This window comes from Salipiger mangrovisoli, assembly GCF_015223355.1.
Classification (GTDB): domain Bacteria; phylum Pseudomonadota; class Alphaproteobacteria; order Rhodobacterales; family Rhodobacteraceae; genus Salipiger; species Salipiger mangrovisoli.
The window spans coordinates 113732-169081 of the sequence record NZ_JADFFK010000006.1 but is presented as its reverse complement, the minus strand read 5'-3'; the positions used below and the strand labels follow the sequence as shown (position 1 = coordinate 169081).

Here is a 55350-nt window from a genome sequence, read left to right as displayed (position 1 = left end):
GCCCGCTCGTCGAGAGCCTGCCCGACGGGCTCGACACGGTGGTCGGCGAGCGCGGCGTGATGCTCTCCGGCGGACAGCGGCAGCGCGTGGCGATCGCCCGCGTCTTCCTCAAGAACCCGCCGATCCTCTTGCTTGACGAGGCAACATCAGCGCTCGACCGAACCACCGAGCGCGAGGTGCAGGCGGCGCTGTCGCGGCTGGCGGTCGGGCGCACGACGCTGGTCATTGCGCACCGGCTCAACACCGTGCGCGATGCGGATCATATCGTGGTTCTGGAGCAGGGACGCGTCATCGAACGCGGAAGCCATGACACGCTGATCGAGGCGAAGGCGGCCTATTACGAGCTGGCCAGCTGATCGCGGGCAGAAACGTGCACTCGTCGGAGACGGAAAAGCGCCGGCCCGCAAACACGGGCCGGCGCCTTCACGAGGAAACGGACCTTACAGGCGGATGTCGTCGAGCCGCTGGTCGCCCGGCAGCTTCGAGCGCTCGAGGATGATCTGCGAAATCGCCCGCGCCCGCACCGGGTTCAGCGCCGCCATGATCGGCGCGGCGTCGCGCTCGCTCATCGTGCCCAGCACCATGACCGACACCTCGATGTCGAGATCGTCCATGATGGTCGCGGCATCCTTGGGCTTCATGTTGCGGTAGAGCGCAACCAGACGGTCGACGTCTGAGGTATGCGCCGCCTTGACCTTCTCGAGCAGGCCTTCCAGCTCGACCTTCAGATCAGCGAGGCGCTGCTGCTCGACCTCGAGCGTCTCGCGCGCAAGGTCGAGTTCCGCCTCGCGCTGCGCATAGCGATCCTTCTGCGCGACCAGCAGTTCGCGCTCGGCCCTGATCGAGGCCAACAGCTCTTCGGGCCCACCCTCGCAGAGCATCGCCGGATCGGCCGCGGCAGCCGTCGCCGCGGCGGGCACCGGATCGGGCTCGCTGCTGGCGGCGGCCGAGGCCGCGCCGACGAACATCGTCTGCTCGGCCTTGGCCGGCTTGGACACCGACGCCAGGGTCGGCTCGTTCGCCAGGGTCACCCCGATCTTGCCGATCACCGCGACGGCAAGGCCGATGAGAAGGAATGTGATGGGACGCATCTGGCTCAGGCCTCGCGGTTGCGCACGGTTTCAAAGAAGCCGCGCACCAGTTCCGACTTGCCAGAAACAGAGGCCGTGCCGACCGGGCGGCTCGGGCGCTCGCGGGTGGTCCGGAACGAGGCTGACTCGCCCCGCGCTGCATCGCCGCGGCTGAGTTCAGGTTCGCGATGGCGGCGGCTGCGAGCGTCGGCGGCCTGTTCGCCGGCGACGCGCAACGCCGAGACCGCGGTTTCCGACTTGTCGACCGCCGCCGAGAAGCTGCCGATCATCGGCTCCAGCTCCCGCAGCGCGGCCATCAGCACGCGCACACGGCGATCCACCACCCAGGCGTAGGTCAGCGTTCCGACGAGAAGCACCAGAATGGCAATGTCAATCAAGAAGGACATTTGGCAAATCCTCTTCTTCGTACAATTTTTCAGAAACTTTCAGGGCGATCTTGCCGTTCTTGCGGCGCCCCACTTCGGCGCGGGCGATCTGCTTGCCGGTGACGCAGAGGGTCACCGGATCATCGACCTGCATCCCCAGGTCCAGCACCTGGCCGGGCATCCACGACAGCACGTCCCGCAGGGTGAGCGTCGCCTCTCCCAGCACGGCGGCAAGCGGGATGCTGGTGGTGCCGAGCTTGTCCGTCAACTTCATGCGCCAGCCGGAGTCGCCGCCCAGCTGGCCGCCGGTAAAGTTCTGCGACAGCACATCGCTGACCGCATCGAGGGCTGTGGTCGGCAGCAGGAAGACCATCTCGCCGATCCGGTCCTCGATATTGATCTTCAGCACCGCACGGGCGCAGGAGCTGGTCGGCGGCGCCAGCAGCAGCGCCTTCGGGTTGGTTTCGAGATGGCTGATCTCGAAACTGACCGGCGTGACCTTCTCGAAGGCGGCGGACAATTCCTTCAGCGTCTCTTCGCAAAACGCCTTGCCGATGCGCTTCTCGATGCCGGTGAACGAACGCGGGCTGCGCGGACTTTCCGGAACGGTGCGGCCGCCGAAGGTGATCTCGAGGATCGCGTAGAGAAGCTCGGGCCGCAGCGCCGCAGCGATGGTCCCGCTCCACTCGGCGGCCTCGGTCACGCCGATCAGCGCGGGTTCGGGCAGCGAGTCGATGGCATCCTGGCAGGTCAGATAGTCGACCTTGTCGAGGCTCACGTCGACCATCGCGCCGAGATAGGCCTTCAGCACCTGCGCCAATGACAGCGCAAAGCGGTCGAACACCACCTCGAGCATCGGCAGGCGCGCGTAGGACCGCTTGGCGCGCTCGACGATCAGTTCCTCGACGGCGCGGGTGTCGATCGTGATGCTGCTCTGCTCGGTCATTGGATGATCAGGTCCGCGATGAGAAACTCCAGCGGCGCATCGCTGTCGGTGATCGCGCGGGCGCGGCGCAGCAGCTCCGCCTTCAGCCGGGCCAGGCCGATCGAGCCCTGCAGATCGCTCTCGTTGAGCTGCCGCAGGTAGTCCTGGAAGCTGTCGCGCAGGAACAGCTGGCGGCTCTCGATGGCTTCGGCGCCGGGCAGCGACTTGTCGTAGATGAGCGCGAGGTTCAGCTTGAGAAAGCGCGAGGTCTGGCGGCCGGTGGCGGTCGTCGCCGTGATGTTCACGATGATTTCCTGGAACGGCAGCGAGATGATGTTCTTGGGCAAGGGGCTGTGCGCCCCACCCGCCCCGAGCGCCGCAGGCGACAAGGATTCCGACGCCGCCGGCTGATGCCCGGCCGGGTCACTCGCCCCGGCGTCTTCACCGGAGATCAACGCGCTCAACCGGGCCGGACCCGCCGCTGCGACCAACCCCGCCAGAAGCGCCGCGACACAGGCCAGGGCAATCGCAAGCGCGATCACCAGCTTCCCTCTTTTAGAGGGTCCGTCGGAACTGTTCTCGGTCAGTGTCGCGTCAGCCATGGACCGTCTTTGATAGCGGTGGTTAATCTTGTCCAACTATGCGGCGAAACCTACGGGTAAGCAAGCAGAACTTCCCGTATAGTTCTTGATGAGCAAGAACAGTTGTGTTTATTCTTGCGACGGGCGACATGACAGGGCGCAGAACACGTGCAGGCGATACTGGAAAATCTCAAATCGCTGGGCTGGCGACGGCTCTCGGTGCTTGGAGGAACGGGTCTTGCCCTTGTTCTTGCGGTCTTTTTCGGCCTCTCCGTTGTCACGACTCCTGACTATATCTCGCTGTATCGCGACCTGAATCCCGCCGATGCCGCCCGCATTGTCGACTCGCTTGAAGCCGCGGGCATCCGCAGCCGCACCGATACCGCCGGCACCGCGGTCAGCGTTCCCGCCGAAGATATGGCGCGGGCGCGCATGGAGTTGGCCTCGCTTGGCCTGCCCAGCGAAGGCACGCCGGGCTGGGAGCTGTTCGACGAGCAAAGCGGGCTGGGCATGAACAGCTTCATGCAGCGGGTGAACCGGATGCGCGCCATGGAGGGCGAGCTTGCGCGCTCGATCCAGACCATCGATGGCGTCGAGGCGGCGCGGGTCCACCTGGTGCTGCCCGAGCGCGAGCCCTTCTCCCGCGAGAGACCCAAACCCTCGGCCTCGGTCATCGTCCGCGGTTCGCGGCAGATCGGGATGAAACAGGCCCATGCGATTCGCTCTCTGGTTGCATCCGCGGTACCCGATCTTGCTCCGGCGCAGGTGACCGTGCTGTCGGCTTCCGGCGAGACAATCCTTGCCGATGACGGCGAGGCGGGCAGCGAGGCGTCGCTGCAATCGGCGCGCGCGCAGATCGAGGACCGGCTGAGCCAGCGCATCACCCAGATCCTCTCGGCCCGCGTCGGCGCGGGCAATGCCCGCGTGACCGTCAGCGTCGATTTGTCGAGCGAACGGCAGGTGGTGCGCGAGCAGACCTACGATCCCGAGCAGCGGGTCGTTCGCTCGACCGAGACCCGCGAAGAGGTCACCCAGGACCAGCGCGCCGCCAGCGGCGAAGTCGGCGTTGCCGACGATGTCCCCGCCGCGCTGGCCGATGCCGTGCCGGGCATGAATTCCAACAGCTCGAACAGCAACAACGAGATCGTCAACTACGAGATCGGCGGCAAGCAGGTCGAGACAGTGCGCGAGCCGGGCGACGTGCAGCGCATGTCGGTGGCGGTGCTGATCAACGGCATCTACAACGTGCAGCCGGACGGCTCGGTCCAATACGAGGAGCGCACCGCCGAGGAACTCGAGCGGCTTCAGGCACTGGTGCAGAGCGCGATGGGCTTCGACGAGACCCGCGGCGACTCGGTCGAGGTGGTGAGCCTGCGCTTCATGGACTACTCGATGGACGTGGGCGAGCCGGCGTCGCGCAGCCTTACCCAGATTCTCTCAGAGAACATGGGGACGATCCTGCGCGGGCTGTTCTCGCTGGGGCTGGTTGCCGCGGTGCTCGCCTTCGGCGTCCGCCCCGCGATTGCCCGGCTGATGGCGGCAAATGGCGCGGCGGCAGGTGCCGGCGACGCGGCGGGCGGCCTGCCGGCCCCCGGAGCCGCTCCGGCACTGCCCGGCGCCAAGGCGCCTCCCGGCCTGCCCGGTCAATCCAACGTGACCCAGCTGCACGCGCCGCAGGGCGGTCAGGAGCAGGTCTTCCAAAGCGGCACCGTGCTCGACCCGCTGCCCGAGGGCAGCGAAGAGATGGTGTCTTTCGCCTCGGTCCAGGGCGGGGTCCAGCGCGGCTGGATCAACACCGTCGGTGAGCTGATCGAGCGCGAGCCCGAAGACGCGATCAAGGTGGTGAAGAGCTGGCTGGCAGAAGGGTCCGCGACATGAGCTTCATCTTCGACCGCAACTTCGATGCCGAAGCCGACGCGCAGCGCCGCGGCGAGCAGGCCAAGATCGGTGCGATCTACACCCGCGCGGAGTTCGACGCCGCGATGAGCGAGGCCCGGACCGAGGGCTTCGAGGCCGGGCTCGCGCAGGGCCGGGACGAGGCCTCGAACGCGGCGCAGCAGAGCAGCAGCGCGCGCCAGGTGACCGCGATGGAAGCCGTCGGCCCCGCGCTTCAGGCGCTCTTCGCCGATGCTGACCGGCACCACGCGGTGCTGGAATCGCAGATGGTCGGCTTTGCGCTCTCGGTTCTGCGGCAGGTCGCGCCGGCGGCAGGTGCGGCGCTTGCCGAGCAGGAAGCCCTGCAGGAAGCCCGCGGCGCGGTCCGCATGGCGCTTGGCGCGGCGGAGCTGAAGCTGCGCTTCGCACCCGAGGTCACCGAAACCAGCGGCGCCGAGATTCACCGCATCGCGCGACAGTCCGGCTTTGGCGGGCGCGTCGAGGTCAAGCCCGACCCCGCCCTCGCTCCGGGGGATGTGCGGGCCGAATGGGACCACGGCGTGATGACCTACAGTTTCAACGACATCTGCGAACGCATCCTCGGCGCGCTGGAGAGCAGCAAGGCGCGCATCGACGCGGCGATCGGGCAGGATCAGGCAGGAGACTAAGACATGATGGACGAGGCAGAGACCAAGCAGTCCGAGACCGGAGCCGCCGCCGCGGCCCCCAAGCCGGCAGAGAGCGGCCAAGGCATCGATGCGATGCTGAACGTCGGGCTGAACGTGCAGATCGTGCTGGGCCAGACCCGCATGCCGATCGCGCAACTCCTGAAGCTCAGCCGCGGCTCGATCATCGAACTCGACAAGAGCATCGGCCAGCCGGTCGAGGTGATGATCAACGAACGTCTCGTGGCGCGCGGCGATCTGGTGCGCCTGCCGGATGACCGGCTGGGCGTCTCGCTGATCGAGATCGTCAAGGACTACGTGTCCGAAGAATGACCCGGAAATGCGGCCAGTGGGGAACAGCGCTGACCTGCCTGCTTGTGGCGGTGGGGTTGTTGCTTGTGGCCGCGGGCCGCGCCGATGCGCAATCGGCGGGCTCGGACCTGCTGGGGGCAATCGGCGACGCTCTCAGCTCGGCCCCCGCCGGTTCGGACGAGCGCGCGACGCTCTCGGGGCGGATCATCCAGCTCATCGCGGCGATGACCGTGCTCTCGCTGGCGCCGGGCCTGCTGGTGATCATGACCAGCTTCACCCGCTTCGTGATCGTCTTCTCGATGCTGCGCTCGGCGCTCGGCCTGAACCAGACTCCGCCCAACATGGTGCTGACAGCGATGGCGCTGTTCATGACCTTCTTCGTCATGCAACCGGTGTTCGAGGATGCCTGGGAGGGCGGCGTGCAGCCGTTGATGGAGAATTCCATCACCGAGGAGCAGGCGCTGACCCGGATCGGCCAGCCCTTCAAAGCCTTCATGTATGTGAACACCCGCGAGAAGGATCTCAGCCTGTTCCACGACATCGCGGCGCGCAGCGACGCAGGCGGCGCCGCGGTCGAGCCGGGGCCCCTGCCCGAGGGCCCCGAGGCCGTGGGCTGGCGCGAGCTGGTGCCGGCGTTCATGATTTCGGAACTGCGCCGCGCCTTCTCGATCGGCTTCCTGATCTACCTGCCCTTCCTGGTGATCGACCTGATTGTTGCCTCGGTGCTGATGAGCGCCGGCATGATGATGCTTCCGCCGGTGCTGATCTCGCTGCCATTCAAGGTGATCTTCTTCGTGCTGATCGACGGCTGGTACATGCTGGCCGGAAGCCTGATGGAAAGTTATCTGCCGCTCGCAGGGGCGGGCTGACACATATGATTGGAGCCGCCTGATGGCCGTAGCGAACGTCCAACGCACCACGTCGAGCGACCCCGCGTCGCAGGCCCCGCGCCGCAAGCTGAACGGCCCGCAGAAGGCGGCGATCCTGTTTCTGTGCCTCGGCGAGAAGCGCGGGTCGGCGCTGATGCAACAGCTCGACGACGACGAGATCCAGCGCGTCACCCGCGCCATGTCGGGTCTCGGCTCGATCTCGGCCGAGACCGTCGAACAGGTGCTGGCGGATTTCGTCGAGGGCATGACCAATGGCGGCGGCGTGGTCGGCTCCTTCGCCGTGGCCGAGAACCTTCTGCGCTCGCTGCTGCCCGGGGATCAGGTCGAAGGCATCCTCAAGGACATTCGCGGCCCGCTCAAGGAGCGCGACCTTTGGGCGCGGTTCAGCAGCCTGTCCGAGAATGTCATCGCCAACTACCTCAAGGGCGAGCACGAGCAGACCATCGCGGCAATCCTCACCAACGTGAAGACCGACGTCGCCGCCAAGGTGCTGCCGCTGCTCGGGCCGGAAAAGATGAACTCGGTGGTTGAGCGGATGATCCGCATGGAAGCCGTACCGCATCACATGATGCGCCAGATCGAGGAATCCCTGCAGAGCGATATCATCAACGCGGGCGCGCAGCCCACGGCCGCCGAACAACACCAGCGCATGGCGGACCTCTTCAACAAGCTCGACCGCGGCGCTTTCGATGCCATGGCCCCGGCCCTGGAAAGCTCGATCCCCGACTCCTTCTCGGCCATCAAGGCGAAGATGTTCACCTTCGAGGACCTAGTGAAGCTCGAACCCATGGACCTTGCCCGGATCATGCGGGGCGTGCCCGGCAACACGCTGCCGACCGCGCTGCGCGGCGCCAGCCAGGATGCCCGCGACGCGTTCCTAAACGCCCTGCCCGGTCGCTCGCGCGACATGCTGGTCGAAGAGATGGAAACCATGGGGCCGGTGCGCCGGCGCGATGTCACTTCAGCGCAGACACTGATGCTCGATTACGCGCGCACGCTGGCTGAAGAGGATCAGATCCGACTGCCGCTCGGCGACGAAGACGACGAGATGTATTGAGTCGCGCGCCAGGTTTCAGCGGAGCTTGTAACCGCTGAAACCCTGGATGGTGTCGATGTCGATGGTGACCGGAACGAAGCTGCCCGAAGAGGAGCTCAGTGCGCCCGACATCAGCGTGACGATGGGATTGGTCGAGACCGTATCGCTGGTGGCATCACTGATCGCGGCGAACTTGCGCACCAGGCTCTCGACATAATCCTCGTCGCCCAGCTTGTCGAAATCGATCCGTTCCGAAAGCAGCGCCGCCTGCCGGTCGATGTCGCCGGTCGCGATCTCGTCGGGCAGGCCAAGCGCGGTGCGGATGAACTGCGCCATGTCCTTGTCCTTGAGAAGATCATAGGCCGAGTCGACGGTGCCCGCCTTGCGGCGGAACTGCAGCGCCAGACCAAGCGCCTCGTTGTCTTCGGCCTTGCCGTTCACATAGGTGGTGTCGACATAGGCGGCGACGATTTTCGCCTTCCACTCGGGATCGATGGTATTGCTGTTGGCCGCACCCTCATCGCTGAACCCCATCGCCTCGTAGAACACCTCGAAGCGGTCGTCGGTGAGCTTGTTTACCAGCGACTCCTTGTCGTCGATGTCGCTCTTGAGGATCTTGCCCATCATCGCCTTGCCGAAGATCTGATCCTCGAGGTCGTAGGCCTTCATGACGAAACTGTAGAGCCGGTAGTCGCCGATCAGGTCGTCCACCGTTTCGACGTTCTCAATGTTCTCCATGAAGTAGGAGATTTCACGCGCGTGCTGCGGCTCGCTTTCGATCATCGCATGCTCCTTGTCCTCGGTCTTGCCGATGAGACGGAGTGCAAGCGATGCGGACATACCGGACATGGAAATCATCTGTGCGCCCTCGGCAGATCTTCGGGAGAGGTGGGGTCGAGCCCCGCGGGACCGAGCACCTCGGCTTCGCGTTTGATCAGCGGACGCAGATCGCGCAATGCGGTGAAATACTCACCCTGGCTGACGTTGTTTGCCGCCTCGAAGACATGGCTGGTCATCTCTGCGGTGAACACCGTGGCCAGCTTCGCGAGTTGCTGCTGTGCGGATTTGGTCAGGGAATCCCGGCGCTCGGGGTAGACCAGCGCGCTCTGGATGAGGAAATAGGCCGCGCGCACCGGGGTGGTGGCCGCCTCGGGCTTCAGCAGATCGGTTTCGCGGATGATGTCGGCACGGTTCTCGACGGTGAGCGTGGTCTTGCGCCCGCCGTTGCGCATCATGCAACCGTTGACGACGATCCGCTCAAAGGGTTTGAGAGTAAGATTGAGCGCCATCTTGATCCACTGACGTCGGCGCCGGACGGGCGGCCGAGAGCCCCGCAAGAATGTTCTGGTTCACGTCGATCAACGCCGGAAGGCCGGGTCCACCGCCCAGCACGACGCCGCAGGTGCGGTCCACCCACAGAGAGATCGACAGGAGGTTGGCCCGCAACGCCGGCGGCAGCGCGTTGCTGTCGCTCGCAAGGTCGCCGCGCAGCCGTTCCCAAAGTCGGCGGTTCTGCACGACCGCGTCGCGCAGCCCGCCCGAAAGCACGGCCAGGCGCGAGAGTTTCTCGGAGGAGGCCGCCCAGTCCGCGTGGTGCTGATACATGGCCCCGGTGATGCGCGCGAAGACGCGGGCCTCGATCTGCCTCGGCGACTCGCTTTCGCGGATGGTTCGTTTGTATGCGGAGATGCTCATTGCCGTTCCTGCCTCTGCTCCCCCGACCTGCTGCGGGGTGACTGTAAACCGGGCCCGGTTTGTCCGATGCTCCGACGGAAAGGGGGCGCCCTTGGCGCCCCCTCCTTATGCCATCAGAAGTCGCGCATATTCCAGAGGAATTACTGGAACAGCGACAGAATGCTCTGCGGCGAGGAGTTGGCGATCGACAGCGATTGCGTGGCCAGCTGCTGCTGCACCTGCAGGGCCTGCAGACGCGCCGCTTCCTCTTCCATGTCGGCATCGACCATGGCGCCGACACCGGTGTCGATGTTGTCGGTCAGCTTGTTCAGGAACTCCTGCTGGTTCTCGATCGACTTCTCGGCGATGCCGAGCTTGGTGGCAGACTCGGTGGCAGCGTCGAAGGCAGTTTTCGCCGTCGAAAGAGCCGCCTGCAGATCGCCCGCAGACATCGCGGAATCCGAGACGTCGATGCCAGCAAGTTCGGCAACGATCGACGAGAGATCGACCTTGTTGAACGACATCGAGGTGGTGTCCAGCGAGCCCGTGCTGTCACGCGTGATCCCGGTCACGACGCTGACCCCGGAAGTTCCCGCTGCGATTGCTGTCACACCGGCCGAAGTTCCCAGCGTGATGTTTTCCGCCTCTGCCGCGTTCACCAGGTCGTTGCCGTTGAAGGTGGCCTGAGCAATGGTGTTCTTCATCTGGTTGATGAGGCCATTCAGCTCGTCCTGAATCGCTGCGCGATCCACCGCGTCGCCCTGGGCGAAGGCCACGCGCTCGGAGAAGGTCTCGGCCAGCGTCGCGATCGACTCGGCACCCAGGCGGGCGGTCGAGATCGAGTTCTTGGTCAGCGTCAGGCCTTCGTCGATCGCCTTGTAGACCGAGCTGTCGGACGACATGGATTCCGAGATCGAGAAGTAAGCTGCGTTGTCCTTGCCGGACTGGATCTTCAGGCCGGTCGAGATGCGGCCCTGTGTGCTTTCGAGGTTCTTGTTGATGCCGCGCAGCGTCGACAGCGCGTTCATCGCGCTTGCATTGGTATTGATGGAAGACATCTGTCTGCTCCGATTTCTATCGTTGTTCTTCGCCTTTCTGGCGAAAACGGTCCTGCCGTGGATTACCCGTACCACGAGAGATTGGAGCGATTGATTAACGAAACATTAATTACGCTAGGGACAGCATCAGAGTTGCGCTTGGGTAACGCATTGTGTCCTTTCTGTGTCGCAAGCAAAGACATCGTGTCCCCAGCGGGTTTGCCGCGCCGACTTTCGTCGTATCGCCGCCGCCGCCGCGCCCAAAGTCTTTACGCACAGAAAAGGGGGCGCCAGTGGCGCCCCCCCGGTTCTTCCTGGCAGAAGCTCTGCCTGCGCCAGCGGATTACTGGAACAGCGACAGGATGCTCTGCGGCGAGGAGTTGGCGATCGACAGCGACTGCGTGGCCAGCTGCTGCTGCACCTGCAGCGCCTGCAGACGCGCCGCTTCCTCTTCCATGTCCGCATCGATCATCGCGCCAACACCGGTGTCGATGTTGTCGGTCAGCTTGTTGAGGAACTCCTGCTGGTTCTCGATCGACTTCTCGGCAATGCCGAGACGGGTTGCCGCATCGGTTGCATCGTCGAAGGCCGACTTCGCGGCCTCCAGGTCGGCCCCAAGGTCAGCGCTGGTCGTGAGGTTGATCCCTTCGAGGGCATCGACGATGCTCGACAAATCCTCGGTGCTGAAGGACATCGACGTCACATCGAGCGAGCCGCTGGAGTCGCGCGTGATGCCGGTGACCACCGTGACTGTCGAGGTCGTTCCCACCACGGCCGCCGTGGTGCCGATGTTTCCAGCGCCGGCCGCGTTCACCAGGTCGTTGCCGTTGAAGGTCGCCTGCTCGATGGTGTTCTTCATCTGGTTGATGAGGCCATTCAGCTCGTCCTGGATCGCCGCGCGATCCACGGCGTCACCTTGGGCAAAGGCCACACGCTCCGAGAAGGTCTCGGCCAGCGACGCGATCGACTCGGCACCCAGGCGGGCGGTGGAGATCGAGTTCTTCGTCAGCGTCAGACCTTCATCGATCGATTTGTAGACCGAGCTGTCGGACGACATGGATTCCGAGATCGAGAAGTATGCTGCGTTGTCCTTGCCGGACTGGATTTTCAGGCCGGTCGAAATGCGGCTCTGAGTGCTTTCGAGGTTCTTGTTGATGCCGCGCAGCGTCGACAGCGCGTTCATCGCGCTTGCATTGGTATTGATAGAAGACATTGTATCTGCTCCGATTTCTATCGTCGTTGTTCGCCTTTCTGGCGAAAACGGTCCTGCCGTGGGTCAGCAGTAACACGAGAAATTGAAGCCGCTGGTTAATCGGGGGTTAAATCTAGACCGATTGGTCGTAGCGTTGCGTCTGGGTCACGCCTTGTTTCGATTTCGTGCCATCCTTGCCATAGACGCCCCGCAGGCTCTGGCGTTCGCGGATCCGGTCGATCTCTTTCGCCACCGCCCCGGTTGCTTCGGTCATCCGCCGCAGCAGCGCCAGGTCGCTGTGGATCAGCTCGCGCAGGCCGGACAGGCTGTCGCGCAGCTTCTCCGCAGCGGGATCATCGCCCCCCAGCAAAGGCTCGGGGTCGGCAAATGCGGCCTCGATCTCGGCAAGGAGTTCCTGCTTGCGCGGGAACAGCTCTTCGACGCGCGCCAGTTCGCCCTTACCGATGGCAGCGATTTCGTCGCGCAGCAGGCGGGCCAGCCGGTCGATCAGCGCATGGGCGCGGGGTCTGGTCATCTGCGTCATGTGTGGTCTCCACGCCGGGCGGCCGCGCCATAGGCCGACATCGCCTGTTCCAGGTTGCGCGCAATGCCCGCGCCACCCTGCTCCGCCAGCTCCTTGCCGAAGGCCTCGGCCAGGAAATAGCGCCAGTGTTCCTCGGCCTTGCCCCCGCCGAAATCGCCAAGATCGACCTCGCTCAGCATCTCGTTGACCATCTCGGTGAGAAACATCGCCTCGAATTCCTTTGCCGCACTCGCGGGCGCGTCGGGCGCGATGGCGCCGGGCTGCGCGATCTGCGCGCCGGTCACCTGCAAAGCGGCCATGGAAGTCTTCACATCCATGCTGTCTCTCCCCTCAGATGATCTCGAGATCGGCGTGCAGCGCGCCCGCAGCCTTGATGGCCTGCAGGATGGAAATCGTCTGCGTCGCGGTCAGGCCGATGGCATTCAGCGCATCCACCAGCCGTTGCAGGCTGACATCTGCGCCTTCGAGGATGGTGAAATGGGTTTCCTGCTCGTCAACGCCGACGGTGGTGCGCGGCACCACGACCGTGGTGCCGCCGATGGTGATCGGCTCGGGCTGGCTGACCTCGGGATCCTCGCGCACCATGACCGTCAGCCCGCCCTGGCTGACCGCCACGCGGTCGATCCTCACGTCTTCGCCGATGACGATTGTGCCCGAACGCGCGTCGATCACCACCTTGGCAACGGCGTCCGGGTCGACCCGGATATTCTCGACGTCGGACATGATGCCCGCGATATCCCCCTTGCCCGCGCCATGCAGTGCGACCTCGACGGTGCCGGGGTCGAGCGCGGTTGCCGTATTGGTGCCCATCCGCTTGTTGATCGCCTCGGCCATGCGGGTCGCGGTGGTGAAATCGGGGTTGCGAAGGGCAATGCGCACGGAACTGAGCGAGGACAGCGCGAAGTCGACTTCGTTTTCCACCGTCGCACCGTTTTCGATCCGCGCCACGGTGGGCACGCCCTCGACCACAGAGGCCGCCATGCCCTGTGCAGCATAGCCCGCCACGGCGATCGGACCCTGGGCAACCGCGTAGACTTCCCCGTCCGCGCCGGTCAGCGGCGTGACGATCAACGTGCCGCCGCGCAGCGAGGTCGCGTCGCCGAGCGAGGAGACCACCACGTCGATCGGCGAGCCGAGCCGCGCGAAGGGCGGCAGCATGGCGGTCACCATGACTGCGGCGGTGTTGCTCGTCTTGATCTGGTCATCGGACATGTTCCCGACGCCAAGGCGATCGAGCATCGCCTCGATGCTCTTCTCGGTGAAGGGGCTGTTGCGCAGACTGTCGCCGGTGCCATTGAGTCCAACCACGAGACCATAGCCGACGAGCTGGTTCTCCCGCACGCCCTCAAAGGTCGCGATGTCCTTGATCCGGACATCCGACGCTGCGGGAAACGCCGTGAAGAGCGCCACGATGGCGGCGCCGAGGCAGGCTGCGATACGCATGGGACTCCCTGGGCTGCGGTCCTGTGTTTCAAGGACTAAACATCGTATCGCCAAACTATTCAATGACAATTTCCAAACTAATCATGCTATCCTTGTGTATTGCTTGACCTCACGAAAAATTCTTCGCATGATCAGGTCATCCAATCATGGATAACGAGTGTCGGTCGGCCTTCGGGAGAGCAGTTTGCATATCTATCTTTACGAGCCCCGTTCGAATGCCTTCAGCGGCCTGCTGTCCGAACTGGACGCGGCGCAGTGGCAGCCGGTCGCCGTCAGCGATGATTTCTTCGAGCGCGAGCTGGACCTTCTAAGCAGCGACGGCTACGCCGACCGCCCGGTCCTGCTCTCGGAGCAACCGCGCACACTTGAACACATTTTCCGCCTGCGGAAATCCGGCTGCCGGAACCCGATCCTGGTGCTGCGCGACCAGCGCGACCCCGAAGCCGCGATGGAAGCGCTCGACGCCGGTGCCGATGATGACATCGTCGGCCCGCTGACCGGGCCCGAGCTGCGCTCGCGGGTGAACGCCATCACGCGCCGGTTCCACGGCCATGCTGCCGGATCGGTTCGAATCGGGGATGTCACCGCCTATTTCGACGGGCGCGACCCGGACGTGGCGGGCACCCCGATGCGTTTGTCGCAGCGCGAGCTGGCAATCTTCCAGCAGATCGCGCTGGCAGCGCCGCGCGTGGTGTCGAAATCGGTGATCTATGACGCGGTCTACGGCATGGCCGAGGATCAGCCCTTCGACAAGGTGATCGACGTCTACATCTGCCGCATTCGCAAGAAGATCGAGGAAATGTCGCCGTCTGGCGACCCGCACATCCGAACCATCCGCGGGCGCGGCTACAAGTTGGCACCCGGCGCCGAGGCCGGCCGCGAGGCCGAGGCGCCGCGCCTCAGCCTCGCGAGTGCATCACATGTAGTTCAGAAAGCTCAGGTTGGATAGGCGCGCGCTGACCGTGTAGCTGGCTTCGAGCTGGGCTTGCAGCATGGTGACGTTGCTGGCCGCGTCATAGGCATCGACACCATCCAACTCCATGAGGCGGGTCTTGTAGAGCACCGCCCGATCCGCGATCTGCTCGTTCTGCGACTCGAGCCGCGCCGCCACGGTAGAGACCTGCGTTTCGGCATCGAGCAGCCCCGCGGTCCCCGCCGAGATCGCCGTGATCGCCTCGTTGACCCAGCTCGAATAAGCGGCGCTGTCCGAGATCGAGGCGGGATCGTAGGACGCGAGCATGACCAGGCCCTTGAGAACCTGCCGGAACGGCTCGGCGTCGGCCTGCACACCATAGGAAATGCTGACGCCGTCCCCCAGATTGGCGCGCGCAGGCGCGGTGCCGGTCGAGCCGTTGTAGAAAAGCGTCTGAAAGTTGGTGTCCGGATCGGTGGCGCTGTCGGAGAAGATCGCGTCGATCTCGGCCAGCACGCTGTCGACGTCGGCAACCGAATTCAATCCGCCGGACAGCAGGCCCCCGATGACCCCCTGCGGCGAGAGGCCGCTTCCGGCCTGCGTTTCGGACCAGCCCTGCAGCGCATTGGTGACATTCGACGTTCCGGCGAACAGCGCGCTGCCACCGTAAGCCTGGCCAGCCTGGCCGATGAACGCATCCAGCGCCGCCTTTGCGGCGATCTGCATGCCCGAAGACGCGTCGGTGGCCTGACCGGCATTGGACACCGCCACGTCGAGCACATCCTGGACCGACTCGCGCATCGCGCCCAGCGACTGGGTGATCATCTCGAGACGGGACAGCACGAGCTTGTTGGTCGTCGACTGCGCCTCGTCGCGATCCAGCGTGGCGTTGAGGCTGAGGGCCTCGGTCGCCCCGAGACCAATCGACTTGTAGACGTCGGCCTTATATCCGGTGGACAGCTCCTGCTCGGCCCGCGACAGGGCGCTGGCCGCTTCGGCGTTCTGGTTCCGGCGCAGCAGGCTCGAGTAGAGCGTCGATGGGCCTTTGCTTAGGTAGATCATGGCGGGCTCCGGGATCAGAAGGAGTCGAGCAGCGTGTCGAGCATGGACATGACCGTGGTCATCACCTGCGCATTTGCAGAATAGGCCTGTTCGATGGCGACGAGCTGTTGCAGCTCGTCATCGACATTCACGCCCATGAAGCCGAGCCGCGTCTCCTGCACCGTGAGTGCCGCGGCAGCAGAGGTCTCGGCGCCAGTTTCCGCGTTCGCGCGCGTGGTGTTCTGGCTGGCGATCAGGCTTGCCATGTAATCGGCCAGCGTCGCGCTGTCGGCGAGCCCCAGCCTGGCATCGAAGCTGGTCTTGCCCGCCATGGCGTCAACAAAGGCATTGAGCTGCGAGGCATCGTTGCTTTCGCCCTGCACGGTCGCCCCGACACCGTCGCGGAAGCGCCAGACCGCCCCGCCCTCGTCGGGCACGAGGGCGCTGTTCACGGCGATCCGCGCAGCAAGCCCGGCAGCCACGGGATCACTCAGCGCCGCGCCGGCGTCGGTGAACAGACCTGCCTCACCCGGTGCCAGCGACACATCGGACGTCTCGAAGACGCTGATCAACCCCTTGGCCACCTCGTCGAGCTGCGCGCTCATCTCGGGGATGACATCGTTGTAGAGCGTGATCTGCCCGGCGAGCGAGCCCTCGCCGATGCCACGGGCACCCGCGGCTCCCGGCGTGATGTCGACGGCTCCGGCGCTCAGAACACCCGTCTCCGCGTCAAAGCTGATGGTTTCGGCGGTTTCGCCAAGCAGCAGCGCCGTGCCGCCGGTGGTGAAAATCTCCATCCGCCCCTTCGCATCGGTGCGCATGGTGAAGTCCATTTTCTCGGCGAGGCTGTCGAGCTTGGCCGTGATCTCGTCGCCAAGCGCGAGCTTCTGGCCCTCGCTGAGCTTACCACTGGCGAGCTTCTCGTTCATCTTGGCGAGATCCGCGAGCGTCGTGTTGATGCTCGTGATGTCATTCTGCGCCGACGACAGCGCTTGCTCCCGTGCGTCGATGAGCGAGTTGGAGGCGAGGTTGAGCGACAGCGTCAGCTCCTGCGCATCGGTCAGCGCGGCGCGCTGCAACGAGCTGTCGGTCGGGCTCGCCGCCATCAGTCCCAGCGCGTTCTGGAAATCCGTGAGCTGGGTCAGCAGCGTCACGTCCGAGCCCGTATCGCCAAGCTGCGCGGTGTAGAGCGACAGGCCGGTGGCGATCGCATCCTGAGTTGCGGTGCGCGACACCTCGAGACGATACATGCTGTCGAGCGAGGTGTTCACCGCCTGGGTGATCTCGCTGATCGTAACGCCGCCAGAGTGTCCCGAAACGATCGTCGGATCGCGGCGCGCATAGGACGCATTGTTGGCGTTGGCGATGTTGTTCGAGGTCGTCTGCGCCCAGCGGGACGTGACGCTCAACCCGCTGCGTGCCGCGTTGAGGGCCGCGGAAAGGCTCATGGTGCGATCCTATCTGCCAAGTCTGTCACCCGGTGTCGCTGCCCGAGGTCAGCGCTTGAGATTGACGGTTTCGTTCAGCATCTCGTCGGCGGTCGTGATGATCTTCGCGTTCGACGAATAGGCGCGCTGACGCTGGATGAGGTTGGTGAGCTCCTGCGCGATATCGACGTTGGAGCCCTCGATGCCGCCCGAGGTCAGCGAGCCGGTCTCGCCGGTGCCTGGCGCGCCAAGGTAGAAGTCACCGGATTCATTCGACACCTGGAAGGTCGAGTTGTTGGAGGTGGCCAGCCCGTTGGCATTGGCGAAGGTCGCCAGCGGCACGGAATAGAGCACCTTGCGGGTGCCATTGTCGAAGACGCCCCAGACATCGCCGGACTCGTCGAACTCCACGCTGGTCAGCATGCCGCTTTCGCTGCCGTCCGCATCGACCTTCATCGGCGTGTAGTCCCCGGCGAACTGGGTCAGCCCGTCAAACGCCCCCGGCGCACCCAGCGAGATGGTCAGCGCCTGCGGCGTGGTGCCATTGTTGACCGTCAGGGTCATCTCGCCGGTCGCCGTATCGAAACCGAAGCCGGCGGGCGCGGTGGCCAGCGATGTCACATTGGAATAGCTCGCAGGCGATCCGGCATCGGCACCGCTGTTGTTGAAGGTGATCGTCACCGAGCCATAGTCACCATCGGGGCCCGAGATGGTGACATCCCAGGCGTCATCGGTCGTGGTGGGCTGGAACGACAGCGTCAGCCGCTCCGCCTCGCCGAGTGCGTTGTAGAACTCGACAGAGGTGGTGAAGGCATTGCCGGGTTCGGCGACGCCCGTTTCCTGCGACGGCAGCGTGCCGCTGATGCCGATCGCGCTGGTGGCCGAGCCGTTGATCGCCTGGCTGGCGACGTTGACCGGCACCAGGTCCGAGAAGCTCGAACGGTCCACCCCGCCGAGCTGGCCCGTGCCGTCATAGGCGAAGCCCATCAGGTACAGCCCCGCGCCATTGACCAGGTTGCCATTCTCGTCGGGCGCGAAGCTGCCGTCCCGCGTGAACATGTTGCCGCTGGTGTAGCCCGCGTTGATGTTCGAGTTCACCACGAAGAACCCGCTGCCGTTGATCGTCAGGTTCGAGGCGACCGAAGTCTCCTGGAAGGTCCCCTCTGAGGTGTTGGAATGGGTGATCGTGGTCGCGACACCTGCCGAGGTGCTGCCCGTGGCCGCGGTCGAACCCGAGGTGATCATCTGCGCGAAGCTGCGGCGATACCCGATGGTATCCGCATTCGCGATGTTGTTTGAAATGCGTTCAACCGCATTGGAGTTCGCCGTGAGGCCGCTGACCCCGGCCGCCATCGCGCTGGAAATGCTCATGTCCGTCTCGCCCTATTGGTCGCAGTTGAACCGCAGTTGACTGATCACTTAGGCAAACCAGGTTTCACCATGGTTAAATTTGCCTTTACTTGTATTAATTTCGGCGCCGCGCGACTGAATCATGCCTGATCTTGGCACCTAGCACCGCTCAGTTCAGGCGCTCCACCTCGGGAAGGCTGTCGAGGGTTTCCTGGGCCTTGTCGATCCGCGCCCGCGCGGTTTCTTCGCGCAGCGGCAACAAGGCAGGGGCTTCCCGCGTCAGCCCGCGCGCGATCTCAGCCCAGCCCGGCAGCTCGGTCAGGCTCGGGAATTGCCCGGCCAGGTCCGCCGCGCGCGCGCTGTCGCCACTGCGATGCGCCGAGAGCAGGTAGCGAATGGCGTCCGGCAAGGGCATCTCGTTGCCCTCACGCGCGTAGAGCCGCGCATAAGAGGCCTTGGCCGCCGGCCATTCGCCACGCTCGAACCGCGCCAAGGCGCGCAGGCGCAGCAGCTGCGTCGTCGCTTCGCCGTCCGGCGTGTCCTGCCCGTCAGCGAGCACCTCCACGGTTTGGCCGGTCTCATCGAAATAGCGCGCCGAAACCAGGTCGAAGCGGCGCTTCAACACCGGGTCCGTCAGGGCAATCGGCTGCAACAGCAACGCTCCCAGGGCCTCGAACTGACCGCCCGCCAGCAGGGTCTCGGCCTCTTTCACCTTGAGACGCGCCAATTGGCCCTCTTCTGCGGTGGTGATGCCCAGATCCTGCGCCGCCGTAAGGTAATCGTGAGTGGTGGCATATTCTTCGGCGGCAACCTTGGTTGCACCCGCCTTGCGGAAGGTGTCTGCAAACAACTCCGAGGCCAGCGCGAAACTCTGCGTGAAGCGGAAATAGCGCGCGATGCGCTCGTGATCCGCCATGAAACGGCCCAGCGGGATCTCACCCTCGGCGCCCCTGCGGTAGATGTCCTCGATCAGCGCCCGCGCCTTCTGCTGCGCGGCGGTCGCTGACGTGGTGCCCGCCAGCCGCGCGATCAGCAAGCCGTAGGTTTCGATCGCGTCCGTCTTGCGCCCCGAGATCACCTGCAGCGAGGCAAGCTGATCCATCACCGCGCCCGAAGACTCGTCGCCGCGCCACATCTCCGCCTCCAGCTTCAGCAGGCGGATCGCGTCTGGGGTTGAGAGGGCATCGCGCGTAAGGCCCAGCGTGACCAACGCCCGGCGCGCCCGGTGCGCCCAGATATCGCGGCCAGTGATCGCATGCATGTAGCTGTCGAAGGCGGCCAACGGCTCGTCAACCGTCTCGGCCACCTGCCCGAGCAGGTAGTAATATGCCGTGCCGTCTCTCAACTCGGCGTACCCCTCGAACGAGACAGCAATATCTCGCGCAAGGTACCACTGCCCGGTTTCGATCGCGCATTGCAGAAGGCCGGGAAGCACCTGCGCCCGCACCGGCGCCGGGAAGCGCGCGAGGCGCGCTGTCGCCTGTTCGAGCAGGGGCCGGGCATCCACGCAGTTTCCGTCGCGAATGTGCGAGAGTGCAAGAAACAGCGGCTGATCGGGCCAGGCAGAATGCGGAGGATCGAGCAGGGCTTCGGCGCGGGGCGTCAATGGCCGCCCGCGCGTATCGATCAGCCCGAGCGCCAGTTCGAAAGCCCGCGCGCGCAACAGATGGGCGGGCGGCACCGCCTCACCCGCCACGCCACCCAGCACGGAAAGCCCCTCGGGCGCCATGGCATGCGCGAAGAAGAACTCGGCCAGATCGGTCAAGGCCCGCGCCTGATCGGGCTGCCGGTCGCCGGCGGCGATCACCGCCTCCATCAACCGCGCCCGTTCCTCGATGAAGGGCTCCTCGGCCCGCTGCCCGAGGTAGAGCGCCGGCGGATCGATCACGCGGGGCTCGGAGATCGCCGCCGGGGTGACCTGCGCAAAATGCTGCGGACCGGCGCGCTCCGCCAAGGCCGGGCAGGCGCAGAGGAACAGCGCCAAGACCGCCACACGTTTCCCTGCGATTGCACAAGAATAGACCACCGCTTATGCCCGCTTCATCATCATTATGCTTGCGTTATCTTAGCAAAACACGCATCATCATCAAGAAAAGAATGATCGAGCAAATATTAATAGGCCGTTTGCATGGATAATTCTATCTACGTCGCGCTTTCCCGGCTGACCGCTCTTGAGCGGCAGATCGACGTGACCTCGAACAACATTGCCAATGCGAACTCCACCGGCTTCAAGGCCGAGCGGGTGCTGTTCGAGACCTACCTGCAAAAAGACGACGCCGCGCTTGCGGGTGAAGGCACCAACTACGTGCTCGATCGCGGCTCCTATGTCGACAACAGCTCGGGCGCGATCATGCCGACCGGCAATGCGCTGGACCTCGCCCTCAGCGGCGATGGCTGGTTCGGCTATCAGACGTCAGATGGCAGAACCGCATTCGGTCGCGATGGCGGGTTCGTTCTCGATGCCGAGGGGCGGGTGATCACCGCGAGCGGCGCGCAGCTGCTTGACGCGGGCGGCGCGCCGATGGTGCTGCCGCCAGATCAGGCCTCGACCGTCAGCATCTCGAACGACGGGGTGATAACCTCTGCCGACGGCGCGGTGCTGGGCCAGGTCGGCGTCTTCACCCTGCCCGACCGCCAGAGTCTCGGACGCTCGGGCGGCGGCATGTTCATGCCCCAAGATGGGAATGCCCGGCTGATCCCGGACGAGTCGACCACCCAGGTCATCCAGGGCGCCGTCGAGATGAGCAATGTGCAGGCGGTGACCGAGGTCACGCGGCTGATCGAGATCCAGCAGGCCTATCAGCAGTCGCTGAACCTGGTGCAATCGGATGACGATCTGAAAAAGGACATGCTGAGCCGGATCCGGAACAGCTGAGGAAGGGACGACCATGAAGGCACTCGGAATCGCCGCTACCGGCATGATGGCGCAGCAGACCAACGTCGACGTCATCTCCAACAACATCGCGAACGCCAACACCACGGGCTTCAAGGCCTCGCGGGCGAGCTTCACCGACCTGATCTACGAGAACATCACCCGCGAGGGCGCGGTGACCGCCGAAGAAGGCAACACCCGTCCGACCGGCCTCGACATCGGCCTCGGCGTGCGCACCGCTGGCACCGTGCGGCTGAACACCCAGGGCGGGCTGGCGCAGACCGAGAACCAGCTCGACATGGCGATCGACGGACGTGGATATTTCACCGTCAACATGCCCGACGGCACCCAGGCCTTCACCCGTGACGGCTCGTTCCGCCTGTCGGCCGAGGGGCAGATCGTCAACGAGCAGGGCTTCGAGATCGATCCGGGCATCGTATTGCCGGACGACACCGTGTCGGTCTCGATCAGCGAGACCGGCATCGTCAGCGCCTATGTCGGCAACGACACGACCCCGGTCGAGGTCGGCCAGCTGACCCTGACCACCTTCGTCAACGATGCCGGCATGCGCCCGATGGGAAACAACCTGTTGCAGGCCACCGTGGCCTCGGGTGACCCGATCCCGGCCACCCCCGGTGACGAGGGCGTCGGCATCCTGCGCCAGGGATACCTGGAAAGCTCCAACGTCGATATCATCCGCCAGATCACCGACCTGATCCAGGCGCAGCGCGCCTACGAGATGAACTCGAAGGCGATCGAAACCGCTGACCAGATGATGTCGGCCGCCAACCAAATCCGCTGACGTCATGTCCCGTTTCGCCTGCCTTCTCGCCCTGTTGACCCTGGCGCCGCTTGTCGCGATGGCAGAGTCTCCGGATGTGCTCATCGAAGAGCAGGCGCGTATGAACTGGGGCGCGGCACTGCCGTCCGAAGCCAATCTGCGCGTCCGCTTCAAGGGCACGCAGATCGAAGATGCCGAAACCATCTCGGCCTTCTGGATGGACCGCGACAGCGGCCAGTTCCTGGCCAATGCGCTGACCGAAGAGGGGGTGACCCACCGGCTTCAGGGCTTCGTCATCGCAACACAGACGCTGCCGGTCCCCACCCGGCGATTGATGCCCGGCGAGGTGATCGGCGCAACCGACATCAAGACCGTCGAGATGCCACTCAGCCGCGTCGGTGCCTTCACCATCGTCGACGAGGCAAAGCTCGACGGCATGCAGGTGCGGCGGATGCTGGCACAGGGCCGCCCGGTGATGACCCAGTCTGTGATGCAGCCGCTGGTGATCGGCCGCGGCGACAAGGTGAACATTCTTTACGACGATGGCCGGCTTGTGGTGACCGCTCCCGGCCGCGCGCTCACCGATGCCCACCGCGGGCAGGACGTGCGCATCGTCAATCTCGTCAGCAATACCCCCCTCGTCGCGGTTGCGCGCGGAGAGGGCCTCGTAGAGGTGATCCGATGACCCCGCTCCGTCATGGCCTGATGGCCGCCTCCGCGCTGGCCCTGCTGGCTGGCTGCAATTCTCCCGCCTTCGACCGCGACCCCGAGGTCAGCCGTGTCGGGCTCGATCCGCAGACGCTCGCCGAGGCGCGCAGCGTGAACATTCCCATGCCGCCGCCCAAGCCCGACCGCATCCCCTATCGCGCCGAGGGTGCGTCGCTCTGGGAACGCGGCTCTTCGGGGTTCTTCGGCGACCAGAGGGCGACGCAGATCGGCGACATCCTGACCATCCTGGTCGAGATCGACGACACCGCCTCGCTCAGCAATGAATCCGACCGCAGCCGCAGCGGCAACTCGACGCTCGGCTTCCCCTCCTTCTTCGGCTACGGCACCCAGATCGACAAGATCCTGCCCGGTGTCGGCCCCGAGGACCTGCCATCGGGCGACAACATCGTCGACATCACCTCGAAGACCGGCGCCTCTGGCTCGGGCTCGATCGACCGCGAGGAGATGATCTCGTTGCGCATGGCCGCCCTGGTGGTCCAGGAACTTCCGAATGGCAATTTCGTCGTCGCCGGTCGCCAGGAGGTGAAGGTGAACGAGGAACTGCGTGAACTGCGCGTCACCGGCATCATCCGGCCGCAGGACATCGACCGCAGCAACGCCATTCCCTACGACAAGATCGCGGAGGCGCGCATCTCCTATGGCGGCCGCGGATCGGTCAGCCGACAGCAGACACGGGGATACGGCGAAGATGTCATGGACGTTATTCTGCCTTATTGACCCGAATAACGCCGTGATTTGACGAAAAAATAGCCCGAATCGCGCGTCATTACGGACCCTGACAGAGAAACTGCGGGATTCGTTATGAAGAAATCATACATCGCCCTGGCCGCGCTGCCCCTGATCTTCGGGGCCGTCGGCTATGGTGCCGGGCATGTCCTGGCCCCCGCTGCGCAGAATTTGGAAGAGCAAACGGCAGAAGCCGGGCCTTCCGAAGCGGAGCAGATCCTTGACGATCTTGCCACGCATGGCCCAAAGCATACCACCGCTCCACAAGCGGACGGCGACACCGGGCGTCCGCAGCACCTCGACCAGGCCCAGACGTCGGCAGGACCTGAAGCCGAAACCGAAATCGCCCATAAGCCCGCCGCTGCGCAGGGGATGCTGACCAAGGATCGCGCGACCGATTCCAGCATCGTGTCACTGGGCAAGATCTCGGTGCCGGTCTATCGCGCCGACAGCATCACCTACGTGGTTTCGGAAGTCGGCGTGGCGATGCGCGACATCAACACCGCGGTGAACTTCAACATCCCCGAGAATGCCTCGCGCCTGCGCGATGCCATCCTGACCTCGATGCATCGCGCCGCCGATGGCCGGTCGATGAAAGGCGTGAGCATCGACACCGGCAAGCTCTCGCAGGAGCTGTCCGAGGACCTGAAAAAAGACTTCGGAGACGATGTCTCCGAAGTCCTGTTCCTGTCGCTGGTGAAGGCCGACGTGCCGCGCACCTGAGCGCTTAGATGATCTCTTCGACGAGACCGGCAAGCACGGTCTCGCCATTCTCCAGGTGGAGCGTGGCGAGACCGTTTTCATATGTCATGCTCTGAACTTTCAGCGGCGCGTAGGTCTGCGAGGCAATCGTGCTGCCCTCGGCATCGAGCGCCGTCAGCGCCATGGTGTAGCCGCCTGCCGGCAGCGGCAGGCCTTCGTAGTCCAGCCCATCCCAGCCCACGGCGTGCCGCGCCCCAGCGGTGGTATCCAGACCGCCATATGTGCGCAGCACGGTGCCGTCCTCGGCCGTGACGGTCAGGGTCACGCTGTCCGCCTCGGCAGCGAGATAGTAGGACATCTCGGCCGACCCGCCATCCTCGGCCAGCACGACCTCATCCGTGGCGGTCACCACCGAACGCCCGATCAGCGACAGGCCGGTGATCGCCCCCATCGAGGCCAGCTGGTCCGAAATGCCTTCGAGGTTGGCGTTCGTCGCCACCGACTGCTCCACCTGGCTCAGCTGAGCGAGCTGGGAGATGAAGGTGGTACTGTCCATCGGCTCGAGCGGGTTCTGGTTCTGGATCTGCGCCGTCAGCAGCGTGATGAAGCTTTCGTAGTCCTCCGACAGCTGGCTCATCGAGCTGCTGGACGAACTGGGCGTCGTGCTGACGCTGGTGGTCCCAAAGGGATCGATGGCCATTGTGTTCTGTTCCCGTCAAATCCTGAGGTCGACGCTGCCCACGGGCAGCGCGAGCGATTGAGTCGTTGCGCCGCTCTCGGCGCGCGCGGCCTCGGCACTGGCGGTCCCATAGGTTGTGAAACCGCCTGAACGCGCACCGTCCTGCCCTTGCCCGCGCCCCTGGGCACCGCCTTGAGCGTCCATGTCGGCGAAGCTGAGTGCGCCGTCCTCGACCGCATGCCCGGCGTCGCGAAGCAGGGCCATGAGCCCGTCGCGATCGGCGCGCAGGGCGCTCAGCACAGCGGCCTGATCGGCGCGCACGACCACCTGCATCCTGCCCGCCTCGTCCGGCGTCAGGGAAATCTCGACCTTGCCCAATCCCTCGGGCTTCAGTTCGACATTGATCTTGCCTTCGGCGCTTGAGCTGGCGCGAATTTGGCCCAGCACGTCCTGCCCCTGCGCCGCCACCTGCGGCGCAGCACCGGCAAGCTGCGAGGCCGCCATCGCGCTGGCCGCGAGCGGCGTTGCCGACACCGGACCAAGCGGCGCAGCCTGCACCTGAAGCGGCCCCGGCGGCGGGAGTTGGTCTGCGCCGTGCGCCGCCGTAGGTGGCGCGGCCAGGGCGAAGCCCGCGACCGGGCGGGCCTCGGCGCGCGGGAGCGCGGCGCGCGCATCGCCCTCGTCCTCCGCGGTTCCCGGGAATGCGCCCTCTCCCTCTGTGAGCGCACTCCGGCCGAGGCCATCCGACGCAAACTCGGGCAGCTCAGGCTGCTGGTCGCCAGGCGCGACCTCGACCACTTGTGATGTGTCTCGCAGAGGCAGGCTCAGCAGTTGTCCCAGCCCCGAGGGGACCGGAACAAAGGTCGGTGCCACCTCTTCCGCGGTCACAAGCGCCAGCTGCATTAGGGCGGCCAGCGCCGCCTCGTCCCCCGGTTCCTCTTCCGCGCCCGAAAGCTCGGCCTGAAGATCGGCCAGTCCCTTCGACAGATCGCGCCAGGAGAGCTCCTCGGCCTCTGGCCCCGCCTCCACCAGCGTTTCGGAAAGCTTGGCGACCAATGCCTTGGCCTTGTCCAGCAGCACCGGATCGGCGGCAAGCGCCGTGCCGATCTGCTCGATCACCGGGGCGAGGACTGCGGCGATTTCCTCCTCGGAAAGATCGGGATCCGCGAGCGCCGCGCCCGCCTGCGCAAGCAGGTCGGAAACGCCGTCGCCGGTCTCTTCCACGCTGTCAGTGCCAGCATCCTTTCCGCCGCCAAGCAAGGCGAGAAGCCCGGCAAAGGGCGTCTCTCCCTCGGCCGGCTTCTCGGTTCCCTTCGCTTCTGCTTGGCTGGCATTCGGTGCGCCAAGCGCGGTCAGCAAATTGATCATGTCAGCACCGCCCGAGAGAACCCCTTGTCGATCAGATTGCGCCGAAGCCGCAGCATGGCGCGCTTCTCAACCTGGCGCAGGCGGTCCTGCGACACGCCGAGATCGCGTGCGATGCTGCCGAAGGGCTCGGGGTCGGGCTGCAGGCGTCGCCGACGGATCACCTCGGCTTCTTCCGGGGTCATCGGCTCGAGCGCCTCCGCCAGCAGCCGGGTCAGCATCGCCCGCTCGCTTTCCAGCGTCACAAGCTCTTCGGGGCCGGGTTCGCCCGAGACGAGGATATCGCGCGGACGCCCGTCCTCATCATCTTCACCCCCGTCGAGCGCGATGATCCCGTGGGTCGCCATGCGGATGCGCGCGCGCTCTTCCTCGGACAGCTTGCCTGTCTGCGCGTCAAGATAGGTGCGCGCAGGAATGTCGATCACCGCCTTGATCCGCGCCAGCGCGCCGGAAATCCCGTTCATCACCCACCATGCGGCATAGGTCGAGAAGCGCACCTCCTGCTGCCGATCGAAGCAGTCGGCGGCCTTGATGAGCCCGAGGAAGCCTTCCGCCGCCAAATCCTCGAGGTGCACCGGGTTGTCGGTGAACCGCGCCGCCTGCGACCACGCCTGCCGTGCGTGCGACCGCAGCAACAATTCGAGGGCCTTGCGGTCCCCGCTATCCTGCCAGCTGCAAATGGCCCTGCGCTCCTGCTCTATGTCGAGGAACGGCTCGCGCATCGCTGCCTGGTACGTCATGGACATCATGAAGAAACGCCCAACTCATTCTTGCCTGCAAGAATAAGTAAACACAATTCTTTGATATCAGGAAGAATATAATGATTTACTGAAGGTTAAATCGAGCAGCAAAACTCGCCTTTAGCGGCATATACTCGCGCTCTGGCGCGCCCATGACCGCACGCAGCATGGTCTCTGTGCGGCTGACCCAGTCGCTCAGGCGAAGCGGTGTATCGGAGACGCTGAGCAGATCCTCTGGAACCAGCAGCGGATCGGGCGAGGAGAACCCCGGATCAAGGTCCGCGAGATACACCGCCAGCTGCCGCTGCCAAAGGAAATCAGACCGCGAGAAGAGCATGGGATCGGGCAAAAGCGGCCTGCGCTCGGCCAGCCAGTGGCGCGACAGGCTCCGCCCGAGACCGCGGCAGAAGCCCTGCGGCTCAACTTCATGTCCTTCACGACCAAGTGCGGCGGCTCGGCGCATCGCCGCATGCGCCATGATGTAGAGCGCGTCGGTCTCATGCTCCATCGGCACACCGCCAAGGCTCTGTGCCAGCAGCAGCGCTTCGGCAACGGTTTCACCCAGGAGCTGCGAAAACGAGACGCCCGATACAGGCAGCATCACCACCATCGTGCCATAAGGCAGATCGAGCGGCAGCTCTTCGACGAGCACGTCGCCGAGTGGCAATGCAGGGGCCAATTCCAGCTCGTCGGCCATGACAAGCGGATGCCTGCAGTCGCCGCGAGCCATCAGGGTCTCTGCCTGTACCGGCAGGATCGCCGTCAGCGCCATTTGAAACCTGACCCCGAATTCCACTTCCGGAAGAGCCACGCCCTCCCGCCAGATTAAACGCAGAATGTCCCCGCTACGCATCCGTTTACCCATGCCCCAAGTGAGTCTTTCCCCGGGTACACAGTAGGTTTTGAGCGGATCCTCGCAAACCCACCAAATGTAAATCGACCTCCTAGATATTGAGGTCTTGATCTTTCTGGATGCTAGATGAAGGAGTGCGAGTCGCGCAGTGAAATCCCTGTGTTTGCAAGGATTTTCACATCGAGCATTCCTGCTTCCATCGCAGAGATCGCCACCCACACCCTCTGAGTTTCCTTAACATTCCGCAAATTACGTGTGGATATACAGCTTTGTGCGGCAAAGAGAACACTAGATATGGTGAGTTTTGCCGCTACTTTCCCGAGCACGCTTTGCAGGCATTAAGGCTGCTGCGGCTTCGGATACTGCAATGTGACGCTGATACGGCGGTTTTCAGGGGCCGCGGGATGTTCCGAATCCAGCGGCGCCGTATCGGCAAGGCCGGAAATGCGCGTAATCCTTGCCGGATTGACCCCGGTATCCACGAGCACGCGGCGCGTCGCATTGGCGCGATCTGCGGAAAGCTCCCAGTTGGAATAGCTGCCGGCCCGCTGGTAAGGCACCGAATCCGTATGCCCGGAAATGGTGATCTCGTTCGGCAGGTCGGTGATGGCCTCGGCGACGATGCGCAGCAGGTCACGGGTCCGATCCTCGATCCGCGCGCTGCCCGTGGCGAACATAGAACTGCTGTTCTTGTCAACGATCTGGATTTCGAGCCCGTCCGCCGTGCGCTGGAACAGCAGGTTCTCCTGCATCGCCTGCAGCTCGGGATCCTCGACGATCTGCTCGGTGATCGTTTGCTCGAGACGTTCCTGCGCCTCCTGCCATTCCTGCTCGGTGCGCTCGGCCTGCTCTGCCGCCGCCTCGGCTTCCGCCGCGGCCTGGGCCGCCGCGATCCCATCGGCAACGCCATTCTCGCCGGTGTTGATGGTCTGGCTGTCCTGCTGTCCCTCGGGCCGGGTATCGAATTCGACCACGACCCGCGAATCCGGGTCACGCAGCCGGCTGTCAAACACCGCGAGCGGGTTTTCCTGTCCGAAGCTTGGCAATTGGACAGGACTTTGCGGCCCATCGGTGCCGCTCATCACGCCGTCCTGCCCCAGCACCATGCCGTCCAGCAGGCCGTCACCGCGTCCCCCGGATTCCGAAAGCGACGGGGTGAAGTAGTCGGCAAGCCCGCGCAGCTTTTCTTCATCGGACGCGGCAAGGATCCACAGCAGCAGGAAGAAGGCCATCATCGCGGTCATGAAGTCCGCGTATGCGACTTTCCAGGCACCACCGTGATGCCCGTGTCCGCCGCTTTCCTCGATCTTCTTTACGATGACCGCCTGTTCGTTCCTGCCAGCCATTTCGCGCTCTTACTCCTGCCCCACCATCACGGTGCGGTCGTATTTGCCGAGCCCGGCTTCCTTGGCATGGGCGGCCTTCTTGCGCGAGTAGCTCGGTGCCACCAGCGGAAACTCCTCGGCAAGATTGAAGGCCGCGCGATATTGCGCCTCGGTCATGCCGTGCTCGGCGCCGAGATGGCGCTTCAGCATCTTGAAGCCGCGGCCGCAGCACAGGCAGTACACCTTGTCCTCGGTCACGGCCTGCGCCACGGGAAGCGCCGGGTGCATTCCGCCCGCCCCGGCGGCAGGAGCCTGCGGCGCCCGTGCCGCGGGCGTCTCTTGAACTTCGCCGGTCAGGCGCCGGTAAAGGTTCACGATTTCATCCGGAGTCACGTCCGGGCGGGACGCGTAGGCGGCCACGATCCGGGCCACCATGTCCTGCGATTCGTCATGTCCGTTCATATTCTTATCCTGCCGATCGTCATTCTGCTGTCGCATCGCCGGGACCAAACGCACTTCTGTCCGTTCTTGCCTGTTCTTGACTTTTCTGTCCTTGAACAAGCGCGCCCGTCGACGGGGATTGCACTTATACTTTACATAGATTCTTGCCCTATGGGCAATTTAACCTTCCCACTCCATGTTTCGAGCGGCTTCCCGCCGGTCGAGATAGGCTTGCGAAACCAGTGGCGCGTCCTGAGGCAGCCGCCATTTCCTGCGGTACTCCTCGGGCGTCATGCCGAGCACCTCGCGCAGGTGCCTGCGCAGGAGCGGCTTTTGCATGCCGGTTTCGCGACAGGTCAGCATCGAATATGTTTCGGCCACGGGCAGCGCGTCCGGCCGTCGGATGCGCCCCAGAAACCGCAACAGCAACCGCTGCAACTCTTTACCCATTTCCTAGTCTCTTCTTGGTGACTTTGGTCTTCTCCTGAACAGGCAAATAGGAATTGAAGGTTAATCCATGTTGAATATAAAAATCTTACGCCAAGTCATGGGAAAAAATTTGTCGAAACCTTGTCCGAGCCTGCCGCAATGATCCAGCGCGCTTCCTTCGCGGTCGTGGTGGAACGCGACACGGCGCAGCGCAACGCCTGGTCCGAACTGTTGGAACGGAGCGGTCTGCGCCGGGTGCTCCGGCGCGCGCGCCCTGCGGAAGCGCGCGACCTGATGGCGCCCGACGTGCCCCTCACCGCGATGATCGTCGGGCTTTCCGCCCACCTGCCGCGCGATGACGACATGCTCGGCCTGATTGTCGGCGTCCGCCGGCACGCCCCCGATGCGGTGATCCTCGCGGTCGATCATGGCAACCGCGCGCGCGGCGCCGCCGAGATCTTCGCCGCGGGTGCCGACGACGCGCTCCGCGCCGACCACGACCCTTCGGAAATGCTGGCCCGGCTGTCGGTGCGCCTGCAAAGGGCGTCTCTCGCCGGGCAACGCGCTGCCCGGCTCGTCCAGCTTGGCCTCACCCCCCTCGAGGAGCGCATCCTTGCCTGCCTGCATGCCCGGCGCGGACAGATCGTCAGCCGCGCCCTGCTCGCGACCGAGGTGACCGGCGGCGAATGGGCCTACGGCGACCGGCGCTTCGACGTTCACATCGCCCGCATCCGCAAGAAACTGGCCGAGCAGTATGGCAATGCGCTCCAGGTGCGCACGATCCGGGCGCAGGGCTATGTGCTGGAGGGCGACGCCCCGCTCTAACCGGCGAGCGCCTCGCGCACCGAGGCGAAGCTCGCGCTCCAGTCGCCGACCTTTGCCTGACGGTGCAGCTTGAGCACACCATACCAGGGGTCCTGACGGACCTCCGCGCCCCAGTACCACATGCATTCCGCGCCCTCCGGCACCAGCATGTGCGTCTCGGGATGCCCAAGGGCACCGCACACATGCGCGGTGGTGTTGTCGATGGTGACAATCCGGTCCACCGCGGCACATTGCGCGGCGAAGGCCGCGAGATCGGCCATCTGGTCAACCAGCGGATCGCAATGGATCTCGACGTCCGGTCGCGCGGCGCGGGCGGCGGCGATCTCCGCGTCGGTGTCCCCGTACTGCAGGCTCACGACGAAGGCATTCGGAGGCAGGATGCCGACCATCTCGGCCAGATCGACAGAGCGCAACGTGCCGATGAGCCCCCGCGCAGCCCAAGCCATGCCGAAGATCGGGCGATCTCCGGCGAGGCTGCGATAACGCGCGCGCAGTTCGCTCACGGCATCCGCCCGCGGTGCGAGGTACCCGCCCTGACGGGCATCGGCCGGTTGTCCCGGCAGCAAGCGAACGAGATCACCCAGCGCGACGATCTGTTGCCTGGACACGCCCATGCCGTGGAGCTTGAAATCGCCTTTCGTGACCACCGAGATCCCCAGCGCATTGCCCAGCAGCAGCACCGATTCCCGCCGGTCCGCGACGAAGACAATTTCTCGACCCTTGAGCTCGGGCAGGAGACGCACCAGCGTCAGCAGCGCCAACTGGTCGCCGACCCCCTGTTCGCTCATCACGTAGAGGCGCTTTTCCCGCTCCAGGTTTTCCGCCGAAGCGTTTTCCACGGGCACCGTTCTGCGGTAGCTCTCCGGCAGGCGCTTCAGGTAATGCGGTACGCCCTCGTCATACTCGCCGTGGCCGAAACAGAAGGCCCCGTAGGCCCGCGCGATCGAACGCTCCTCGCTCGCAGACTGCATTGCCTCGAGATAGGCCTGCCGCGCCTCGGCGCGCAGTCCAAGGTCGTGATAGGCATTGGCCACGAAGGCGCGCGCGCGGCCATGCATGACGGGATCGCTGAAAACATGACCCTCAGCCAGCGCGAGCACCTCGTCATGCTTCGACTGGAAGCGGAGCGCGCCAATGAGGGTCATCAAGGCGTCCTCGCGGTCGTTGACCCCCTCCGCAAGCAATTCGCGAGCGCGCGCTTCTGCTTCCGCCATTTCGCCGCGCTGGAAGCAGGCAGATGCCGCCGCAAGCCTGCCCAGTTCGCTCTCAGGCGCGATCCGATGCGCGCGATCGAGCCAAAGCCCCGCCTCTTTGTAGCTCTCGCATTCCGCCAGCTTGACGCCGACCGTCCGGCTCAGTTCGACGCTCTTGACCTTGTCCATGAGCGGCTCGAGCACCTTTGCCGCAGCCGGGACCCGGTCAAACAGTTCCATGACCGACAGGTAGAGCACCATCAACTCGACCTCGGTGTTCCCGGCCGCAAACGCCTCTTCCATCTTCGCAACGGCTTCGTCCGGCTCGGCGCAGAAGAAATGCGCCTTGGCCAGACCGGTGATCACGTCAACCGACTTGGGCGCGCTTTCCGCCGCCTTGCTGAAGAACGCCTTGGCGGTCTGGCCCTCGCGCCGGTTCAGGGCCGCGAGACCCAGAACGATCCACGCATGGGGGTTCTCGGGAACCGACTTGGTGAGCGGCAGCACCAGCTGGCAGGCCTCGGCCAGATTGCCGACCTTCAGGCACTGGTAGGCCTGAAACAGCGAAACCGCGGAGTCGCCGCCGATGCCGTAGAGCTTCGCACCCCTCGCAGAGAGGGCCCGCTTTTCCTTGCGCGTAAGGGCGTGGACGTTCATGGGGCCTCCTTCGGGATATGGGAATATGCCGCCGATCCGGCGACACGCGCGGCCGCGGGGATGTCACGCGGCGCAGGGGCACGGAGCCCGTTATGGCCAGGACCGGTCAAAACCGTGGACGCAAGAAGATCATCCGCGGCGGGACGGAACGCAGGGCGCGCCGGGCGCATCAACGCCCCGTCCTCTCCGCCGCGTCAAAAGCGATCTCGAGCACCGGGGTGGCGAGCCCCGTGGGCAGCTCCACCGCCCGCATCATGGTCCCGGTCATCAGCCCTGCGCCGGTCAGCACCGCCAGCGCAACGCGCACCGGCGTGAAAAGGCGGCGCGCCCGGCGCGGCCTTGCCAGCACCTCGGCCTGCGGCTGCGCCTCGGGCACGGCGGGCTCCGCCGCGCGGCTCACGGCACCCGGCGCGACGAAGACGCCATGATCGGTCACGGTCACTTCCGCCGTGCGCGGCGAGGCAGCGAAGCGCTGCCGCAGTCCGGCGGGAAAGCGGGTCTCGGGGATGTCGATGACCAGCGGCGCGCCGGGCACCCAGCCCTGCACGGCCTTCCGCGGCAGCACGAAGCGCGAGAAGTCATCGCGGAAACCAACCTCATCCACCAGCACCGCGCGCGTCTGGATGGTCACAAGCTCCGGGCTCAGCGTCACACGCACGCCGCGATACCCAAGGCTGACCTCGGCCTCGACGAACAGGCAATCGCTGTCCGAGACAACCTCTGCCGAGGCGTAGCCCTCGGGCATCTCGCCACGCTTTGACTTGCGGCGGGCGACACTTTTCGGCGTCAGCTCCGAAAGGTGCAGGCGCGGGCGCCAGCGGAAGGGTTCGGGCCCACGCAGTGCCGTCGCCACGGCCTCGGGCATCGCCTCCATCACGCGCATGGGGGCGGGACGCGCCTTGCGGTCCTGCTCGAAGCGATAGTTGATCAGGTAGTCCTCGGCCATCTCGGCAAGGTCATCCTCGCCCGCCACCAGCTTCAACAGCTTTTGCTCGTCCGAGAACAGCACGCGGCGCGTTGGGTACCCTTCGACCGGCGGAACCACGGCGAAGCCGCCCTTGGCGCTGTCCAGCACCGCGCCGACCTTGCGCAGAACCGCCCGGCCCTCCTCGACATGGTGCAGCACCATCTCGCAGCTCCCGGCCTCGTCGAGGCAGAGCGCAAGCCCGATCTCGTCCGGCCAGTCGGCGAACACCGTCTGAAGCTCCGCGGCCTCGAAGAAATAAGCGAGTTTTTCGGCGTTCATGATCAGCGGCCCCGAACAGTTCTTCGACTTGTCTTATCTATTCTTGTTTATACTTGAACGGAAGTCAAATTTACATATGCTGATCATGACCGCCGGCGCATTCCGGCCGCAAGAGCCAAGTAGAGATTTCAATCCATGACGATGATCCTGGGACTCGCCCTTGTCTTCGGCCTTGTCTTCGGAGGCTTCATCCTGTCCGGCGGCAAGATGGACATTGTGCTGCATGCCCTGCCGTTCGAGGGCATGATGATCGGCGGCGCGTCGATCGGCGCCTTCGTGATCGCCAACAGTTTCTCGGTGATCAAGAGCGCCGGCAAGGGTGTCGTGAAAGTGCTCAAGGGTCCGCGCTGGAAGGCAAAGGACTATTCCGATCTGCTCAACCTGATGTTCGAGTTGTCGCGCATCTACAAGGCGCGCGGCGTCCTCGCGCTCGACAGCCACATCGAGTCGCCCGAACAGAGCGACATCTTCGCGCGCTACCCGCGCATCGCGGCCGATCATTTCGCCATCGACCTGATCCGGGACAGCTTCCGCATGCTGTCGATGCAGTTCGACGACAAGTACCAGACCGAGGATGTCATCAACCGCAAGATCAAGAAGCACCACCACGAGGCCATGGCCTCGGCCCATGCGATCCAGCAGATGGCCGACGGGCTTCCCGCCATCGGGATCGTCGCCGCGGTGCTGGGGGTGATCAAGACCATGTCGTCGATCGATCAGCCACCCGAGATCCTTGGCGGGATGATCGGCGGCGCGCTCGTCGGCACCTTCCTTGGCGTCTTCCTCGCCTATTGCATGGTGCAGCCGGTTTCCGGCCGCCTGACGCAGATCGAGGACGAGGATGCTGCCTTCTACCACATCATCCGCGACATCTTCGTCGCAATGGTGTCGGACCACCCGCCGAGCATCTGCGTCGAGATCGGGCGCGGCAACATTCCCACCCGGATGCAGCCGGACTTCTACGAGGTCGAGGCCGCGCAGAAGGAACTGCCCGCGGCATGACCCGCCTCGGTACGCTGCCGCTGCTGCTGCTCACCGGGATGGCCTCGGCCGCAAGCGCGCCGACACCCGAAGAGGATCTTTCGACACTGGGATACATCTCGGCGGCCCGGCCCGGCGAATTCCACGCCGTCCCACCTTCGGGGAACGGCTTCCCGGCCGAGATCCTCATGAACATGCGGATGAAGCTCGGCGGCGAGCGGCCGCTGCCCAGCGATCCCGCACCTCAGGCCCAGCCCGAGACCCCGGCCAATGGCCACTGAGGCGGCCCTGCGCCGGCTCCGGGCGCTTCAGGTGATGGAGCGGCTCAAATCCCTGGAAACCGAGCGTCAAGCCGCCGAGACCGGCGTACTGCGCGCCCGCATGGACAAGCTTGAAGGCGAGAAAACCGCGCTGCTCGACCGGCTCTCTGGCGAGTCCCGGATCGACGGGCTTGAGGGTGCCCCCTATCTTGGGCGCTTCATCCGCTCGATCCGCGCCGAGGTCGACCGGATCTCCAGCGACGCCGCCCGGCTCGCTCCCGAACTGGCTCGGTCCGAAGAAAAGCTGCGCGCCGCGCTGGCCGAGCAGAAGACCTACGAGATACTGCGCCTCAAGCGGCTTGCCGAGGAGCGCGAGGCAAAGGCCAAACGTGAGGCCGAGGCTCAGGACGAGCTGTCGCTGCTGCGCTGGACGCGCTGAATGGCGCATTCGGCCGCGGACCCCCGCGCCCGACTCACCGTCGTGCACTGCTTGACCGGCTTCCGGGTGAAGCCGGATGACGGCACGCGCATCTGTGGCCAGTCGCCTTACCATCCCGGCGCCTATGTGTGACGCTGGCGGCGCGGCATGCGCTGCGCATCGCTCCGCAGATCGCCGAAGCGGGCGCTGCTGCCTTCTCTTTCGCGAGGCTCCCTGGTGCGGCAAGACCCGATCCCCACCGACGCACGTGTGGAGCTGCTGCGCGACGGCGCTCCCGACCGGCGGACCTGTCTCGTGCCCGTGACACCGGGCATGATCCTCACCCGCCAGTCCGGCAAACTCCTGTACCAGCCGGAGGAGGACGCGTGAGCGCTCAGTCTCCCCATCCGCCGTGCTGGTGACCATCTGCGCGAGCCCTGAGGGCATGGCCGCGAAGGCGCCGCGCGGCACGTCTCCGGCGTGTCGGCCCGCGACGTATGCCCGAGGAGTCGGGCGCTACGCATTTGCCTGGGCCCAGGCGACGCGGATCATTGAAGCGTGCGGTGATCCTTGAGACAGGCGCGCGGAAGCGCCGGCTTCCCCTGCCCGGCTGGACCCTGCCAAGCGCCATGGGTGCGAGGGCGGCTCACTCTACCTGCGCGCCGGGGTTACCCCGGCGCCGGGCCGCTCGACGGCCCTGCCCGACCTTCCGGACGTCCTGCGCGGCGCTAGGCTCTTGTCGCGGCGGACCTGGTGCCGCTGCACCCCGGAGTGCTGCCTGCGCTGAAACTGGCCGTGCCGACAGGCGTCCCGACGCGCTGGAACGCCCCGCTGCGCTGCTTCGAGCCAGACACCATGGTGAAGACGGACCGGCGGCGCTCGGGCATTTCGGATGCCTGACGCAAGGGCACCCATGCCACAGTGCTCGCCAAGCTTCGCGCCAAGGTAGATCGAGAATTGCTTTTGTCGCCCACCTGTGGAAGGCTTTCTGCATAGGTTTCCCGGCACGATTTCTCGCCGTGAAATCAGATGGTTTGAAGACCTGTCTTTACGCGTACCGCCTCGGAGGCCAAGCCGCATCGTATTCTGCGGCCACGGGACCGGGGCCGTGATTTCCCAAGGAACAGCCACCTCCGATACGAGGATTTTGCCATGCCGGTCCGTCTTTTTTCCCGTCCCGTCCTGACCGCTGCCCTGCTGACCTCGGCCAGCCTGCCCGCCACCGCTTGGGCACAAGACCAGGGACCCAAGTTCAGTTTCGGCTTCACAACATTCGCCGACGCGCCGATCGAAGGGGATGCCGATGACGACGCGCGCTACAGCTGGCGCGCCGACATCAAGATGAGCTACGCGGAGATCTGGTCCGGCGGCTCGATCAGCGGACATTTCGAATACAATGACGGCGACGATATCGTCGGTCTCGGAGAAGGCGGCCTCGTCTGGCCCACCAACACCTTCGCGACGCTCCCGGCGCTCACCTCGGACAACCAGACGACGCTTTCGCTGACCATGACGCAGCAGTTCAACAACACGACGAGCCTGTCCCTCGGCAAGTTCAACGTCATCGACCTGGCAGAGGCGACGCCGCTGCTTGGCGGTCAGGGACAGGGCGGCTTCCAGTATCTCGGCATCGGCGCGCCCAGCAACTTCGTGCTGCCGCCCTACATCTTCGGCGGCATGCTGACGGTGAACTACGCGCCGATGATCTACACGCTGATGATCTACGACGCCAACAACGCGCAGGGCGAGGAGTTCTGGGACGATCTTTTCGACGAGGGCGTGGTCTACAACGGCACCGCGACCTACACGACGCAGATCAACGGAAAGCCCGGCTTCTACAGCCTCAATATCGCCCATTCGACGAAGAAGGGCACTGACTACGAGTCCCTGCTGCTGTCGCCCAGCGACGACGCCTTTGCCAGCACCAAGGATGGGGTGAACTATACCGGCGTGAGCTTCCAGCAATACCTCTGGAGCGATCCGCAGAACCCGATGGTGGGCTGGGGCGTCTTCGGCCAGGTCGGCTTCGGGGACGGCAATCCCAACCCGCTCGACGAGATGTTCCTGCTCGGGGTGGGGGGCAACTCGCCGCTCTACGGTCGCTCCAGCGACCGCTGGGGCCTGGCCTGGAGCAAGTACAACTGGTCAGACAAGCTGGGCGAGGCGCTGGGGGCCTACGGAGTGAAGCTGCGCGACGAGTCGGCGGTCGAAGGCTTCTACGAGGCCGCGCTCACCGAGAACTGGCGCATCGGCGGCAACATCATGTGGGTGAAGCCGAGCTTCGAAAGCTACGACGACTACACGCAGGTCGGCTTCCGCATCCGCGCGACCTTCTGACCCTGCCGCCCGCCCGAACAGGGCGGGCACCCTGCTTCAGACGAAGACGAAGTTCCGGGCTGCGCTCACATCGGCAAGGCGCAGATCGCCCTGCAGCAGCAGGCTGCCTTCGCTGCCGAAGTGGAGGGTGATGCCCTCGGCGCCGGCGCTGAAGCTGATGTCCGACAGATCGTCGATGCCCGGCAGGTCGACTTCGATCACGTCCTTGCCGGGTGTGAAGTCGGTGATCACGTCGCCGCCGGTCAGATCGCCTTCGGCCAGCACGAAGACGTCGCGCCCGGCCCAGCCGGTCAGCGTATCCGCTCCCAAACCGCCCGAAAGGCGGTCGTTGCCCGTCATGCCGTTCAGCTCGTCGTCGTCCTCGCCGCCGCTCAACGTGTCGTCGCCCTCGCTGCCAACCAGAGTGTCGTCGCCCTGATTACCCGAGATCAGGTCGTCGCCCTCGGCTCCCTTGAGGGAATCGTCGCCGCCCCAGCCGAGCAGCCGGTCGTCGCCCTCGCCGCCGTTGACCTGATCGTCGCCCTTGCCGCCGGTAAGGTGATCATCGCCGCCCTGTCCTGCGAGCGTGTCATCGCCATCTCCCCCCTCCAAGGTGTCCGCCGCAGCGCTGCCGGTGATCCGGTCTCCGGCTTCGCCACCGCTGTCGGGCGGGATCATCGCCCCCGCCGAGGTCACGTAGGTGATCTCGATCACCTCGAAGGGATCGAGCGTCACCAGAACCGTGGTGCCCGTCACCGCGAGGTCAGTCAGCTCGGCCCGCACATCGTTCTCGTTGATGTAGTAGCGCTGACCGTTGACCAGCAGGCTGTCGGCCTCCTCGAAGCCGCTGCCCGGCACGTAGTGCACGCCATCACTGGAATTGGCCGAGAAATCCGCGCCAATCTTCACCGCCGAGGCAGAGCTGTAGTCCGGCACCAGCGTCGAAAGGTCCAGCTCCAGCTCGATCGTGTCGGTCGCCCGCGAGGCGACGTAGACCACGGTGCTGTCCTCGGACTGCCAGGCGTGGAAGGTGAAGCTGCCGTCCGCGATCGAAAGGTCGGTGTCGAGCAGCTCCAGCCCCGGCAAGCTGGAACTCATCAGGTCGAAAGTGGCGCCGTTGATGGTGTTGAGCACGCGCCCCTCGGCGTCGGTGATCACGTCTTCGGTCTGCTTGCCGGCAAGGTCGGTCGGCGTGTTGTGCTGCACCGGCCAGACATGCGCCGCATCCACCCCGAGCCCGTTCATGTTGCTGGTCATCTCGACCATCACCGAGGCCGAGCGCAGCCCGGTCTCGGCGGTGTCGGAGGTGCGCACGTTCCACTCGGTGATGTAGAGGTCGAGCTCCTTGTCGAACTCTTCCTCCCAGACGGCGTAGTCGCGGTTGATGAAGTTCATCTCGCCGCTGGTACCCTCGAACTCGGTGACCTGCTTGTCGTAGTAGTAGTGCTCGACCACCCCGTCGATCGCCTCCCGCGCCTCGGTGCCAAGCTGGTCGATGATCGTGCGGTTCGCGTCCTGCACGCGCTCCAGATAGGGTCTGTCATCGACCGAGACGTGATACTCCGACCCGGCGAAGGGCGAGGCCATCTGCACGAGGATCGCGGCCTGATCGTCTTCCGCGAAGCCCGCGTCCTCCATACCGCGCGCCAGCGCGACCGCGGCGACATCGGCCTTGGTGCCATAGGCCGTTTCGCCCATGCTCCAGTATTCGTTGCCGATCTCGAAGGCCTCGACCACATCGGAATAGTCACGCATCACCGTCTCGGCGAAGCGCGCGATCTCATCGTCCAGCGTCTCGAACTCATCCACGCCGTAGTTCTTCGTCGGCAGCACCAGCGTCACCTGCGCGCCATTCTCGCGCGCCCAGTCGAGCATGTCGGTGACCTCCTGCCGCAGCTGCCACGCACCGTCCACGCGCTGCATTTCCAGCACGTTGAGGAAACCATCGCCATCGACTTCCAGATCGCCGCTGTCGCCCTGCCCGGCCGGGAAGCGCAGGTGGGTGATGTCGAGCGCATCCGCCGCCGTGCCGAAATTGTCGAAGGGCACGCCGTCCTCGGTGTTCACGCTGAACACGAGATTGCCGCCGAAATAGGCCCCTTCGAGCATCTGGCCGGTGCCCGTGGCCGCGGTGACGGAAACATGCGTGCCGTCGAAGGCGGGCGGCGCAGAGGCCACCGGGGTCAATTGGGTCAGGTTGCCCAGCCAGCCCGCGGGATCGCCGAGCGACGCCGCGTCCACCCCCTTGATCACCGCGAGCACGATGCCGTCATAGATCAGCGCCGCGCCGCTGCCGTCCGCTGCCTCGGCGACGGTCAGATTGTCATAGGCTTCGTCCGCATCGATCAGCGTGCCGTCCGCCCGCATCAGCGAGATGAGTTCGGGACCGCCGTCATTGCCGTTCAGCTCGTAGGTGTGCAGCGTGAGCGGGGTGAAGGCATCGTCGCCCTGCGGCACCACGATGTCGTAGTAATCGTTGCCTGCCCCGCCCGCGAGGTGGTCCCCCTCGTCGCCGAAGAGAATGTCGTCCCCGGCGTTGCCGACCAGCGTGTCGCCCACCGTGTCGGCCCCCGCCACATCGACACCGCTGATCGAGTCATTCCCGTCCTGGCCGTCGAGGTAGTCGCCGCCGCCCCGCCCCACCAGAACGTCGGCGCCCGGCCCGCCGAAGAAGTCGTCGCGCGTTTCGGTGCCGATCAGCATGTCGTCGCCCTCGAAGGTGGCATTGAGCGCCGACGAGAAATTGCCGATCCATATCGTTTCGTAGAAAAGCTCTTCGGCGGTGTAACCCTCGATCACCGCCACGACCTCGCCATTCATGAAGACACCCGCGCCGCTGCCGTCGGGCATATCGCCGATACCCGCCGCGAGCGTGCCGTCGAAGAAGGCGGCGCGCGGGATGATGTCTCCCTCGGGTGTCACAAAGACAACTCGGTCCGGAAGGTCCTGATCTGTAAGCCGGGAGAAATCGAGGTCGGTAATGGTGACCGGCTCCGCCCCTTCTTGCCCGACCGGCACGATGAAAAGGTCGGCACCGCCGCCGCCGGTCACCGTGTCGCCATCGTCCCCCCAAAGCAGATCAACACCGCCACCGCCGTCGAGCACGTCGGATGCGCCCGGCAGGTCGTCCACCATCACGATGAAATCGCTGCCCGCCCCGCCCTCGGCCGTATCCGAGCCGAGCCGGTCAACCAGCAGGTCATGGCCACCGCCGCCGACAAGACGATCGTCGCCGGGGCCGCCATCCAACGTCTCGTTGCCGCTGGTGCCGGTCAGCATGTCATTTCCGATCGTGCCCAGGATCAGTCCCGCGTCCAGGTCATCGGCGGTGCCTGCCGCGCCATCATCCTGCGCATCGTCGCTGTCCGAGCCGGAAGACGAGCCGCTGGCCATGCTCCAAAGGAGCACGCTGAGCAGAAGCGACGAAAGATAGAGCATGATCGGTACCAAACTAGAACTGGGAAAAATCGTCGGCGCGCCGGTCGGAGTCTGCCCGCCAGAATTTGCCGACCAGAGTAAGACATAATTTTGCCGTTTTTTATCTTCTTTCAGAAACACTTCGTTTCTGTGCCTCTTTCCGGTGCCGCGGTTGCCAAAACGTCTCACCGCGTCCGCAAGGGCTTCACCCTGAGGTTGGTGTAAGGCGCCGGAGCGCGGTCTCGATCAACCGGCTCTCGGCCGCCAACCGATGCCCCCGGTGTCAAATAGGGTATTTCGCATGTGTTATTTGCCTTTGTGGCATCGCGACCGGCGCGGTGCCGACGGGCGTGAGACATCCACCCAATTCGGCCACGCCAAGCCAATTTCCTGGAAAATCCTTCACAGCACCTTGCCCGCGTTGCGCGCTGGCCGGCTCGCGCCTGGCAACATTCGGGCCGCTTGCGCGCCCGAATTCAGAAGCGCCTATGAAGGCTTGAAAAATGAGATACGGAAATTTGAATATAAAACCGGAAATCGAGGTGCGACCTCCAATTTGAATGGCACCTCCCGCGCCGGTGATCTTGCCCCCTTCGCGCGCGAATTGGCGGGGTGACGCCCCCTCAAAATGATTGCCGCGCCCAGGGAGGGACGCGGCAGGGAGGAAATACCGGGAAGGTAACGCGGCTTATTCGGCCACTTGCGCGGGCTTCATCGTGCCGGCGTACTCGTTGTGGAAGTAGGTCATCGTGTCGAGCAGAACGTCTTCCAGGGCGATCTTCGGCTCCCAGCCAAGCAGGTCCTTGGCCTTGGAGACATCGGGCATCCGGCGGTCGCAGTCCTCATAGCCTTCGCCATAGAACTCTTCCGCGCTGACCTCGATGATCGGGTAATCCTCGTAAGAGGCGTCGCCGGTGATCTTGGCATAGGTCTTGCGCATCATGTCCGCCAGTTCGGCCATGGTGACTTCGTTGTTGCGGTTGCCGATGTTGAAGGCGTGGCCGTTGGCCTTCTCGGGGTTGTCGAGCATGCGGCAGATCGCATCGACCGCCTCGTAGATCGAGACGATGGTGCGGCGCGCCTTGCCGCCATCGACCAGCTTCATCGGATCGCCGTTGAGCAGCGCGCCCATGAAGCAAGCCAGCACGCGGGGAACGCCATCGCCGTCGCGCTGGGGAATGTAGTCCATGCGCGGACCGAAGAAGTTCAGCGGACGCACCACGGTGAACGGCAGGCCGTCTTCCTTGTGGTGCGCATAGACGAGGCGCTCGACCATCTGCTTGGCGCAGGCGTAGGTCCAGCGCTGGTTGACGATCGGCCCCATGATCAGCGGCGTTTCGTCTTCCTTCAGTTCGTAGAGATCGGGGTTCTCGTAGGAGGTGTCCCCAACATAGCTCGACAGCGTGCGGCCGTAGCACTCGCTGGTCGAGAAGCTGATCAACCAGCGCTTGTATTCCACGCAAAGCTCGACGATCGGGTAAACGTCGAACAGGTTGGATTTGATCACGCTGATCGGGTTGGTGTTGTACTCGGACGGGTTGCAGATCGCGGCAAGGTTGATCACCACGTCACCTTCGGCCACGGCGTTCCGAAGATCCTGCTGGGTCTCGGGATCGTCGACGTACCTCTGGTGGAGCGTGAAATTCGGATTGTCGAGATGCTTCCGAATTTTCGAGCTCTCCGGGTCCCATCCGATGATCTTGTGATCGGTGGTGGTGAGCAGGCGATCAAGCAAGTGGCTGCCGATAAAGCCTCCGCAACCAAGGATAACAATGTTCATCGGATTCTCCGTTCCAATTCGCATAAGAAAAGCACCTCCGGTCAGGACCCGCGAAAATTCGGGTCCCCAGAAAATATTGACGTAAAATCTATAGCTTGCGCGCAGGATAAATCTTCACTACCCGAATCCTATTACACGAAAACTTTCAGCATGACCACGGCTGCAACGCCGATGAAAGTCCGGGGCACAAGGCTGAGGACCAATCTTGGCCGAATTCTTGGCAGCAAACCGCCGCCCCTGCCCCGATCCGCGCCACTTCCTGCACGCGTGGGCCAAAGAAACCATTGCGGGTGTCATTTCGGCGGCACCGGATTTCCGCAGAATCCCAACTTCACCAGCGACGATTCGCCATTTTGCCAGCTGCGTGACGCAATATGAGCAGGACGGAACAAGGCCCCGCCGATCTCTCGACGGGGCCTTCCCCTTGCACGTCCCTCGTGCATGGCCGGTGACCCGGCTCTGTATCTCTGTGCTGTATCGCTTTAATCGAACATCGTGTTCGGGATCAACGTGGCGATCTGCGGGAAGAGGATGATCAGCACCAGCCCGACGATCATCGCGATCAGGAAGGGCGTCACGCCGCTGAACACGGTGGTCAGGGGCACGCCCGGACCGGCCACGCCGCGCACCACGAAGACATTCATCCCCACCGGCGGGGTGATCATGCCCATCTCGATGACGATCACCGCCACCACGCCGAACCAGATCGGATCGAAGCCGAAGCCGGTGATCACCGGGAAGACGATGGGGATGGTGATGACCAGCATCGAGAGCCCGTCCATGAACATGCCCAGCACCACATAGCCAAGCAGGATCACGATCAGCGTGCCATAGGCCCCCAGGCCCAGCGTCTCGAGCTGTGCGCCCAGCGTCGCGGGGATATGGGTGATGGCAAGGAAGGGATTCAGCACGTTGGCACCGATCACGACCATGTAGAGCATGGCGCTGGTCTTCAGCGTGTCGAGCACCGCTTCCTTGAAGCCCGCCCAGCCCATCCGGCGCTGCACCAGCGCCAGCAGGATGACCAGACCCGCACCGATGCCCGAGGCCTCGACCGGGGTGAAGACACCCAGGTAGATGCCGCCGATCGACACGAGGATGACGCCGAACAGCGGCCAGGCCTCGGACGAGATGCGGAACTTCTCGGCCCAGCCGATCTTCTCGCCCTGCGGACCGTCCTCGGGGCGCAGCGTCGCCTGCAGCCAGATCACCCCGATGAAGAGCGCGCAGAGCAGGACGCCCGGCAGGATGCCCGCCATGAACAGTCGCCCGATCGATTCCTCGGTAAGGATCGCGTAGAGCACGAAGCCGGTGGAGGGCGGGATCAGGAAGCCGAGCGTGCCGCCCGCGGCGACCGCCCCGGTGGCGAGGCTGTCGGCATAGCCAAGCCGCTTCATCTGCGGCAGGGCCACCTTGCCCAGCGTCACCGCCGTGGCAACGGACGAGCCAGAGACCGCCGAGAAGGCAGCGCAGCCGATCACCGAGGCCGAGGCGAGCCCGCCCCGGAAGCGCCCGACCCAGGCATAGGCGGCATCATAAAGCCCGCGCGAATAGCCCGCGGCCGAGGCGATGTTGCCCAGCAGCACGAACATCGGCACGACGATCAGCGAGTAGGAGGAGACCGCCGAGTAGCTCTCGGTCAGCAGCATGGCGCTGGCGCCGCGAAAGCCCGACAGGCCCCAGTAGCCGAAGAAGCCGACCAGCAGCATGGCAAAGGCCACCGGCGTACGCAGGATCATCAGAAGGAAGAGCGCGGCAATGCCGAGCAGCCCGGCGGAGACTTCACTCATTGTTCTTCTCCGAGCACGAGGACCTTCAGGATTTGCAGCGCAAAGACCAAGACACAGAAGCCGCAGCCAAGGGCGAGAATCCCGTAAAACGGCCAGAGCGGCAGGCCGAGCATGTTGGTGGTGTCGCCGAATTCGGCGGCATCCAGTGCCTTGTAGTAGGCGCGGTGGCTGAGCACGCCGAGCGCGAAGCCCGACAGGAGCCGCGCGATCACATCGCCTGCCATCCGCCCGAAGCGACCCAGCAGGCGATCGAAGACATCGACGCTCACATGGCCATTGAGCTGCGTGCAATAGGGCAGCGCGGACATCACCAGCGCCACGGCGGCAAGCTGGATGATCTCGTTCGAGCCGAGGATCGGCAAACCGAAGGCGTAGCGCAGCACCACGCCGATAAAGATCAGCACCACCAGGGCGAGCAGGGCAACACCCCCGACAACGGCCAGAAGGGCGGTGGCCCTGTCGGTCGCGACCGACAGGGCATTGGTTGCGCGGCGCATCATGCCGATCAGTGGGCCAGCGCGTCGACGATGGCCTGGGCGTTGCCCCCGGTCTCGGCGACGACCTTCTCGGTGACCGGCGCGGACAGCGCGTTGAAGGCAGCGGCCTCCTCGGCGGTCAGCTCGATGACTTCGCGGCCCTCGATCTCGGCGAAGGCCTCGACGCCGCCCGCGGCCACTGCCAGCTGCACCTCGTTGCCCAGCACCGAGGCCTCCTTGCCCGCGTCCAGCAGGGCCTTCTGCTCGGCATCGCCGAGGCCGTTGAAGGCATCACGGTTGGCAAGGATGAAGAAGGGCGAGTTCGTCGTGTCCATGCCGATGGTCAGGTAGTTCGCCACTTCGCCAAGGCGGAAGGCGCGGGTGGCGGTGGTGTCGATCATCGCGCCGTCGATCACGCCGGTTTGCATGGCGTTGTAGATCTCGCTCACCGGCATCGACACCGGGGTTGCGCCCCAGGCTTCGACCAGCAGGCCGGTATTGCGCGACGGCACGCGGATCTTCATGCCCTTGATGTCGGCCGGGCTGCGCACGGCCTTGTCGCGGGTATAGAGCTGGTTCGGTGCCGAGGACCACAGGCTCACCAGGATGGCGCGGCGGTACTCGGGCTGGAAGAGCTCGATGTTGTTCCAGATGTCGGCAGTGCCGGTCTCGGTATCGAGCACGCCCGGCAGTTCCGCCACCAGCGTCAGCGGGAAGGTCGAGGCGGTGTAGCCCGGCAGCGAAACCGCCAGCTCTGCCACGCCGTCGAGAACACGGCTGTACTGCTCGGCCGGACCCGGCCCCAGTTCGCCACCGTTGTAGATGGTGACGGTCAGCGCGCCGCCCGATTTCTCCGAGACCATCTCGGCGAAGGGATCGAACGCGCCGTCGATATAGGGGTGGGTCGGCGCGAAGAAGCTGGCGAACTTGAAATCCTCTGCATAGGCAGCGGTCGCAGCGAGGCCGAGGGCGGCCGCGAAAATCACAGAGCGCATGGAAATCCTCCCGAGATCACGCCCACCCGCACGGCAGGCCATGTGCGGGATCCGGTCTGCAATCTTCGCTCGGCAGGTTCCAATAGATTCGGCGCATTTCGGCATAATTTTTGGCTATACCGCGGGCAACCCCTGCGCTGCGCCGCGCAGGCAGTCGAGCATCAGCTGCTGCGCACGGGTCGGAAGCCAGCCCTCGCGCAGCGTCAGCCCGATCTCGCGGAGCGGCAGTGTTTCCGCGAGGGGAAGCTGAATCAGCGACCTGCGGTCGATCTCGGGCGCCACCTGACGCCCGGACGTGAAGGCCAGCGCATCGCTCAGATCGAGGTATTCACGTATAAGCAGAATGAAACCGGCTTCGATGAGACTGTCGGGCAGCGACAGGTTTCGCCGAAGGAAAAGCGCCTCGAACTGGTGTCTTAGCTGGGTTCCCGGCCCCGGCACGATCCACGGGTAGCCCTGAAGCTGCTCGGCGCAGAGCTGCCCCTTGCCGGCCAGCGGATGGCCCGGCCGCGCGACGATCGCGAAACGATCCTCGAACAGCGCCTCCTGCCGGACGTCGGGCGCCGGTGTCTGGTTGCGCAGCGATCCGAGCATGATGTCCACGTCGCCGCGGCGCAGCCCGGCGAGCAGCATGTCATGGGTGCCGTCGAGCACGGTGATCCTTATCCTCGGCCGCGTCCGGCGGAAGGCCGCGAGCGCCCGAGGCAGCAGCACCGAGCGCGACAGCGGCAAGGTTCCAATGACGATGCGCCCCGTCTCGGCGCCATCGATTTCACCCAGTTCCATGTCCGCCTGGTCGAGCTCGCTCAGCGCCAGCCGGGCGCGCGGCACTAGGGCGCCGCACACCCGGCTTGGAATCAGCCCGTGGGCGCTGCGCTCGAAAAGCAGGCCGCCGACCTCCTGCTCGAGTTGGCTGACGGCGCGATGAACCGTGGGCTGTGCACGGCCGAGTGCGCGCGCCGCGCGGGTGAAACTGCCGGTGTCATGGACCGCGATCAGCGCCTGCAGCTGTGCGCTCGTCACCAGCCCGCACAGCCGCGGCGAGACCACCCCCAGCGCCGCATCAAGCTGCGCAAAGGCCCGGCCAAGGCGCGCCGCCAGCACCGCGCCGCGCTCATTGAGAACGAAGCCGCGGCTGGTCCGGTCAAACAGCGCTCCGCCGGCCTGGTCCTCGAGCTTGCCCAGCATCTGCGTCACCGCCGGCTGCGACACCTTGAAGCGCTCGGCCGCCCCGGTGACCGATGCCTCGTCCGCCACCGCAAGGAAAATGCGCAGATGCCTGAGATTGCGGGATATCACTGCCCGATCGCCCCGTTCAAGCTGCCCATGACCGCCCCCTGACCCCGTCTGTCCCGCCGCCGCTTATAGCGCCGTCACGAAAGCGGGGTCCATACAGCCCACGCGGCGCGGGACCGGGGGCTCTGCCCCCGGACCCCCGGGATATTTCTGCCTAGAAGAAAGGGGGGCGCCGCGCCTCAGGAGCTTCCGTGGCGGTCCAGCGGCGAGCGGGGAATCCGGAACATCGCGCCCGGAGTCAACTCGTGATGCTGGAAACCATGGCGGCTGTAGAAAGCTTCGAGCGCGGGCTTGTCGAGCCCCTCTTCTCCGAAGGGTTCGTGGTGCAGCTCGATGCCGAGTTCGGCCTCATCCGCGGCCTCGACCAGCTGGCGCAGGATGCGATGCGCGATTCCCTTGCCGCGATGGGCCGGCACCACCCAGATGCCGCTGAGGATGAAGCGCTTGCTCCAGAGCGAGTGCTCGATATAGGCGACGTTCTCGTCGCTGTTGCGGTAATAGGTGCGCTCGCCGGTCTCGCCGGTCGAGGCCATCAGCCCCGGAACGCGCGCCAGCCGCTCCATGACATAGGCGTATTTCACCTCGGCGCGGTGGCGCGCACGTTCAAGCCCCTCTTCCAGCTCGCGCGTCAGGTCGGGATGGCGAATCTCGCAATAGTCGCGCATTCCGTGCTGCAGGGCGATGGCCACAAATGCGCGCAACTCGTTCTCAAGACGGGTGATTTCGGCCTGTTCCTCGGATTGCCTCCGGGGGGTGATCAGGGGCCGGGACCCGCGTGCAAAGTCGGTGTATGGCATGGTGTCCTCCCAGGCCGATATTACAGCGACATTTGCGACGGGACAGTAAATCCCGACACCCTGTTGGCGCAAACAGCAGATTGCGCGGCTGCCCGCCTCTCTGGCGGGCAGCGAATGCGGCGCTCAGACGGCGGCTTCGCGCGCGATCACGTCGCGCATGGGCTCGAAAAGCATTTCCGCCAAGAGTTTGGTCACCTCGTCCCAATAGGCGTCATCCGCCGCCAGCGCCGCTGGGACGAAGGCGGTTTTCCGCAAGGCGGCGACGATCTCATCCGCCTCACGACCTTGGGCCAGAGCACGCAGCTCTCCAGCCCGAGGATCGCGCAGCTCGTAGGCGGCGCAATCATGGGTGGCGCCGCTGAGATGCCGCGCCCAAGCGGCGGTGGCAAAGGTGAAGGCGCGGCAGTCGATGCCCTTCGCCCGCGCATCCGCAACCGCCGAGAAAACCCGCTGCGGCATCTTCTCCGAGCCGTCCATGGCGATCTGGAAGGTTTCATGCGCGATCTCGGGGTTCTCGAAGCGCCGGGCCAGCGCCACGGCATAGGCGGCGGGCTCGATGCCGGGAATTTCCGGCAGGGTTGCCGCGGCAGCAGTCAGGTGGCGGCGCACCAGCCTGGCCAGCGGCGCGCAGCCCATCACGTCGCGCACATAGGTCGCGCCCGCGTGGAAGCCGACGTAGGCCAGCATCGAATGGCTGCCGTTGAGCATCCGCAGCTTCATCATCTCGAAGGCGGTGACGTTGTCGGTGAAGATCGCCCCGGCCTTTTCCCAGGCCGGTCGGCCCTGCGGGAAATTGTCCTCGATCACCCACTGGCAGAAGCTCTCGGTCTCGATCGCGGCAAGGTCCTCGCAGCCGATCAGCGCCTGCGCCTCGGCCAGCGTGGCGGGCGTGGCGGCCGGGGTGATGCGGTCGACCATGGTCGAGGGGAAGGCGACCTCGGCGGCAATCCACTCGGAAAGCGCGGGGTCGATCCGGCGGGCGAAATCCACCACGGCACCGCGCAGGAGAACACCGTTTTCCGGCAGGTTGTCGCAGCAAAGCACGGTGAAGGGCGCAAGACCCGCGGCGCGGCGGCGGCGCAGCGCCTCCGTCAACAGGCCGAGAACACCCTGCGGAGCAGCCGGATTCGCGAGATCCGCGGCCACGGCAGGATGCGCCGGGTCGCAGCCATGGGCTGCGCGGTCGAGGCCGTAGGCCTTTTCGGTCACCGTCAGCGAGACGATCTTCGTGCCCTCGGCGGCCATGGCGGCGAGCGCCGGCTCGGGGTTGCCCGCCGAACAGATGGCATCGGCGATGGCGCCGATCACCCGCGCCTCGGTGCCCTCGGCACCCTTGGCGATCAGCGTGAAAAGGCCGTTCTGCGGGTGCAGCTCGTCCGAGGCCTTCGGCGAGCGAAGCGAGACGCCGAGAATGCGCCAGTCCCCGCCCGCGGCGGCCAGCGCCAGATCGGTCAGCGCCGCCTGATGCGCCTTGTGGAAGGCGCCAAGGCCGAGGTGGACGATGCCCACCCCATGCGCCTGCGGATCATAGCCCGGGCGCAGCGCCTCGGGCACCTGATCAAGTGACGTCAGCCTCATGCCTTGCCCGCCACGAGCTCGTGCTCGAAGGCACGGTAGAGGCCACGCAGTTCCGCCAGACCCTTGAGACGGCCGATCGCCGGGTAGCCCGGCTGCGCCTCGCGGCCGATGTCGTCGAGGATGTCCTGCCCGTGGTCGGGGCGGAAGGGGATCGACCAGTCGGCCCGGCCCTCGCCCTTACGGCGGCGTTCCTCGGCGACCACGGCGGCAACCATGGCGACCATGTCGGTGTGGCCCGAAAGATGCTCGTCCTCGTAGAGCGAGTTCATCACCTCGGTGCCCTCGATGCTGACGTTGCGCAGGTGCAGGAAGTGCACGCGGTCGGCCAGGGCCTTGAAGATCTCGACCGGGTTGTTGTCGGGACGCGCGCCGAGCGAGCCGGTGCAGAGCGTCACGCCGTTGGCGCGCAGGTCCACGGCATCGAGGATTTTCCGGTAATGCGCCTCGGTCGACATGATGCGCGGCAGGCCGAGCAGCGGGAAGGGCGGATCGTCCGGGTGGCAGCAGAGCCGCACCCCCAGGTCCTCGGCCAGCGGTGTCACTTCCGACAGGAAGTCGATCATGTGCTGCTGAAGCTGTCCCTCCGAGATGCTGTCATACTCGGCGAGGTGCAGCTTCACATCGGCAAGGCTGAACTTCTCGGCCGCACCCGGCAGGCCGAAGACGACGTTGCCGGCCAGCTGCTCCTTGCGCGCGTCATCCATCTTGGCGAAGCGCTCGGCGGCCTCGGCGACCACCGCGTCGGGGAAGCTCTCGGCGGCCCCGGCGCGTTGCAGGATGTGGATGTCGAAGGCGGCGAAGTCGATCAGGTCGAAACGCATGCAGCGCGCGCCGCTCGGCCGTTCCCATGCCAGATCGGTGCGGGTCCAGTCCAAGACCGGCATGAAGTTGTAGCAGATGGTTTCGAGCCCGGCCTCGGAGAGGTGGCGCATCGAGGTCTTCCAGGTCTCGATATGCGCCTTCCAGTCGCCCTTCTGCTTCTTGATGTCCTCGGAGACGGGCAGCGATTCGACCACGTCCCAGACCAGCGGCGAAGGGCGGCCGTCCTTGCGGGTGGCGATCTCGCGCTGGCGCTGCGCGATCTCCTCGGGGGTCCAGACCGTGCCGGTCGGCACGTGGTGCAACGCGGATACGACGCCCTCGACGCCTGCCTGCATCATGTCGTCGATGCTCACGCGGTCTTTCGGACCGAACCAACGCCAGGTCTGACGCATCGGAACCCTCCCTTTTTGTCTGCTGCGCGGGACGGAATCCCGCTCCTCGGTGGTCACGTGATTAATAGCAGCGGATTCTAATGTTGACTAGTATGGAAGTATGGAGCAGTTTGCCGCTACGGAGGAGAGCCATGGGAATCGAGACAATCCAGATCGAGCCGGTCGACCAGTCGGCGCCCGTCGGGCCGCAGCTGATCCGCGCCCTGCGCCAATCGATCATCCGAAACCATCTCGAACCCGGCACCCGGCTCTCCGAGGCGGAGATCGGCGCCAAGTTCGGCGTCTCCCGCCAGCCCGTCCGTGAAGCCTTCATCAAGCTCGCCGAGGAAGGCCTGCTGGAGATCCGCCCGCAGCGCGGCTCCTTCGTGCGCAAGATTTCCGTCGGCGCCGTGCTCGACGCGCGCTTCGTCCGCGAGGCGGTCGAGGCCGACATCGCGAAGGCCTGCGCCACCATGCGGCCCGCCGGGCTGGTCGAAGATCTGCGCAGACAGATCGCCGCGCAGGCGCGGCTCGTCGATCAGCACCCCGCCGCCTTCGTGCCGCTCGACGACGAGTTCCACCACACCCTCGCCAAGGGCGCCGGCCGCCCCAATGCCTGGGCGGTGATCGTCGGCATGAAGAGCCAGATGGACCGGGTGCGCCAGATGACCTCGGCGCATTTCCCGCTCGAACACCTCATCGCCCAGCACACCGCCGTCGTTGACGCCATCGACGCGGGCGACCCGGCTGCCGCTGAAAAGGCCATGCGCGGCCACCTGCAGATGATCCTTTCGGACCTGCCGGCCATCCGCGAGGCCTTCCCCGACTATTTCGACCCCGATGCCGCGTGAGTGCGTATGCGGCATCTTCCCCAAGCGACCCTGAAAGGGAGGAACACCATGATCGTTGCGAAGACCCTCAAGACCCTGATGCTCTCCGGCATCGCCACCGTCGCGCTCAGCGCCTCGGCCATGGCTGCCGACATGACGCTGAAGCTCGGCCACCTCGCCAATGAGGACAACACCTGGCACAAGGCCTCGGTAAAGTTCGCCGAGGAACTGGCCACGCTGACCGACGGCCGCATCGAGGTCGAGATTTACCCGAACGAGACGCTCGGCAAGGAAGTCGACGTCATCAACGGCATGCAGCTCGGCACCGCCGACATGACCATCACCGGCGAGTCCCTTCAGAACTGGGCGCCGATGGCCGCGCTGCTCGCGATGCCCTACGCCTACACCTCGCTCGAGGACATGGACGCCGCCGCCAGTGGCGAACTTGGCGACCGTATCGAGGCGCAGATCATCGAGAAGGTGGGCATCCGTCCGATCGCCTATTTCGCCCGCGGCCCGCGCGAGCTGACCTCGAACCGCCCGATCACCTCGCCGGACGATCTGAACGGCCTGAAGATGCGCGTGCCGAACGTGCCGCTCTTCCTCAACGTCTGGAAGGCGCTTGGCGCGAACCCGACCCCGATGGCCTTCTCCGAAGTGTTCACCTCGCTGCAGAACGGCACCATCGACGCGCAGGAAAACCCGCTCGCGCTGATCAAGTCGGCAAACTTCAACGAGGTGCAGAAGTACATCAACAAGACCGACCACGTGCGGTCCTGGATCTACCTGACCATTTCGGAAATGGCGTGGGACCAACTCTCGGAAGAGGATCAGGCCAACGTCATGGAAGCCGCCGCGCGCGCGCAGGCCTACGAGCGTGAACTCTTCCTCGCCGACGAAGAGAAGCTGGTGACCCAGCTCGAAGAACTCGGCGTGGAGTTTGTCGATGTCGACAACGCCGCCTTTGCCGCCGCCGCCAAGGAAGCCGTGCTGAACTCGGTCTCCGACGAGATCCGGCCCGACGTCGAAGCCCTCTTCGACAAGTAAGCCGACCCGCGGGCCCCTCCTCCCTTCTTCAGGGCCCGCACTCCCGGGCCGGACCCCCCACTCGGGTCCGGCCCTTCCCGCAATTTCACCGAAGAGCCGTTCCATGCAAAAGCTCGTCACGGTCCTGACCGCCATCGCCCGTATCGCGACGGGGCTCAGCTTTGCCGCCATCATCATCGCCGTCATCATCCAGCTTCTGGGCCGCTCCGGCGTGATCACCTCGGTGGTCTGGACCGAAGAGCTCACCCGCTTCGCCCTGCTCTACCTCGCCGCCTTCGGCGTCGGCCTGGCCTACCGCTCGGGCGATCTGGTGAACGTCGACATCGTCTGCGAGGCGCTGCCCGGACGACTGCCGTGGATCCTGCGTCTCGTGTCGGCCGTGATCACGCTCGGCTTCGGCCTGATGCTGATCAAGGCGACCTGGCTCTACGTGTCGATCGGCGCGCGGCAGACCGCGCCCTCGCTGGGCGTCCGGATGGATTACATCCACGCCTCGGTGCTGGTCGCGCTGCTTGCCCTGAGCCTGTTTGCCGGACTGCGCGTGGCCGGAATGCTGACCCGCCGCGACACCGGCCTTCCCGAAAAACCCGAAGAGGAGCTCTGAGATGGAGCTGACCATTCTGCTGGGCTGCTTCCTCGGCGGCCTGATCATCGGCCTGCCGGTGGCAATCACCCTCGGCGTCTCGTCGATGGCCTACATCCTCTTCAAGGGCATGCCGCTCGTCGTCATCCCGCAGAAGATGTACGCCGGCATGGACAGCTTCGTGCTGCTCTGCATCCCCGGCTTCATCCTCGCCGGCAACCTGATGAACGCCGGCGGCATCACCGGGCGCATCGTTCGGCTGGCGCAGGCGCTGGTCGGCTGGATGCGTGGCGGCCTTGGCCTCACCAACGTCGCCGCCTCGATGCTGTTCGGCGGTATCTCGGGCACCGCCGCGGCCGACGCCGCCTCGATCGGCGGCATGATGATCCCCGGCATGAAGAAGGCGGGCTACCCCGCCGACTTCTCCGCCGCGATCACCGCCGCCTCCTCGACCGTCGGGCCGATCATCCCGCCCTCGGTGCCGATGATCATCGTCGGCACGCTCTCGGGCATCTCGGTCGGCAAGATGTTCATCGCGGGCGCGATCCCCGGCATCATGATGGGCGTGGCGATGATGATCACCGCCTGGATCCTCGCCAAGAAGCACAACTACCCGCGCCAGGAATGGCAGGGGCTGGGTGAGCTCTGGAAGGCCTTCCTCGGCGCCTTCTGGGCCGTGGCCATGACCGCGCTCATCGTCGGCGGGTTGCTCACCGGCTTTGCCACCCCGACCGAGACCGCCATCGTCGCCTCGATCTACGCCTTCGTCGTCGGTGCCTTCGTCTACCGCGGGCTGAAGATCCGCGACGTGCCGAAAATCCTGATCGACAGCGCCGTCTCGGCCGCCGCGATCCTCGTGCTGGTCGGCCTCGCCAACGTCTTCGGCTGGATCCTCGTCGCCGAGCGCATCCCCCAGATGATCGCAGACTCGGTGCTCAGCATCACCGACAACAAGTTCCTGGTGATCCTGCTGATCAACCTCGTGCTGCTGTTTGTCGGCATGTTCATGGAGACCATCGCCGCGCTGATCATCCTCTTCGTGCCGCTGCTGGCGCTGGCGACCGGCGTGGGCGTCGATCCGCTGCACTTCGCGGTCTTCGCGGTGCTCAACCTGATGATCGGCCTCACCACCCCGCCGGTCGGCGTGTGCCTGTTCATCTGCGCCGGCATCGGGCGGGTCACGCTGTGGCAAGTCACCCGTGCGATCATGCCCTTCATCCTCACCAACATCCTCGTGCTGCTGCTCGTCTCCTACGTGCCGTTCTTCAGCACCTGGCTGCCCTCCTTCCTGTCGAACTAGGACCAGACCCATGACCAACCGCATCGCACGGCTGCACGGACAGAAAGACCTGCGCGTCGAGACCATCGAAGAGCCCACCGCCGCGGCGGGAGAGGTCGTGGTCGCGATCGGCGCGGGCGGCATCTGCGGCTCGGACATCCACTACTACGCCGACGGCGGCATCGGCACGATCCGCGTCCGCGAGCCGATCATCATCGGCCACGAGGCGGCGGGCACCGTGGTGGCGGTCGGCGCGGGCGTGACCGGCGTTGCCGAGGGCGACGTGGTGGCGGTGAACCCCTCGCACCCCTGCGGCACCTGCAAGTTCTGCACCGCGGGGGATCACCAGCACTGCATGACCATGCGCTTCAAGGGCTCGGCGATGTTCCT

General features: G+C 65.1%; 57 protein-coding genes (2 of these 57 only partly in view). 23 read left to right on the top strand and 34 right to left on the bottom strand.

The window, feature by feature from the left end; all coding sequences use genetic code 11:
* On the top strand, positions 1-356 hold the 3' portion of the coding sequence (locus IQ782_RS09890; protein ID WP_194134471.1) for an ABC transporter ATP-binding protein. The gene continues 1345 nt to the left of window position 1, outside the view; the window shows 356 of its 1701 coding nt (coding positions 1346-1701); its start codon lies off the left edge, out of view; the stop codon is at positions 354-356.
* Positions 357-440: 84 nt separating this feature from the next.
* Here IQ782_RS09890 and IQ782_RS09885 read toward each other — a convergent pair whose 3' ends face one another.
* The 4 genes from IQ782_RS09885 to IQ782_RS09870 are packed head-to-tail and all read right to left on the bottom strand — an operon-like array spanning position 441 to position 2983.
* Positions 441-1091, bottom strand: coding sequence for a MotE family protein (locus IQ782_RS09885; protein ID WP_194134470.1), 651 nt, complete (start codon positions 1089-1091; stop codon positions 441-443).
* A gap of 5 nt (positions 1092-1096) precedes the next feature.
* On the bottom strand, positions 1097-1477 hold the full coding sequence (locus tag IQ782_RS09880) for a flagellar motor switch protein (protein WP_194134469.1): 381 nt from the start codon (positions 1475-1477) through the stop codon (positions 1097-1099).
* Complete coding sequence (locus IQ782_RS09875) at positions 1461-2402, bottom strand: flagellar motor switch protein FliM (protein WP_194134468.1); 942 nt, start codon at positions 2400-2402, stop codon at positions 1461-1463. The genes IQ782_RS09880 and IQ782_RS09875 overlap by 17 nt, the downstream gene beginning before the upstream one ends.
* Positions 2399-2983 carry a flagellar basal body-associated FliL family protein gene (locus IQ782_RS09870; protein WP_194134467.1) on the bottom strand — a complete coding sequence of 195 codons (585 nt, stop codon included), beginning with the start codon at positions 2981-2983 and terminating at the stop codon, positions 2399-2401. Before IQ782_RS09870 ends, IQ782_RS09875 begins: the two co-directional genes overlap by 4 nt.
* Before the next feature lie 147 nt (positions 2984-3130).
* Here IQ782_RS09870 and fliF point away from each other — a divergent pair, with 147 nt between their 5' ends.
* The 5 genes from fliF to IQ782_RS09845 are packed head-to-tail and all read left to right on the top strand — an operon-like array spanning position 3131 to position 7761.
* Entirely contained in the window at positions 3131-4840 is a 1710-nt protein-coding gene (gene fliF, locus IQ782_RS09865) for a flagellar basal-body MS-ring/collar protein FliF (RefSeq protein ID WP_194134466.1), read from the top strand.
* Positions 4837-5505 (top strand): FliH/SctL family protein, encoded by a 669-nt coding sequence (locus tag IQ782_RS09860; RefSeq protein WP_194134465.1) that lies wholly within the window; start codon positions 4837-4839, stop codon positions 5503-5505. Before fliF ends, IQ782_RS09860 begins: the two co-directional genes overlap by 4 nt.
* 3 nt (positions 5506-5508) lie before the next feature.
* Positions 5509-5835 carry a FliM/FliN family flagellar motor switch protein gene (locus IQ782_RS09855; protein ID WP_194134464.1) on the top strand — a complete coding sequence of 109 codons (327 nt, stop codon included), beginning with the start codon at positions 5509-5511 and terminating at the stop codon, positions 5833-5835.
* Positions 5832-6683, top strand: coding sequence for a flagellar type III secretion system pore protein FliP (gene fliP / locus IQ782_RS09850; protein WP_194134463.1), 852 nt, complete (start codon positions 5832-5834; stop codon positions 6681-6683). The genes IQ782_RS09855 and fliP overlap by 4 nt, the downstream gene beginning before the upstream one ends.
* A 22-nt stretch (positions 6684-6705) precedes the next feature.
* Positions 6706-7761, top strand: a complete 1056-nt coding sequence (locus tag IQ782_RS09845) for a flagellar motor switch protein FliG (protein ID WP_194134462.1) — start codon at positions 6706-6708, stop codon at positions 7759-7761.
* Positions 7762-7776: 15 nt separating this feature from the next.
* On the opposite strand, the gene IQ782_RS09840 is transcribed toward IQ782_RS09845, so the two are convergent.
* The 8 genes from IQ782_RS09840 to IQ782_RS09805 all read right to left on the bottom strand — a co-directional run bounded on the left by IQ782_RS09840 (position 7777) and on the right by IQ782_RS09805 (position 13630).
* On the bottom strand, positions 7777-8589 hold the full coding sequence (locus IQ782_RS09840; protein WP_240989205.1) for a DUF1217 domain-containing protein: 813 nt from the start codon (positions 8587-8589) through the stop codon (positions 7777-7779).
* A gap of 5 nt (positions 8590-8594) precedes the next feature.
* Positions 8595-9029, bottom strand: coding sequence for a flagellar biosynthesis repressor FlbT (locus IQ782_RS09835; RefSeq protein WP_194134460.1), 435 nt, complete (start codon positions 9027-9029; stop codon positions 8595-8597).
* Positions 8998-9435, bottom strand: a complete 438-nt coding sequence (locus tag IQ782_RS09830) for a flagellar biosynthesis regulator FlaF (RefSeq protein ID WP_194134459.1) — start codon at positions 9433-9435, stop codon at positions 8998-9000. Before IQ782_RS09830 ends, IQ782_RS09835 begins: the two co-directional genes overlap by 32 nt.
* A gap of 140 nt (positions 9436-9575) precedes the next feature.
* Entirely contained in the window at positions 9576-10472 is an 897-nt protein-coding gene (locus tag IQ782_RS09825) for a flagellin N-terminal helical domain-containing protein (protein ID WP_194134458.1), read from the bottom strand.
* A gap of 322 nt (positions 10473-10794) precedes the next feature.
* Positions 10795-11664 (bottom strand): flagellin N-terminal helical domain-containing protein, encoded by an 870-nt coding sequence (locus IQ782_RS09820; RefSeq protein ID WP_194134457.1) that lies wholly within the window; start codon positions 11662-11664, stop codon positions 10795-10797.
* Between the two features lie 112 nt (positions 11665-11776).
* Entirely contained in the window at positions 11777-12187 is a 411-nt protein-coding gene (locus tag IQ782_RS09815) for a hypothetical protein (protein WP_194134456.1), read from the bottom strand.
* Positions 12184-12504 (bottom strand): rod-binding protein, encoded by a 321-nt coding sequence (locus IQ782_RS09810; RefSeq protein WP_194134455.1) that lies wholly within the window; start codon positions 12502-12504, stop codon positions 12184-12186. Before IQ782_RS09810 ends, IQ782_RS09815 begins: the two co-directional genes overlap by 4 nt.
* A 13-nt stretch (positions 12505-12517) precedes the next feature.
* The gene (locus IQ782_RS09805) at positions 12518-13630 is read right to left on the bottom strand and encodes a flagellar basal body P-ring protein FlgI (RefSeq protein WP_194134454.1); all 1113 of its coding nucleotides are present in this window, start codon (positions 13628-13630) and stop codon (positions 12518-12520) included.
* Positions 13631-13814: 184 nt separating this feature from the next.
* Here IQ782_RS09805 and IQ782_RS09800 point away from each other — a divergent pair, with 184 nt between their 5' ends.
* Complete coding sequence (locus IQ782_RS09800; protein ID WP_194134453.1) at positions 13815-14579, top strand: response regulator transcription factor; 765 nt, start codon at positions 13815-13817, stop codon at positions 14577-14579.
* Here IQ782_RS09800 and IQ782_RS09795 read toward each other — a convergent pair.
* The 4 genes from IQ782_RS09795 to IQ782_RS09780 form a co-directional block, all read right to left on the bottom strand.
* Positions 14547-15605, bottom strand: coding sequence for a flagellin (locus IQ782_RS09795; protein WP_194134452.1), 1059 nt, complete (start codon positions 15603-15605; stop codon positions 14547-14549). The two genes, IQ782_RS09800 and IQ782_RS09795, sit on opposite strands and share 33 nt — an antisense overlap.
* A gap of 14 nt (positions 15606-15619) precedes the next feature.
* On the bottom strand, positions 15620-17032 hold the full coding sequence (flgK, locus tag IQ782_RS09790; protein WP_194134451.1) for a flagellar hook-associated protein FlgK: 1413 nt from the start codon (positions 17030-17032) through the stop codon (positions 15620-15622).
* Positions 17033-17080: 48 nt separating this feature from the next.
* Positions 17081-18382 (bottom strand): flagellar hook protein FlgE, encoded by a 1302-nt coding sequence (locus tag IQ782_RS09785; protein ID WP_194134450.1) that lies wholly within the window; start codon positions 18380-18382, stop codon positions 17081-17083.
* A 148-nt stretch (positions 18383-18530) separates the two neighbouring features.
* Positions 18531-20354 (bottom strand): hypothetical protein, encoded by a 1824-nt coding sequence (locus IQ782_RS09780; protein WP_194134449.1) that lies wholly within the window; start codon positions 20352-20354, stop codon positions 18531-18533.
* A 135-nt stretch (positions 20355-20489) separates the two neighbouring features.
* On the opposite strand from IQ782_RS09780, the gene flgF reads away from it, so the two are divergent.
* From flgF to IQ782_RS09755, 5 genes are all read left to right on the top strand, one after another.
* Entirely contained in the window at positions 20490-21236 is a 747-nt protein-coding gene (gene flgF, locus IQ782_RS09775; RefSeq protein ID WP_194134448.1) for a flagellar basal-body rod protein FlgF, read from the top strand.
* Positions 21237-21249: 13 nt separating this feature from the next.
* Positions 21250-22035 (top strand): flagellar basal-body rod protein FlgG, encoded by a 786-nt coding sequence (gene flgG, locus IQ782_RS09770; protein WP_194134447.1) that lies wholly within the window; start codon positions 21250-21252, stop codon positions 22033-22035.
* A gap of 4 nt (positions 22036-22039) precedes the next feature.
* Positions 22040-22699, top strand: a complete 660-nt coding sequence (gene flgA, locus IQ782_RS09765; protein WP_194134446.1) for a flagellar basal body P-ring formation chaperone FlgA — start codon at positions 22040-22042, stop codon at positions 22697-22699.
* On the top strand, positions 22696-23460 hold the full coding sequence (flgH, locus tag IQ782_RS09760) for a flagellar basal body L-ring protein FlgH (RefSeq protein ID WP_194134445.1): 765 nt from the start codon (positions 22696-22698) through the stop codon (positions 23458-23460). The genes flgA and flgH overlap by 4 nt, the downstream gene beginning before the upstream one ends.
* An 84-nt stretch (positions 23461-23544) precedes the next feature.
* Positions 23545-24192: a hypothetical protein gene (locus tag IQ782_RS09755; protein ID WP_194134444.1), complete on the top strand. Its 648-nt coding sequence runs from the start codon at positions 23545-23547 to the stop codon at positions 24190-24192.
* Positions 24193-24196: 4 nt separating this feature from the next.
* Here the strand turns inward: IQ782_RS09755 and IQ782_RS09750 are convergent, their stop codons facing one another.
* The 7 genes from IQ782_RS09750 to IQ782_RS09720 form a co-directional block, all read right to left on the bottom strand.
* Entirely contained in the window at positions 24197-24871 is a 675-nt protein-coding gene (locus IQ782_RS09750; RefSeq protein WP_194134443.1) for a flagellar hook assembly protein FlgD, read from the bottom strand.
* A 15-nt stretch (positions 24872-24886) separates the two neighbouring features.
* Complete coding sequence (locus IQ782_RS09745; protein WP_194134442.1) at positions 24887-26218, bottom strand: flagellar hook-length control protein FliK; 1332 nt, start codon at positions 26216-26218, stop codon at positions 24887-24889.
* Entirely contained in the window at positions 26215-26964 is a 750-nt protein-coding gene (locus tag IQ782_RS09740) for a sigma-70 family RNA polymerase sigma factor (RefSeq protein WP_194134441.1), read from the bottom strand. The genes IQ782_RS09745 and IQ782_RS09740 overlap by 4 nt, the downstream gene beginning before the upstream one ends.
* Before the next feature lie 76 nt (positions 26965-27040).
* Positions 27041-27820: a hypothetical protein gene (locus IQ782_RS09735; RefSeq protein WP_194134440.1), complete on the bottom strand. Its 780-nt coding sequence runs from the start codon at positions 27818-27820 to the stop codon at positions 27041-27043.
* Between the two features lie 326 nt (positions 27821-28146).
* Complete coding sequence (locus tag IQ782_RS09730; protein ID WP_194134439.1) at positions 28147-29154, bottom strand: flagellar motor protein MotB; 1008 nt, start codon at positions 29152-29154, stop codon at positions 28147-28149.
* A 9-nt stretch (positions 29155-29163) separates the two neighbouring features.
* Complete coding sequence (locus IQ782_RS09725; RefSeq protein ID WP_194134438.1) at positions 29164-29595, bottom strand: Ros/MucR family transcriptional regulator; 432 nt, start codon at positions 29593-29595, stop codon at positions 29164-29166.
* A gap of 159 nt (positions 29596-29754) precedes the next feature.
* The gene (locus IQ782_RS09720) at positions 29755-30024 is read right to left on the bottom strand and encodes a MucR family transcriptional regulator (RefSeq protein ID WP_194134437.1); all 270 of its coding nucleotides are present in this window, start codon (positions 30022-30024) and stop codon (positions 29755-29757) included.
* Positions 30025-30162: 138 nt separating this feature from the next.
* Between IQ782_RS09720 and IQ782_RS09715 the strand changes: the two genes are divergently transcribed.
* On the top strand, positions 30163-30828 hold the full coding sequence (locus tag IQ782_RS09715) for a response regulator transcription factor (protein WP_194134436.1): 666 nt from the start codon (positions 30163-30165) through the stop codon (positions 30826-30828).
* On the opposite strand, the gene IQ782_RS09710 is transcribed toward IQ782_RS09715, so the two are convergent.
* Positions 30825-32678 carry a tetratricopeptide repeat protein gene (locus IQ782_RS09710; RefSeq protein WP_194134435.1) on the bottom strand — a complete coding sequence of 618 codons (1854 nt, stop codon included), beginning with the start codon at positions 32676-32678 and terminating at the stop codon, positions 30825-30827. The genes IQ782_RS09715 and IQ782_RS09710 overlap by 4 nt on opposite strands.
* 169 nt (positions 32679-32847) lie before the next feature.
* Positions 32848-33924, bottom strand: coding sequence for a hypothetical protein (locus IQ782_RS09705; RefSeq protein WP_194134434.1), 1077 nt, complete (start codon positions 33922-33924; stop codon positions 32848-32850).
* Positions 33925-34059: 135 nt separating this feature from the next.
* Here IQ782_RS09705 and motA point away from each other — a divergent pair, with 135 nt between their 5' ends.
* From motA to IQ782_RS09685, 4 genes are all read left to right on the top strand, one after another.
* The gene (motA, locus tag IQ782_RS09700; protein ID WP_194134433.1) at positions 34060-34926 is read left to right on the top strand and encodes a flagellar motor stator protein MotA; all 867 of its coding nucleotides are present in this window, start codon (positions 34060-34062) and stop codon (positions 34924-34926) included.
* The gene (locus tag IQ782_RS09695; protein WP_194134432.1) at positions 34923-35186 is read left to right on the top strand and encodes a hypothetical protein; all 264 of its coding nucleotides are present in this window, start codon (positions 34923-34925) and stop codon (positions 35184-35186) included. Before motA ends, IQ782_RS09695 begins: the two co-directional genes overlap by 4 nt.
* On the top strand, positions 35176-35604 hold the full coding sequence (locus IQ782_RS09690) for a flagellar FliJ family protein (protein WP_194134431.1): 429 nt from the start codon (positions 35176-35178) through the stop codon (positions 35602-35604). Before IQ782_RS09695 ends, IQ782_RS09690 begins: the two co-directional genes overlap by 11 nt.
* A gap of 1131 nt (positions 35605-36735) precedes the next feature.
* The gene (locus IQ782_RS09685) at positions 36736-37920 is read left to right on the top strand and encodes a carbohydrate porin (RefSeq protein WP_194134430.1); all 1185 of its coding nucleotides are present in this window, start codon (positions 36736-36738) and stop codon (positions 37918-37920) included.
* A 36-nt stretch (positions 37921-37956) separates the two neighbouring features.
* Here IQ782_RS09685 and IQ782_RS09680 read toward each other — a convergent pair whose 3' ends face one another.
* Positions 37957-41337, bottom strand: coding sequence for a calcium-binding protein (locus tag IQ782_RS09680; RefSeq protein ID WP_194134429.1), 3381 nt, complete (start codon positions 41335-41337; stop codon positions 37957-37959).
* A 280-nt stretch (positions 41338-41617) separates the two neighbouring features.
* On the opposite strand from IQ782_RS09680, the gene IQ782_RS09675 reads away from it, so the two are divergent.
* Positions 41618-41932 (top strand): hypothetical protein, encoded by a 315-nt coding sequence (locus IQ782_RS09675; RefSeq protein ID WP_194134428.1) that lies wholly within the window; start codon positions 41618-41620, stop codon positions 41930-41932.
* A gap of 72 nt (positions 41933-42004) precedes the next feature.
* Here IQ782_RS09675 and IQ782_RS09670 read toward each other — a convergent pair whose 3' ends face one another.
* From IQ782_RS09670 to uxuA, 8 genes are all read right to left on the bottom strand, one after another.
* Positions 42005-43096: an NAD-dependent epimerase/dehydratase family protein gene (locus tag IQ782_RS09670; protein ID WP_194134427.1), complete on the bottom strand. Its 1092-nt coding sequence runs from the start codon at positions 43094-43096 to the stop codon at positions 42005-42007.
* Between the two features lie 482 nt (positions 43097-43578).
* Complete coding sequence (locus tag IQ782_RS09665) at positions 43579-44886, bottom strand: TRAP transporter large permease (RefSeq protein WP_194134426.1); 1308 nt, start codon at positions 44884-44886, stop codon at positions 43579-43581.
* Entirely contained in the window at positions 44883-45383 is a 501-nt protein-coding gene (locus IQ782_RS09660) for a TRAP transporter small permease (protein ID WP_240989204.1), read from the bottom strand. The genes IQ782_RS09665 and IQ782_RS09660 overlap by 4 nt, the downstream gene beginning before the upstream one ends.
* 8 nt (positions 45384-45391) lie before the next feature.
* Positions 45392-46357, bottom strand: a complete 966-nt coding sequence (locus IQ782_RS09655) for a TRAP transporter substrate-binding protein (RefSeq protein WP_194134424.1) — start codon at positions 46355-46357, stop codon at positions 45392-45394.
* 114 nt (positions 46358-46471) lie between these two features.
* Positions 46472-47656 carry a LysR family transcriptional regulator gene (locus tag IQ782_RS09650; protein WP_194134423.1) on the bottom strand — a complete coding sequence of 395 codons (1185 nt, stop codon included), beginning with the start codon at positions 47654-47656 and terminating at the stop codon, positions 46472-46474.
* A gap of 176 nt (positions 47657-47832) precedes the next feature.
* Positions 47833-48450 (bottom strand): GNAT family N-acetyltransferase, encoded by a 618-nt coding sequence (locus IQ782_RS09645; RefSeq protein WP_194134422.1) that lies wholly within the window; start codon positions 48448-48450, stop codon positions 47833-47835.
* Between the two features lie 123 nt (positions 48451-48573).
* A complete protein-coding gene (locus tag IQ782_RS09640) occupies positions 48574-50028 on the bottom strand; it encodes a mannitol dehydrogenase family protein (RefSeq protein WP_194134421.1) in 1455 nt (484 codons plus the stop codon).
* Positions 50025-51242, bottom strand: coding sequence for a mannonate dehydratase (gene uxuA, locus IQ782_RS09635; protein WP_194134420.1), 1218 nt, complete (start codon positions 51240-51242; stop codon positions 50025-50027). Before uxuA ends, IQ782_RS09640 begins: the two co-directional genes overlap by 4 nt.
* Before the next feature lie 131 nt (positions 51243-51373).
* Between uxuA and IQ782_RS09630 the strand changes: the two genes are divergently transcribed.
* The 5 genes from IQ782_RS09630 to IQ782_RS09610 all read left to right on the top strand — a co-directional run.
* A complete protein-coding gene (locus IQ782_RS09630) occupies positions 51374-52072 on the top strand; it encodes a GntR family transcriptional regulator (protein WP_194134419.1) in 699 nt (232 codons plus the stop codon).
* Positions 52073-52120: 48 nt separating this feature from the next.
* Positions 52121-53098 carry a TRAP transporter substrate-binding protein gene (locus IQ782_RS09625; protein WP_194134418.1) on the top strand — a complete coding sequence of 326 codons (978 nt, stop codon included), beginning with the start codon at positions 52121-52123 and terminating at the stop codon, positions 53096-53098.
* A 103-nt stretch (positions 53099-53201) separates the two neighbouring features.
* A complete protein-coding gene (locus IQ782_RS09620) occupies positions 53202-53702 on the top strand; it encodes a TRAP transporter small permease (protein ID WP_194134417.1) in 501 nt (166 codons plus the stop codon).
* Position 53703: 1 nt separating this feature from the next.
* Positions 53704-54981 (top strand): TRAP transporter large permease, encoded by a 1278-nt coding sequence (locus IQ782_RS09615; protein ID WP_194134416.1) that lies wholly within the window; start codon positions 53704-53706, stop codon positions 54979-54981.
* 10 nt (positions 54982-54991) lie between these two features.
* A protein-coding gene (locus IQ782_RS09610) for an L-idonate 5-dehydrogenase (protein WP_194134415.1) crosses the window boundary here: on the top strand, positions 54992-55350 show its start. It continues 694 nt past the right edge of the window; 359 of the gene's 1053 nt are visible here — the first part of the coding sequence; the start codon lies at positions 54992-54994; the stop codon falls past the right edge of the window.

Excerpts from the sequence above, each read along its gene's own strand:
- IQ782_RS09640 (WP_194134421.1), bottom strand. The coding sequence starts at position 50,028 with ATGAGGCTGACGTCACTTGATCAGGTGCCCGAGGCGCTGCGCCCGGGC.
- IQ782_RS09820 (WP_194134457.1), bottom strand. The coding sequence starts at position 11,664 with ATGTCTTCTATCAATACCAATGCAAGCGCGATGAACGCGCTGTCGACG.
- IQ782_RS09710 (WP_194134435.1), bottom strand. The coding sequence starts at position 32,678 with ATGAACGTCCACGCCCTTACGCGCAAGGAAAAGCGGGCCCTCTCTGCG.
- IQ782_RS09615 (WP_194134416.1), top strand. The coding sequence starts at position 53,704 with ATGGAGCTGACCATTCTGCTGGGCTGCTTCCTCGGCGGCCTGATCATC.
- fliP (WP_194134463.1), top strand. The coding sequence starts at position 5,832 with ATGACCCGGAAATGCGGCCAGTGGGGAACAGCGCTGACCTGCCTGCTT.
- IQ782_RS09730 (WP_194134439.1), bottom strand. The coding sequence starts at position 29,154 with ATGGCTGGCAGGAACGAACAGGCGGTCATCGTAAAGAAGATCGAGGAA.
- IQ782_RS09785 (WP_194134450.1), bottom strand. The coding sequence starts at position 18,382 with ATGAGCATTTCCAGCGCGATGGCGGCCGGGGTCAGCGGCCTCACGGCG.
- IQ782_RS09835 (WP_194134460.1), bottom strand. The coding sequence starts at position 9,029 with ATGGCGCTCAATCTTACTCTCAAACCCTTTGAGCGGATCGTCGTCAAC.
- IQ782_RS09855 (WP_194134464.1), top strand. The coding sequence starts at position 5,509 with ATGATGGACGAGGCAGAGACCAAGCAGTCCGAGACCGGAGCCGCCGCC.
- IQ782_RS09755 (WP_194134444.1), top strand. The coding sequence starts at position 23,545 with ATGAAGAAATCATACATCGCCCTGGCCGCGCTGCCCCTGATCTTCGGG.
- IQ782_RS09740 (WP_194134441.1), bottom strand. The coding sequence starts at position 26,964 with ATGATGTCCATGACGTACCAGGCAGCGATGCGCGAGCCGTTCCTCGAC.
- flgA (WP_194134446.1), top strand. The coding sequence starts at position 22,040 with ATGTCCCGTTTCGCCTGCCTTCTCGCCCTGTTGACCCTGGCGCCGCTT.
- IQ782_RS09885 (WP_194134470.1), bottom strand. The coding sequence starts at position 1,091 with ATGCGTCCCATCACATTCCTTCTCATCGGCCTTGCCGTCGCGGTGATC.
- IQ782_RS09815 (WP_194134456.1), bottom strand. The coding sequence starts at position 12,187 with ATGACGCAGATGACCAGACCCCGCGCCCATGCGCTGATCGACCGGCTG.
- IQ782_RS09840 (WP_240989205.1), bottom strand. The coding sequence starts at position 8,589 with ATGTCCGGTATGTCCGCATCGCTTGCACTCCGTCTCATCGGCAAGACC.
- IQ782_RS09880 (WP_194134469.1), bottom strand. The coding sequence starts at position 1,477 with ATGTCCTTCTTGATTGACATTGCCATTCTGGTGCTTCTCGTCGGAACG.
- flgG (WP_194134447.1), top strand. The coding sequence starts at position 21,250 with ATGAAGGCACTCGGAATCGCCGCTACCGGCATGATGGCGCAGCAGACC.
- uxuA (WP_194134420.1), bottom strand. The coding sequence starts at position 51,242 with ATGCGTCAGACCTGGCGTTGGTTCGGTCCGAAAGACCGCGTGAGCATC.
- IQ782_RS09660 (WP_240989204.1), bottom strand. The coding sequence starts at position 45,383 with ATGCGCCGCGCAACCAATGCCCTGTCGGTCGCGACCGACAGGGCCACC.
- IQ782_RS09675 (WP_194134428.1), top strand. The coding sequence starts at position 41,618 with ATGTGTTATTTGCCTTTGTGGCATCGCGACCGGCGCGGTGCCGACGGG.
- IQ782_RS09685 (WP_194134430.1), top strand. The coding sequence starts at position 36,736 with ATGCCGGTCCGTCTTTTTTCCCGTCCCGTCCTGACCGCTGCCCTGCTG.
- IQ782_RS09655 (WP_194134424.1), bottom strand. The coding sequence starts at position 46,357 with ATGCGCTCTGTGATTTTCGCGGCCGCCCTCGGCCTCGCTGCGACCGCT.
- IQ782_RS09845 (WP_194134462.1), top strand. The coding sequence starts at position 6,706 with ATGGCCGTAGCGAACGTCCAACGCACCACGTCGAGCGACCCCGCGTCG.
- IQ782_RS09630 (WP_194134419.1), top strand. The coding sequence starts at position 51,374 with ATGGGAATCGAGACAATCCAGATCGAGCCGGTCGACCAGTCGGCGCCC.
- IQ782_RS09805 (WP_194134454.1), bottom strand. The coding sequence starts at position 13,630 with ATGCGTATCGCAGCCTGCCTCGGCGCCGCCATCGTGGCGCTCTTCACG.
- flgF (WP_194134448.1), top strand. The coding sequence starts at position 20,490 with ATGGATAATTCTATCTACGTCGCGCTTTCCCGGCTGACCGCTCTTGAG.
- IQ782_RS09875 (WP_194134468.1), bottom strand. The coding sequence starts at position 2,402 with ATGACCGAGCAGAGCAGCATCACGATCGACACCCGCGCCGTCGAGGAA.
- IQ782_RS09690 (WP_194134431.1), top strand. The coding sequence starts at position 35,176 with ATGGCCACTGAGGCGGCCCTGCGCCGGCTCCGGGCGCTTCAGGTGATG.
- IQ782_RS09665 (WP_194134426.1), bottom strand. The coding sequence starts at position 44,886 with ATGAGTGAAGTCTCCGCCGGGCTGCTCGGCATTGCCGCGCTCTTCCTT.
- flgK (WP_194134451.1), bottom strand. The coding sequence starts at position 17,032 with ATGAGCCTTTCCGCGGCCCTCAACGCGGCACGCAGCGGGTTGAGCGTC.
- IQ782_RS09735 (WP_194134440.1), bottom strand. The coding sequence starts at position 27,820 with ATGGGTAAACGGATGCGTAGCGGGGACATTCTGCGTTTAATCTGGCGG.
- IQ782_RS09825 (WP_194134458.1), bottom strand. The coding sequence starts at position 10,472 with ATGTCTTCCATCAATACCAATGCAAGCGCGATGAACGCGCTGTCGACG.
- IQ782_RS09810 (WP_194134455.1), bottom strand. The coding sequence starts at position 12,504 with ATGGATGTGAAGACTTCCATGGCCGCTTTGCAGGTGACCGGCGCGCAG.
- IQ782_RS09860 (WP_194134465.1), top strand. The coding sequence starts at position 4,837 with ATGAGCTTCATCTTCGACCGCAACTTCGATGCCGAAGCCGACGCGCAG.
- IQ782_RS09725 (WP_194134438.1), bottom strand. The coding sequence starts at position 29,595 with ATGAACGGACATGACGAATCGCAGGACATGGTGGCCCGGATCGTGGCC.
- IQ782_RS09870 (WP_194134467.1), bottom strand. The coding sequence starts at position 2,983 with ATGGCTGACGCGACACTGACCGAGAACAGTTCCGACGGACCCTCTAAA.
- IQ782_RS09645 (WP_194134422.1), bottom strand. The coding sequence starts at position 48,450 with ATGCCATACACCGACTTTGCACGCGGGTCCCGGCCCCTGATCACCCCC.
- IQ782_RS09625 (WP_194134418.1), top strand. The coding sequence starts at position 52,121 with ATGATCGTTGCGAAGACCCTCAAGACCCTGATGCTCTCCGGCATCGCC.
- IQ782_RS09680 (WP_194134429.1), bottom strand. The coding sequence starts at position 41,337 with ATGCTCTATCTTTCGTCGCTTCTGCTCAGCGTGCTCCTTTGGAGCATG.
- IQ782_RS09715 (WP_194134436.1), top strand. The coding sequence starts at position 30,163 with ATGATCCAGCGCGCTTCCTTCGCGGTCGTGGTGGAACGCGACACGGCG.
- IQ782_RS09745 (WP_194134442.1), bottom strand. The coding sequence starts at position 26,218 with ATGATCAATTTGCTGACCGCGCTTGGCGCACCGAATGCCAGCCAAGCA.
- IQ782_RS09795 (WP_194134452.1), bottom strand. The coding sequence starts at position 15,605 with ATGATCTACCTAAGCAAAGGCCCATCGACGCTCTACTCGAGCCTGCTG.
- IQ782_RS09705 (WP_194134434.1), bottom strand. The coding sequence starts at position 33,924 with ATGAACGCCGAAAAACTCGCTTATTTCTTCGAGGCCGCGGAGCTTCAG.
- IQ782_RS09670 (WP_194134427.1), bottom strand. The coding sequence starts at position 43,096 with ATGAACATTGTTATCCTTGGTTGCGGAGGCTTTATCGGCAGCCACTTG.
- IQ782_RS09695 (WP_194134432.1), top strand. The coding sequence starts at position 34,923 with ATGACCCGCCTCGGTACGCTGCCGCTGCTGCTGCTCACCGGGATGGCC.
- flgH (WP_194134445.1), top strand. The coding sequence starts at position 22,696 with ATGACCCCGCTCCGTCATGGCCTGATGGCCGCCTCCGCGCTGGCCCTG.
- IQ782_RS09830 (WP_194134459.1), bottom strand. The coding sequence starts at position 9,435 with ATGAGCATCTCCGCATACAAACGAACCATCCGCGAAAGCGAGTCGCCG.
- IQ782_RS09620 (WP_194134417.1), top strand. The coding sequence starts at position 53,202 with ATGCAAAAGCTCGTCACGGTCCTGACCGCCATCGCCCGTATCGCGACG.
- IQ782_RS09720 (WP_194134437.1), bottom strand. The coding sequence starts at position 30,024 with ATGGGTAAAGAGTTGCAGCGGTTGCTGTTGCGGTTTCTGGGGCGCATC.
- motA (WP_194134433.1), top strand. The coding sequence starts at position 34,060 with ATGACGATGATCCTGGGACTCGCCCTTGTCTTCGGCCTTGTCTTCGGA.
- IQ782_RS09750 (WP_194134443.1), bottom strand. The coding sequence starts at position 24,871 with ATGGCCATCGATCCCTTTGGGACCACCAGCGTCAGCACGACGCCCAGT.